The 57,671-nt window shown below is 70.8% G+C and carries 49 protein-coding genes (2 of these 49 cut by a window edge); 19 read left to right on the forward strand and 30 right to left on the reverse strand.

Annotated features, from left to right (window positions below):
• Positions 1-1,883, forward strand: the 3' portion of a protein-coding gene (locus N5079_RS21280) for a S8 family serine peptidase (RefSeq protein ID WP_261585709.1). Its footprint begins 1,381 nt before the window's first position; only the last 1,883 of its 3,264 coding nucleotides appear in the window; its start codon lies off the left edge, out of view; it ends in the stop codon at positions 1,881-1,883.
• 75 nt (positions 1,884-1,958) lie between these two features.
• On the opposite strand, the gene N5079_RS21285 is transcribed toward N5079_RS21280, so the two are convergent.
• Together N5079_RS21285 and N5079_RS21290 are read right to left on the reverse strand one after the other, a co-directional pair.
• Positions 1,959-2,873 (reverse strand): DUF72 domain-containing protein, encoded by a 915-nt coding sequence (locus N5079_RS21285; protein ID WP_261585710.1) that lies wholly within the window; start codon positions 2,871-2,873, stop codon positions 1,959-1,961.
• A gap of 137 nt (positions 2,874-3,010) precedes the next feature.
• Positions 3,011-4,765, reverse strand: a complete 1,755-nt coding sequence (locus N5079_RS21290) for a choice-of-anchor P family protein (RefSeq protein ID WP_261585711.1) — start codon at positions 4,763-4,765, stop codon at positions 3,011-3,013.
• Positions 4,766-5,325: 560 nt separating this feature from the next.
• On the opposite strand from N5079_RS21290, the gene N5079_RS21295 reads away from it, so the two are divergent.
• Genes N5079_RS21295 through N5079_RS21305 form a run of 3 tightly spaced genes read left to right on the forward strand, consistent with a single transcriptional unit; the run spans position 5,326 to position 8,202 of the window.
• Positions 5,326-6,708, forward strand: a complete 1,383-nt coding sequence (locus N5079_RS21295; RefSeq protein ID WP_261585712.1) for a DUF2079 domain-containing protein — start codon at positions 5,326-5,328, stop codon at positions 6,706-6,708.
• Positions 6,709-6,751: 43 nt separating this feature from the next.
• Positions 6,752-7,090 (forward strand): PadR family transcriptional regulator, encoded by a 339-nt coding sequence (locus N5079_RS21300; RefSeq protein ID WP_261585713.1) that lies wholly within the window; start codon positions 6,752-6,754, stop codon positions 7,088-7,090.
• Positions 7,087-8,202, forward strand: coding sequence for a hypothetical protein (locus N5079_RS21305; protein ID WP_261585714.1), 1,116 nt, complete (start codon positions 7,087-7,089; stop codon positions 8,200-8,202). Before N5079_RS21300 ends, N5079_RS21305 begins: the two co-directional genes overlap by 4 nt.
• A 69-nt stretch (positions 8,203-8,271) precedes the next feature.
• Here the strand turns inward: N5079_RS21305 and N5079_RS21310 are convergent, their stop codons facing one another.
• Positions 8,272-9,171: a UbiA family prenyltransferase gene (locus N5079_RS21310; protein ID WP_261585715.1), complete on the reverse strand. Its 900-nt coding sequence runs from the start codon at positions 9,169-9,171 to the stop codon at positions 8,272-8,274.
• Between the two features lie 117 nt (positions 9,172-9,288).
• Between N5079_RS21310 and N5079_RS21315 the strand changes: the two genes are divergently transcribed.
• From N5079_RS21315 to N5079_RS21335, 5 genes are all read left to right on the forward strand, one after another.
• Positions 9,289-10,404, forward strand: coding sequence for a type III polyketide synthase (locus N5079_RS21315; protein WP_261585716.1), 1,116 nt, complete (start codon positions 9,289-9,291; stop codon positions 10,402-10,404).
• A gap of 21 nt (positions 10,405-10,425) precedes the next feature.
• A complete protein-coding gene (locus N5079_RS21320) occupies positions 10,426-10,986 on the forward strand; it encodes an isoprenylcysteine carboxyl methyltransferase family protein (RefSeq protein WP_261585717.1) in 561 nt (186 codons plus the stop codon).
• Positions 10,983-12,152 (forward strand): NAD(P)/FAD-dependent oxidoreductase, encoded by a 1,170-nt coding sequence (locus tag N5079_RS21325; RefSeq protein WP_261585718.1) that lies wholly within the window; start codon positions 10,983-10,985, stop codon positions 12,150-12,152. The genes N5079_RS21320 and N5079_RS21325 overlap by 4 nt, the downstream gene beginning before the upstream one ends.
• 242 nt (positions 12,153-12,394) lie before the next feature.
• Positions 12,395-13,099, forward strand: a complete 705-nt coding sequence (locus N5079_RS21330) for a sensor histidine kinase (RefSeq protein ID WP_261585719.1) — start codon at positions 12,395-12,397, stop codon at positions 13,097-13,099.
• Between the two features lie 473 nt (positions 13,100-13,572).
• Entirely contained in the window at positions 13,573-14,847 is a 1,275-nt protein-coding gene (locus tag N5079_RS21335; RefSeq protein ID WP_261585720.1) for an ATP-binding cassette domain-containing protein, read from the forward strand.
• On the opposite strand, the gene N5079_RS21340 is transcribed toward N5079_RS21335, so the two are convergent.
• The 3 genes from N5079_RS21340 to N5079_RS21350 form a co-directional block, all read right to left on the reverse strand.
• Positions 14,749-15,405, reverse strand: coding sequence for a DNA-binding response regulator (locus N5079_RS21340; protein WP_261585721.1), 657 nt, complete (start codon positions 15,403-15,405; stop codon positions 14,749-14,751). The genes N5079_RS21335 and N5079_RS21340 overlap by 99 nt on opposite strands.
• A gap of 262 nt (positions 15,406-15,667) precedes the next feature.
• Complete coding sequence (locus N5079_RS21345) at positions 15,668-16,855, reverse strand: hypothetical protein (protein ID WP_261585722.1); 1,188 nt, start codon at positions 16,853-16,855, stop codon at positions 15,668-15,670.
• A 350-nt stretch (positions 16,856-17,205) separates the two neighbouring features.
• Positions 17,206-19,041, reverse strand: coding sequence for an AMP-dependent synthetase/ligase (locus tag N5079_RS21350; RefSeq protein WP_261585723.1), 1,836 nt, complete (start codon positions 19,039-19,041; stop codon positions 17,206-17,208).
• 143 nt (positions 19,042-19,184) lie between these two features.
• Here N5079_RS21350 and N5079_RS21355 point away from each other — a divergent pair, with 143 nt between their 5' ends.
• Positions 19,185-20,669, forward strand: coding sequence for a peptide MFS transporter (locus N5079_RS21355; RefSeq protein ID WP_261585724.1), 1,485 nt, complete (start codon positions 19,185-19,187; stop codon positions 20,667-20,669).
• Positions 20,670-20,675: 6 nt separating this feature from the next.
• Positions 20,676-21,290 (forward strand): trimeric intracellular cation channel family protein, encoded by a 615-nt coding sequence (locus N5079_RS21360; protein ID WP_261585725.1) that lies wholly within the window; start codon positions 20,676-20,678, stop codon positions 21,288-21,290.
• A 42-nt stretch (positions 21,291-21,332) separates the two neighbouring features.
• Here N5079_RS21360 and N5079_RS21365 read toward each other — a convergent pair whose 3' ends face one another.
• Complete coding sequence (locus N5079_RS21365) at positions 21,333-22,760, reverse strand: PLP-dependent aminotransferase family protein (RefSeq protein WP_261585726.1); 1,428 nt, start codon at positions 22,758-22,760, stop codon at positions 21,333-21,335.
• 63 nt (positions 22,761-22,823) lie between these two features.
• Here N5079_RS21365 and N5079_RS21370 point away from each other — a divergent pair, with 63 nt between their 5' ends.
• Positions 22,824-23,429 carry a YczE/YyaS/YitT family protein gene (locus N5079_RS21370; protein ID WP_261585727.1) on the forward strand — a complete coding sequence of 202 codons (606 nt, stop codon included), beginning with the start codon at positions 22,824-22,826 and terminating at the stop codon, positions 23,427-23,429.
• A gap of 23 nt (positions 23,430-23,452) precedes the next feature.
• Positions 23,453-25,207, forward strand: coding sequence for a glycoside hydrolase family 15 protein (locus N5079_RS21375; RefSeq protein WP_261585728.1), 1,755 nt, complete (start codon positions 23,453-23,455; stop codon positions 25,205-25,207).
• A gap of 47 nt (positions 25,208-25,254) precedes the next feature.
• On the opposite strand, the gene N5079_RS21380 is transcribed toward N5079_RS21375, so the two are convergent.
• Both N5079_RS21380 and N5079_RS21385 read right to left on the reverse strand, forming a co-directional pair.
• Entirely contained in the window at positions 25,255-26,211 is a 957-nt protein-coding gene (locus tag N5079_RS21380; RefSeq protein ID WP_261585729.1) for a hypothetical protein, read from the reverse strand.
• Between the two features lie 42 nt (positions 26,212-26,253).
• The gene (locus N5079_RS21385) at positions 26,254-27,240 is read right to left on the reverse strand and encodes an LD-carboxypeptidase (protein ID WP_261585730.1); all 987 of its coding nucleotides are present in this window, start codon (positions 27,238-27,240) and stop codon (positions 26,254-26,256) included.
• 31 nt (positions 27,241-27,271) lie between these two features.
• Here N5079_RS21385 and N5079_RS21390 point away from each other — a divergent pair, with 31 nt between their 5' ends.
• Positions 27,272-28,150 (forward strand): sulfotransferase family protein, encoded by an 879-nt coding sequence (locus N5079_RS21390; RefSeq protein WP_261585731.1) that lies wholly within the window; start codon positions 27,272-27,274, stop codon positions 28,148-28,150.
• Here the strand turns inward: N5079_RS21390 and N5079_RS21395 are convergent.
• The 5 genes from N5079_RS21395 to N5079_RS21415 form a co-directional block, all read right to left on the reverse strand.
• The gene (locus N5079_RS21395; protein ID WP_261585732.1) at positions 28,128-30,047 is read right to left on the reverse strand and encodes an ABC transporter ATP-binding protein; all 1,920 of its coding nucleotides are present in this window, start codon (positions 30,045-30,047) and stop codon (positions 28,128-28,130) included. The genes N5079_RS21390 and N5079_RS21395 overlap by 23 nt on opposite strands.
• Before the next feature lie 60 nt (positions 30,048-30,107).
• Positions 30,108-30,962, reverse strand: coding sequence for an enoyl-CoA hydratase/isomerase family protein (locus N5079_RS21400; RefSeq protein WP_261585733.1), 855 nt, complete (start codon positions 30,960-30,962; stop codon positions 30,108-30,110).
• 197 nt (positions 30,963-31,159) lie between these two features.
• Complete coding sequence (locus N5079_RS21405; protein ID WP_030904785.1) at positions 31,160-31,375, reverse strand: helix-turn-helix domain-containing protein; 216 nt, start codon at positions 31,373-31,375, stop codon at positions 31,160-31,162.
• 114 nt (positions 31,376-31,489) lie between these two features.
• Entirely contained in the window at positions 31,490-33,088 is a 1,599-nt protein-coding gene (locus N5079_RS21410) for an ABC-F family ATP-binding cassette domain-containing protein (protein WP_261585734.1), read from the reverse strand.
• 173 nt (positions 33,089-33,261) lie between these two features.
• Entirely contained in the window at positions 33,262-33,924 is a 663-nt protein-coding gene (locus N5079_RS21415) for an acVLRF1 family peptidyl-tRNA hydrolase (protein ID WP_261585735.1), read from the reverse strand.
• 164 nt (positions 33,925-34,088) lie between these two features.
• Here N5079_RS21415 and N5079_RS21420 point away from each other — a divergent pair, with 164 nt between their 5' ends.
• Positions 34,089-35,303, forward strand: coding sequence for an EAL domain-containing protein (locus N5079_RS21420; RefSeq protein WP_261585736.1), 1,215 nt, complete (start codon positions 34,089-34,091; stop codon positions 35,301-35,303).
• A gap of 180 nt (positions 35,304-35,483) precedes the next feature.
• Here N5079_RS21420 and N5079_RS21425 read toward each other — a convergent pair whose 3' ends face one another.
• The 4 genes from N5079_RS21425 to N5079_RS21440 form a co-directional block, all read right to left on the reverse strand.
• Entirely contained in the window at positions 35,484-36,089 is a 606-nt protein-coding gene (locus N5079_RS21425) for a response regulator transcription factor (protein ID WP_261585737.1), read from the reverse strand.
• 50 nt (positions 36,090-36,139) lie between these two features.
• Entirely contained in the window at positions 36,140-37,297 is a 1,158-nt protein-coding gene (locus tag N5079_RS21430; protein ID WP_261585738.1) for a sensor histidine kinase, read from the reverse strand.
• Between the two features lie 154 nt (positions 37,298-37,451).
• A complete protein-coding gene (locus tag N5079_RS21435) occupies positions 37,452-38,189 on the reverse strand; it encodes an ABC transporter permease (protein WP_261585739.1) in 738 nt (245 codons plus the stop codon).
• Positions 38,190-38,191: 2 nt separating this feature from the next.
• Complete coding sequence (locus tag N5079_RS21440; protein ID WP_261585740.1) at positions 38,192-39,076, reverse strand: ABC transporter ATP-binding protein; 885 nt, start codon at positions 39,074-39,076, stop codon at positions 38,192-38,194.
• 449 nt (positions 39,077-39,525) lie between these two features.
• Between N5079_RS21440 and N5079_RS21445 the strand changes: the two genes are divergently transcribed.
• Positions 39,526-42,639 (forward strand): HNH endonuclease signature motif containing protein, encoded by a 3,114-nt coding sequence (locus N5079_RS21445; protein ID WP_261585741.1) that lies wholly within the window; start codon positions 39,526-39,528, stop codon positions 42,637-42,639.
• 240 nt (positions 42,640-42,879) lie between these two features.
• Here N5079_RS21445 and hisG read toward each other — a convergent pair whose 3' ends face one another.
• From hisG to N5079_RS21460, 3 genes are all read right to left on the reverse strand, one after another.
• Positions 42,880-43,725, reverse strand: coding sequence for an ATP phosphoribosyltransferase (gene hisG, locus N5079_RS21450; RefSeq protein ID WP_261585742.1), 846 nt, complete (start codon positions 43,723-43,725; stop codon positions 42,880-42,882).
• A gap of 68 nt (positions 43,726-43,793) precedes the next feature.
• A complete protein-coding gene (locus N5079_RS21455) occupies positions 43,794-44,057 on the reverse strand; it encodes a phosphoribosyl-ATP diphosphatase (protein WP_261585806.1) in 264 nt (87 codons plus the stop codon).
• 236 nt (positions 44,058-44,293) lie between these two features.
• Positions 44,294-45,259, reverse strand: coding sequence for an acetylxylan esterase (locus N5079_RS21460; protein ID WP_261585743.1), 966 nt, complete (start codon positions 45,257-45,259; stop codon positions 44,294-44,296).
• Between the two features lie 165 nt (positions 45,260-45,424).
• Between N5079_RS21460 and N5079_RS21465 the strand changes: the two genes are divergently transcribed.
• On the forward strand, positions 45,425-46,369 hold the full coding sequence (locus tag N5079_RS21465; RefSeq protein WP_261585744.1) for a GNAT family N-acetyltransferase: 945 nt from the start codon (positions 45,425-45,427) through the stop codon (positions 46,367-46,369).
• Between the two features lie 298 nt (positions 46,370-46,667).
• Here N5079_RS21465 and N5079_RS21470 read toward each other — a convergent pair whose 3' ends face one another.
• The 9 genes from N5079_RS21470 to N5079_RS21510 all read right to left on the reverse strand — a co-directional run bounded on the left by N5079_RS21470 (position 46,668) and on the right by N5079_RS21510 (position 55,915).
• Positions 46,668-48,878 (reverse strand): DEAD/DEAH box helicase, encoded by a 2,211-nt coding sequence (locus N5079_RS21470; RefSeq protein ID WP_261585807.1) that lies wholly within the window; start codon positions 48,876-48,878, stop codon positions 46,668-46,670.
• Between the two features lie 538 nt (positions 48,879-49,416).
• Positions 49,417-49,794, reverse strand: coding sequence for a metal-sulfur cluster assembly factor (locus N5079_RS21475; protein WP_261585745.1), 378 nt, complete (start codon positions 49,792-49,794; stop codon positions 49,417-49,419).
• Positions 49,795-49,828: 34 nt separating this feature from the next.
• Positions 49,829-50,266 carry a Fe-S cluster assembly sulfur transfer protein SufU gene (sufU, locus tag N5079_RS21480; RefSeq protein WP_261585746.1) on the reverse strand — a complete coding sequence of 146 codons (438 nt, stop codon included), beginning with the start codon at positions 50,264-50,266 and terminating at the stop codon, positions 49,829-49,831.
• A gap of 3 nt (positions 50,267-50,269) precedes the next feature.
• Entirely contained in the window at positions 50,270-51,532 is a 1,263-nt protein-coding gene (locus N5079_RS21485) for a cysteine desulfurase (protein WP_261585747.1), read from the reverse strand.
• Complete coding sequence (gene sufC, locus N5079_RS21490) at positions 51,532-52,305, reverse strand: Fe-S cluster assembly ATPase SufC (RefSeq protein WP_261585748.1); 774 nt, start codon at positions 52,303-52,305, stop codon at positions 51,532-51,534. Before sufC ends, N5079_RS21485 begins: the two co-directional genes overlap by 1 nt.
• A 4-nt stretch (positions 52,306-52,309) precedes the next feature.
• Positions 52,310-52,642 (reverse strand): non-heme iron oxygenase ferredoxin subunit, encoded by a 333-nt coding sequence (locus tag N5079_RS21495; protein WP_261585749.1) that lies wholly within the window; start codon positions 52,640-52,642, stop codon positions 52,310-52,312.
• Positions 52,639-53,760 (reverse strand): Fe-S cluster assembly protein SufD, encoded by a 1,122-nt coding sequence (sufD, locus tag N5079_RS21500; protein WP_261585750.1) that lies wholly within the window; start codon positions 53,758-53,760, stop codon positions 52,639-52,641. The genes N5079_RS21495 and sufD overlap by 4 nt, the downstream gene beginning before the upstream one ends.
• Positions 53,760-55,172: a Fe-S cluster assembly protein SufB gene (sufB, locus tag N5079_RS21505; protein ID WP_261585751.1), complete on the reverse strand. Its 1,413-nt coding sequence runs from the start codon at positions 55,170-55,172 to the stop codon at positions 53,760-53,762. Before sufB ends, sufD begins: the two co-directional genes overlap by 1 nt.
• Entirely contained in the window at positions 55,169-55,915 is a 747-nt protein-coding gene (locus N5079_RS21510) for a helix-turn-helix transcriptional regulator (RefSeq protein ID WP_261585808.1), read from the reverse strand. Before N5079_RS21510 ends, sufB begins: the two co-directional genes overlap by 4 nt.
• A gap of 683 nt (positions 55,916-56,598) precedes the next feature.
• Here N5079_RS21510 and N5079_RS21515 point away from each other — a divergent pair.
• Both N5079_RS21515 and N5079_RS21520 read left to right on the forward strand, forming a co-directional pair.
• A complete protein-coding gene (locus tag N5079_RS21515) occupies positions 56,599-57,555 on the forward strand; it encodes an ABC transporter ATP-binding protein (protein WP_261585752.1) in 957 nt (318 codons plus the stop codon).
• Between the two features lie 6 nt (positions 57,556-57,561).
• On the forward strand, positions 57,562-57,671 hold the 5' end (the start) of the coding sequence (locus N5079_RS21520; RefSeq protein ID WP_261585753.1) for an ABC transporter permease. The gene runs 691 nt beyond the window's last position; the window shows 110 of its 801 coding nt (coding positions 1-110); its start codon is at positions 57,562-57,564; its stop codon lies off the right edge, out of view.

A 57,671-nucleotide genomic window follows, 5' to 3' on the forward strand; every position in this document is an offset into this window, starting at 1 on the left:
ACCCCGGTTGGTCCGCGGCCCGGCTCAAGGCCGCTCTGGTCAGCACTGCCGAGCCCATCGAGGACGCCACGGTGTTCGAGCAGGGCGTCGGGGTCGTTGACGTGGACCGGGCGACCAGCGAGCTGGTCCGCGCCGAACCCGCCACCCTCAACCTCGGCACCACCGCCACCGGCACGATCACCTACCGCAACGACGGCGACCGGCCCGTGAAGCTGAAGCTCGACGTGCCGAACGGGAGCGCCTTCACGCTGGACCGGCGTCACGTCGAGGTGCCGCCCAACGGCGAAGCGCAGGTCACGGTGAAGGCGGAGGGCACCGGCACACGGGGCGCCCTCGTCACCGCGCGCGCCGGGCAGGACGTCGTCAGGTCCGCCGTCTCCGCCACCTCGGCGCCGGTCACCCACCAGATCACCGTCAACACCGTCGACAGGGACGGCGTGACGAACGGCAGGACGTACGGCTTCGTCGTCTACCTGGCCCGGCACGAGACGGGCGAGTTCTACGGCGGCGGCACGTACGGCAGGCCGATGCAGGGCCCCCTGCCGGAGGGCCGGTACACCGCCTTCGCCTGGATCCCGACCAGGAGCCCGGCGCGGGAGCCGTGGTATCCCTCCTTCACGCTGGTCGCCAAGCCCGTGACGCTCGACAAGGACGCCGAGGTGACGCTCGACGCGCGCGACGGCGTGAAGGTCGCCACGACACTCAACGGCACGGAGGCCGATGGCGTCAGCGGCACGGCGTTCGGGCTCGCCGGGACCGGCCAGGTCTACGCGAGCCAGGCCACCGAGGCGTACGTCGCCCCGGCGGAGACGCCCGGCATGGTCTACACGGCCGCGCAGTACCTGCGCGGGGTCGCGGGAAGCACCGCGTGCGGTCCCGACGGCGCCGCCGTGTGCAACATCGGCGTGGCCAGCGAGACCGGTCCCGTGGCGACCCACCCGGTCATCACCGACGCCGACCTGGCCAAGGTCCGGGCCGACGCCGGCACGCAGGGCGGCCGGGGCGGGGCGGACCGCATCGACTACGCCGTGCAGCGGGGCTCGGCCGCGCCGCCCGCCGAGCCGATCAGGCCCGGCGAGTGGCCCCTGCCGGGGACGCTCACGTCCTACTTCCACGGCACCGGCCCGGTCGGCTGGTCCTCGGTTCTCTACAAGACCACGCCGAAGCCGGCGCAGCTCCAGAACCAGGCCTGGCGGCAGTACGCCGGCGGCCAGGAGTACACCGAGCAGTGGCTGTCGGGCGTGCTCGGGCCGGTCGTCGGCACGACGGCGCCCAACCGCCTGGGCAACGTCATCACCGCCACCCTGCCTCTGCTATCGGACCCGAGCCCAGGCCACTACGCGTACGCGACGTGGGGCGGCGCCACGGGCAGGACCGAGCTCTACCGGGACGGCAAGATCTTCGCGGGCGGGCTCACGCCGAACGGCGCCGGCTTCCAGGTGCCGTCCGACCGCGCTCACTACCGGCTCGTCATGTCCGCGACCCGTCAGGCGGATGTCTCCACGAAGGTCGAGGCCGCGTGGGAGTTCGACTCGAAGGCCACGCGCGAGACCACCGCGCTGCCCCTGCTCGCCGTACGGTTCTCGCCGCAACTCGACGGGGACGGCTCCGCGCCGGCGGGCGGCGTGTTCCAGATCCCGTTCCAGGTCGACAGGACCGCCACGGCGGGCCCGGTCCGGGAGGTCGGGGTAGAGGCGTCCTTCGATGACGGCGCGACGTGGACGAGGGCCGAGGTCCGGCGGGACGGTGACGGCGGCACCGTGACGATCACGCATCCGGACCTCGCCGGCTCCTCCGGGTACGTGTCACTGCGGGCGAGCGCCGGGGACGTGCACGGGAACACCGTGACCCAGGACATCGTGCGCGCCTACCGGCTGCGTTAGGCGGTCCCGAGCCGAGGGTGTTCCCGGTCGCTACGGCGGCCGGGAACACCCTCAAGGCGTTGGACCGCGGTCCGATCAGGCATGGGACTCGGCCGGGCGCACCTGGCAGGCGGGTATGGCACTGAGCAGGCCGGCGAGCTGGCGGGCGTTGGTCTGGGCGTAGTCGCGGTAGCAGTTGTTCATCAAGACATGCGTCTCCGGCGTCTCCGCGCCGAGTTCGCACAGCTTGGGCGCCCACTCCTCCAGTTCCTCGGGCGAGTATAGGTAGCCGAAGCGCTCGTGGATGTCGCGGCTGGTCCACTTGCCGCTGTGCCCGTGGAAGCGGACGATCTCCAGGTCGGACGTGGCCGCGACGACCGGCGGGACCGAGTCCGGATAGCCCTGCGGCATGTCGACGCACACGTACGGCAGGCCGTACGAGCGGAGGAAGTCGAGGGTCTCCGCCCGGTTCTCCTCGCTCATCCAGGTGTGATTGCGGAACTCCACGGAGATCCGCAGGGGATCACAGCGCCGCTTGCACTCCAGGATGTAGTGCTTGTTGCCCCGGCTGATCGGGAACCACCGGGGGAACTGGAAGAGCACCGCGCCGAGCTTGCCGGCCTCCCACAGCGGCAGCAGCGCGGACACGAAGCGGTCCCAGACCTGCTCCACGACGGCCTGCTCCAGGTCCTGCACGTACAGGTTCCTCTTGTCCGGGTCCACCTCCGGCCGGAGGTCCTTGGGCAGCGCGGCCGGGCGGGTGGGGTGGCGGGTCAGCAGCGAGAACGCCTTGACGTCGAAGGTGAACCGCGGCGGGGTCCGGTCGGCCCACAGCCGTACCGTGTCCTCGGCGGGCGGAGCGTAGTAGGTGGAGTCGACCTCCACCAGAGGGAACTGGCCCGCGTAGTGGCGCAGGCGCTCCTCGGCCGTCGTGACGTGCGGTGGATACCACCCGGAGGCCAGGAGCGTCTTGTCGGTCCACGACGCCGTCCCGACCAGGATCTCCCCCATACCTCACCATAGGACGCCGCCCGGCCCGCGACCCTGAACGGCCCACCGATGAGCGGGGGCTCGCCCATGCCGTGCGGCGCGGGCGAGCCCTTGGCGCGTCAGGCGGCGCGATCAGACGGCGCGATCAGACGGCGTGATCAGACGGTGGGGCAGGGTTGTCCGGGGAGGGTCAGCGCGGCCCTGGCGTGGCTGACGATGATGTCGGTGCCGGCCGTCGTGTGGACGTGGACCGCGTTGACCACGACTCCGCGGCCGCCCGCGATCGGAACCCGCTCGTTGATCGTGATCTTGCCGACGAGCGGGATGTCGATCACGAGGTTGGCGCCGGGCTCGTTGATGGTGACGCCGTTGACCCTCAGGTTCGCGAGCCTCACCTCGCTGCCGGTGCTCACCAGGCCCGTGTCGTCGTCCTGGGCCTTGGCCACGGCGGTCACCGTGTCGGCCGTCACCAGGCCGCCGAGCAGGTTCACCCGGGAGGTCTCGGCGGACGCCCTGACCATGCGCAGCCCGTCCGGGTCGACCGTGCCGGCCGTGCTGGTGGTGATGACCCCCACGGAGCCGAGGGTGGACAGCGTGGCGCTGAGCAGCGTCCTGCCGTCTCTCCCCGCGTTCTGCGTGCAGGTGAGGTCCGATGGAGCAAGCGGAGCGACGGACACCAGCGGCGCGGTGACCCGGCCGCCGTGCGCGTGGGCGTCGAAGACCAGCACCGGGGCGGCGAACCGCACGTCCGCGCAGGCGGGCGGATTCACCCCGGCGTAGCTGGTGAGGTCGTCCGGGCAGGTGGTGTAGGTGCGCGCGTGCTTCGACGTGACCGGGACGGTGGCGGTGCAGGACTCCTTGCCCGCGGCCAGGGTCCCGGTCACGGTGATCCGCCCGCCGGCGGCCGGCGCGGTGACCGTCGCGCCCGCGCAGTCGGTCGTCGCCGCGGCGCGCCCGACGGTCAGCCCGGCCGGCAGGTTCTCGGTGAACGACCAGCCCCTCTTGACCGCCAGCTCGCTGGTGTTGGTGATGGTGAACTTCATGGGTGTGTCCGTGCCGACCTCGGCCGGAGTCGAGCCGAACCCGATGCCCAGTTGCGGGGTGACGTCCAGGACGCGAACGTTGTCGAAGGCGGCGTCGTTGCCGTAGCCGCTGCCCTGGAAGTTCACCAGCCGCAGCCCCACCGTGGAGCCGTCGAACAGCACCGGGCTGTTGCTCGTGAACGTGCCCACCCGGATCCCGTCCAGGGTGGTGGTCGCCTGGGCGCAGGGCTCGATCGGCGTGGTGAAGGTGGGCACCGCCGTCGCCCCGTCGAGCAGGTAGAAGCCCAGCTTGGCGTGGTTGCCGTGGCAGTTCGTCTCCGCCACGTCGACGGAGAAGGCGAGGAACCGGTCACGCGCCCCGATGGCGATCGGCGTGCTCGTCTCCAGCTGTGTCTTGTTCGGTCCGGGGTCGCTGTTGGTGTACGCGGTGACGGCGTGGTTGGCCGCCGGGTCCCCACCGGCCCATCGGCCCAGCGTGCCGGCCAGTTGCTTGACCGATGTCCACCAGCCTCCGCATCCGGCGGACGGCGGCGGGGTCGCCGGGTTCCGCTGCGAGGCGATCCAGCCGTTGCAGGAGGTCAGCCAGATCGGATCGGCGGTGTAGGTCTCCTTGACCGGCGCAGCCCCCGTGTAGTCGGTGACCAGGATCGGCGTCGGGCCCTGCCCGTTCTCGAAGTCCTCGGCGAAGACCGTCACCGGGGCCTTGGGCGTGCCCAGATGGCCGGCCGTCGAGCCGGGCGAGCCGGGCGCCGCCAGCGCGCCGCCCTGCGTGGCCGCCACCAGCGACACCGACGCGGCGAGCGCGGCCAGACCGGCCGGCACCCGCCGCCCCGGCCCTGATCCGGGCCCGCGCACATGTGAACCGTTCACCAGCGAATTCCTCCCAGAGAATACAGCGCGCGCTACTCGGGGAAACGCCCGCATGACGAGGATGACGTGAGTAGCTGCGGCGAGAATATCGGCTCCTTGCAACAGACAAAATGGCGGCCACTTCGTGAACTGTCAACGACGACCCGCCCGGCGATCCCGCGCACCGTAATTGGGAATCCACCATCGAGGGCGCATTCCTCGCAACCGGATGTGCGGCATAGCGGCATTTTCCGGGATGCTCTCGGCGGCACGCATTTCGGGAACGCCTGGCCCGAGCTGCTCGGAGACGTCGCATCGGGACCGAGCTTTTGAGCCCCGCACACCCTGCCGTTACACGGCTGCCGATAGCCTGTCTCGTTGGACGCGGCTTTCCGCCGAACCCGGCAAGTGATGTGATGGACGCTCGGATATCGCCTGCCCGAATGAGAATCGGCCCGCCGGTGCGCACGGATCCACGCGGGGCCGGGGTTCGGCGGCCATTCTTCCGGACAAGATTCGACATTATCGGAATTGCTCTCATCGCGACCGTTTCGGCAGCCTTGTATGCCTATTACTCGTTAATGTCATTGGCCCGATTCCGGGCCGGGGCGTATGATCTCGTGATCTTCGATCAGGCGGTCAGGTCGTATTCGCGGTTCGGCCCGCCCATCTCGATGATCAAGGGTGTGCACAACGGGTTCGGGCCCGGGTTCTCCGTGCTGGGCGACCACTGGTCGCCGATCCTGGCCACGCTGGCGCCCCTCTACTGGATCCACGACGGCCCCGAGACGCTGCTCGTCGCGCAGGCGATCCTGCTGGCGCTGCCCATCCCGTTCCTCTGGACGTACACCTCTCGGACTTTCGGCGGAGCTTTGACGGCGCCGGGCGCGCGCCGTGCCGCCTACTGCGTCGCCGTCGCGTACGCGGTCTCCTGGCCGATCGCCGAGACCGTCGCCTTCGACTTCCACGAGGCCGCGTTCGTGCCGCCACTGACCGCGATCCTGCTGGAGCGCCATCAGGCCGGCCGAGCCGGGCACGTCACCCTCGCGGCGGCGCTGCTTCTGCTCGTCAAGGAGGACATGGGCCTTCTGGTCGCCGGACTGGGCCTCTTCATGATCACGCGCAAGGACGGCAGGCGGCTGGGGGCGGCCTTCGTCGCTGCGGGCGTCGTGACGGCGTACGCGGCGAGCCAGCTCTTGATCCCGCGTTTCGGCGGCCGGGCGGACTACTACTGGGCCTACTCCGCCCTCGGCGGCGACTTCCCGAGCGCGGCCCGGCACGCCCTGACGCATCCCGGCGACGCCCTGGGGCTGCTCGTCAACCCACCGGTGAAGGCGCGGACGGTCGCGCTGCTGCTCCTGCCTGTACTCTTCACCGCCCTGTTCTCGCCGGTCACGCTGGCCGCGATCCCGTTGCTCGCGGAGCGGATGCTGGCGAGCTCGTTCCCGAACTGGTGGGTTCCGCACTACCACTACGGGGCGTTCGTCGTGGTCGTCGTCTTCGCCGGCGGGGTGGACGGCGCCCGGAGGCTCGCCGGGCGTCTCAACGCCCTACCAGGGAGACGACGAGGGAGACGGGCGAACGCCGCCCAGTGGTGGGCGGCGCCGGCCCTCGCCGCGGGGCTGGCGAGCGTCCCGTTCTTCGCTTTCGGGGGGCTCTTCACTCCGGGCTTCCATGCCTCCACCGAGCGGACGCGGGCGGCGGAGCACGCCGTGGCGGTCGTGCCCGACGGCGCACGGTGCGAGGCGGCGGGCAATCTCGCTCCCGCCCTGTCCGGCCGTACCGAGACACTCCTGTGGGACCGCACCCCCCGCTGGGCGCCATGGGTCGTGGCGGACGTGCGGCAGCGGACCTTCCCGTTCGTCTCCGTCAACGAGCAGTCGGCCCGAGTTCGCTTCCTGCTCGAGCACGGGTATCGGCTCGTCTTCCGGGAGGACGGCTACCGGGTCCTGCGCCGGAGCTGACTTGCCCCTCCCAATATCTTGTCAGCCGATATATTATCGGCGCATGAGCCCTCGGACCATGACGGAGCCCGCGTTCTTCGTCCTCACCGCGCTGGTCGACGAGCCCCGGCATGGCTACGGGATCGCGCGGGAGGTCGAGAAGCTGTCGGACGGGCGGGTGCAGCTCAAGATCGGCACGTTGTACGGCGTGCTCGACCGGCTGGCCGCCGACGAGCTGGTCGCGCCGGACCGGGAGGAGGTCCAGCAGGGACGGCTGCGCCGCTACTACCGGCTGACCGATTCGGGGGCGCGCGCACTGGAGGCGGAAGCCGTACGGCTGGCCGCGAACGCCAGAAGCGCCAGCGAACGCCTGCGGGCCCGGCACGCGGGAGGCATGGCATGACGGGGATGACCGGCATGACGGGGATGTCCCTTCTGGAGGAGCGCTACCGGCGCGTGCTCCGGCTGCTGCCCGCGTCCTACCGGACGGCGCGGGAGGACGAGATGGTCTCGGCCTTCCTGGAGGGCTCCGAGGGGGTAATGGACGACGACAACCCCCGGCCGCGCTGGTCGGAGATCGCGAGCGTCGCGGCGCTGTCGGTCCGGGTCCGTCTCGGCGGCATCGGCGCGGCGCCGAGGTTCTACGCGTGGGGGGAGACGGTCCGGCTGGTGGCCCTGCTCGGGCTCGCCTTCCAGGCCGCGCTGGGCTGTGCGACATTGGGCAGCGAGCTGCAGGGCTATGGCCTCCTCGGCCCGGCGCACCCGGACTACTCGGCCTTCCTCGGCGACCCGGGATCCGGGGAACGCTTGTGGCATGTCATGCGGCTGGCGTCCGACCTGCTCGGGCCCGCGGCGTTCGTGGCGCTGGCCCTCGGCCGCGTCCGGATCGCCAAGGCGGCGGCGCTGCTCGGCCTCGCGTCGGCGGTGTACGACGTGGCGTCGGCCCTCGCGCCGTTGGACGTGATGCTCAGGTCCATGGCGCCCTCCCTCCTCATGCTCCTCGTGCCCGTGCTGGCGCTGCTCGCCGGGTTCCACCGGGACGCGCCGGTGGCACGTCACCCGCTCTGGGCGGCCGCCGTGCCCCTCGTCGCCGGCTGCCTGCTGTACGGCATGCTGACCGTACTGGCCTCCATGTCGCTGGCTCCGCTCATCGACGTGCGGGTATGGCCGTGGATCTGGCCATGGATGGCCCCCGCCGGCCTGGCCTGCCTGGCGCTCCTCCTCGCGAGCGTGGCGTGGGCCGGAAGGGCCCGGCGGGCCGGGCGGGCAGGGCGCCGGCCCTCGGTGCCGCTCGCGCTGGCGATCCTGATCGTGCCCGTCCTGCTCGCCATGGCCGCGAGCCTGAATCTGGGGGCCGTCGACCCGTTCAGCCGGACGATGACGGTCGTGATCATCGCCCAGCTCGCCGCGCTCGTGGTCTGCGGGATCGCGCTCATCGTGGCCGGGGTCAGGGCGCTGCCCCCGGCCGACGCGCCGGCGGCGGGCGGGATCGCCATGCCGGATCCCGCCACATAGCCCGGGACGGCCACCGACAGGTCCGAACGCGAAGGCGGGCCCCCTGAGCGACTGCCGTACGGCGTCGGTTCAGCGGGAGGTGATGCCGGTGCCCGTCGCGACGAGGAGGACGACGTCGACGGCGGCGCAGACGATCGCCGCCGCGAACGGGGCCTTGGGCGACCGTCCCGCGAGCAGCAGCCCGGCCGCGCCGAACAGGGTCACGGCGGCCAGCCCCGCCCAGCCCAGCACGGACGGGGCGCCTGGTGGCGCCAACACGAGCAGCGCGGAAGCGGCCAGCAGTGGCAGAGGGATCAGAGCCCGCACGCGGCCGGGACCGAGGCGCTGCGGCCAGCCGCGGACACCGGTGGCGACGTCCGCGGTGATGTCGGGCAGCACGTTGGCGAGGTGCGCCCCGCAGCCGAGAAGCGCCGCGGCGGCGACGGCCCACCACGCCGGCCACGGGCGCCCCGGCAGGCCGGCGGCCACGAATACCGGCACCGCGCCGAATCCCGTCGCGTAGGGAAGCCAGGAGAGAGCGGTCGCCTTCAGCACCAGATTGTACGCCCAGGCCGCCGCGACGGCGATGAGGTGGACGGCGCCGGCGGCCAGGCCGCAGGCCAGCGAGAGCGGCACGCACAGGACCAGCGCGACGATCGCGGCGGCGAAGACCGTCCGCGCGCTCACCAGGCCGGCGACGATGGGCTTGGCCGTGCGGCCCACGGCGGCGTCCCGTCCGGCGTCGAGCGCGTCGTTGCACCAGCCCACCGAGAGCTGGCCGGTCAGCACGGCGACGGCCACGAGCACGCAGCCCGCCGCGTCCCGGCCGCTCGCCGCCGCGAGCGCGGTGACCAGAGCGGTGACCGCCACGGTCGGCCCCGGATGACAGGCCCGCCCGAGCCCGGCCACCACCGCGGGCCGGAACCCGCGTCCGACGAGGGCCGGGGCGCGCCGATCGGCGGTCTCCCCTGAAGCCCCGCTCTCGGTCACGCTCCGAGCGTAGCCTCTCGCCCTCATCGCGACGATCACCCCGGACCGGCGAGGCATGGGGATGGCCAAGACGGGCAAAAGGAAGGTGTCGCTGCTGTCGCCGGCACGGGGGATGAGATGACGCGAATCGCCGCTGTCCACGGTGTCCTCCCATCGAACCGCTACTCCCAGGCTGAGATCACCGACGTGGTGGCCAAGGTGTGCCTCCCCGCGGGCACCGACCGGAGGCTGCTCGACCGGCTGCACGCGAGCGCCCAGGTGGGCCACCGCAACCTCGTGCTGCCGCTCGACCAGTACGGCAAGCTCGACGGCTTCCGGATGGCCAACGACCTGTTCATCGACGCGGCCGTGGAGCTGGGGGCGGAGGCGGTCGGCGGGGCTCTGGACGCGGCCGGGCTGGCGCCCGCCGACATCGACATGATCATGTGCACGTCCGTCACCGGCATCGCGGCGCCGTCCATAGACGCCCGGCTGGCCGGCCGTCTCGGGCTGCGGCCGGACGTCAAGCGCGTGCCGGTGTTCGGCCTCGGCTGCGTCGCGGGGGCGGCGGGGATCGCGCGCCTGCACGACTACCTGCGCGGCTGGCCCGGTCACGTGGCCGTGCTGCTCTCGGTCGAGCTCTGCTCGCTGACCCTCCAGCGCGCCGACGGCTCCGTGGCGAACCTGGTGGCGAGCGCGCTCTTCGGGGACGGTGCCGCCGCCGTGGTCGCCTGCGGCCCCGAAGCCCGCCCGGCATCCGGACACCCGGCATCCGGACACCCCGAACCCCAACGCCCGGGGCCGTCTCAGCACTCAGCCGGACCAACGGTGGTGGCGACCCGCAGTCACCTCTATCCCGGCTCCGAACGGGTGATGGGCTGGGACGTCGGCGACACCGGGTTCAAGGTCGTGCTCGACGCCGGCGTCCCCGACGTGGTCCGCACCTACCTCGCCGACGACGTCAACGGCTTCCTCGCGGACCACGGCCTCACGACGGACGACGTGACGGCCTGGGTGTGCCACCCCGGCGGCCCGAAGGTCCTCGAGGCGGTCGCCGAGACCCTGCGGCTCCCTCCGGGCGCCCTCGGCCTCACGTGGCGCTCGCTGGCCGAGATCGGCAACCTGTCCTCCGCCTCCGTCCTGCATGTCCTCCGGGACACCCTCGCCCTGCGGCCTCCACCGCCCGGCACGCCGGGGCTGCTCATCGCCATGGGTCCCGGATTCTGTTCCGAGCTCGTCCTGCTGCGCTGGTAGCCGACCCGGAGGTTCCCGGAAATGTCGCCCTGGTACGCACTGCTCGTGTCGCTCGTCGGCGCGGAACGCCTCGCCGAGCTGGTGGTCGCCCGCCGCAACGCGCGGTGGAGCCTCGGCCGCGGCGGGGTGGTCGCCGGGCGAGGCCACTACCCGTGGATGGTCGCCCTGCACACCGGTCTGCTGGGGGGGTGTCTGCTGGAGGTGTGGCTGGCGGACCGGCCGTTCGTCCCGGCGCTCGGCTGGCCGATGCTCGGCCTGGTCGTGGCCGCGCAGGGGCTGCGCTGGTGGTGCGTCTCGGCGCTCGGACACCAGTGGAACACCGAGGTGATCGTGGTCCCCGGGCTGTCGCTCGTGACCCGCGGGCCGTACCGGTTCCGGTGGCTGCGCCACCCCAACTACGTGGCGGTGGCGGTGGAGGGCGCGGCGCTGCCGCTGGTGCACAGCGCGTGGCTCACTGCGGCCGCCTTCACCGTGCTCAACGCGGCGCTGATGGTGGTGCGGATCCGGTGCGAGAACGCCGCCCTGGCCGCGCTGGCGCCCCGCGAGCCCGCCGTGCGGAGCTCGGGCGGGACGGCCCTGTGATCGATGTGCTCGTCGCCGGCGGAGGCCCGGCCGGTCTGGCGACCGCGATCCACGCGGCGCTCGCCGGGATGGAGGCCGTCGTGGTCGAACCCCGGACCGGGCCCGTGGACAAGGCGTGCGGGGAGGGGCTGATGCCGACGGGCGCCGCGGCCCTCCGGTCGATGGGCGTGGTCATGGAGGGCAGGCCGTTCCAGGGCATCCGCTACCTCGACGGGCGCCATCGGGTCCAGGCCGCCTTCCGCGACGGCCCCGGGCTGGGTGTGCGGCGGACCTCGCTGCACGCGGCGCTCAGCCAGCGCGCCGAGGAGTTGGGCGTCCGGGTCGTTCCCGGCCACGTCGGGAGCGTGCACCAGGACGCGGACGCCGTCCACGCCACCATTCACCCCACAGTCCATGGCGCCATCCATGCCACAGCCAACCCCACCGGCCACCCCACCGGCCACGACGACGCCGTCCACCCCGCTGTTGACGCCGCCGTTGACGCCGCCGTTGACGCCGGCGTCCGCCGGGCCGGGGACGGGCACGGCTCGACCGAGGTCCGCGCGCGGTGGCTGGTCGCGGCGGACGGGCTGCACTCGCCGCTGCGCGCCATGCTCGGGCTGGAGCTCCCCGTGTCCCGCCCCCGGCGGTACGGCCTGCGCCGGCACTACCGGATGGCCCCGTGGACCGACTTCGTGGAGGTGCACTGGGCGCCTGGCGGCGAGGCGTACGTCACGCCTGTGGGCGACGACCTCGTCGGTGTGGCCGTGCTGAGTTCGCAGCGGCGGAGCTACCGGGAGCACCTCGCGGAGTTCCCCGACTTGCTGTCCCTGCTGGAGGGGCCGCCCGCGACGCGGGTCCGCGGAGCCGGGCCGCTGCGCCAGCGCGTGCGGTCGCGGGTGGCGGGGCGGGTGCTGCTGGTCGGCGACGCCGCCGGATACGTGGACGCGCTCACGGGCGAGGGACTGTCGCTGGCGCTGCTGTCCGCGGAGGCCCTCGTGGGCTGCCTTCGGGCCGGCCGTCCCGCGGCGTACGAGGACGCCTGGCGGCGGCTGTCGCTGCGCCACCGGTTCCTGACCGCCGCCCTGCTGGAGGCCCGTCATCACCCCCGGTCCGCGCGGATGATCGTCCCGGCGGCCCAGCGCCTGCCCGCCCTGTTCCGGGCGGCGGTCCGCGCGCTGGCGTGAGCCTGCGACGGGCACGTGCGTCAATTGTCTATGGCCGGAATTCCCGTTCTCGACAGCCGAATTCCGTGACCCCCCGGACAGATCATCGGCCACGATGAGAATGCCGAAATAGAATAGGATTCCGTCGCTGTCAAGTCATCATATTTCTTGACTTGTATGCAAGGATCTAGCCTGTGCACCTCAAGGTGAGACCGATCTTCCTGCGAGCATGACTGGAGGATCCTCACTTGCCCAGTTCTGTCATGCTTGCGCTCGTTTTGTCACTGGGGTGCATCCTGTGCGCCTCCCTTGTCCTCCTCGCCGTAGTCCTGCGCCGGCTGCGGCGGGCACAGGCCACGCAGGCCGAGGCCGTACGGCAGGCGGCGGCCGAGGCGCGGGAGCAGTTCGGCCGGGACGTGCACGACCTGGTCAGCAGCCGATTATGGCTGGCCTCCCTCACCGCCGAGCTCGCCTACCGCCTCGCCGACCAGAACGCCCCCGTACGACCGGCCCTGGCCGACGTGATCGAGTCGATCCAGCAGGCGGCCACCGACATCCGCAACCTCACCCGGTCCTACCAGGAGATCTCCCTCTGGTCGGAGATCGCCAACGCGCGGGCGGTGCTCGGGGCGTACGGCATCGACTGCAAGGTCGAGCTCGCCGACGTGGAGCTGGCGCCCCAGGTCGGCGCGGTGCTGGCCGTGACGGTCCGCGAGGCCGTGACGAACGTCCTGCGCCACAGCAGCGCACGGCTGTGCGTCATCGAGATGTCCGTGGAGGGCGGCTCCGTGATCCTCTCCGTGGCCAACGACGGCGTCGAGCCTATCGTCGCGCGACAGGGGGCCGGCAGCGGCATCGACAACCTCCGCAGCCGCGCCGCCGCCCTGGACGGCGTGGTGGGAACGATCCTGGACCTCGATGGCTGGTTCCGGCTCGTGGTGGAGATCCCCAACCGCGCCCGGCGCTAGAGACCATTGGCTCCATTCCGGAATGCGCCACTCGCACCACTCACGAGTTAACATGTGGGTAATTGGCGACGGAAATTCCGGTCCCGGGGAGACCGCACGGAATCCCCCACATCCTTCGGGTGCACTGCTTTTTCGTGCTTTGACCTGCGAATTGACAGGTGATCACGCCATCTCCGCCACGGCACGGCCGTGGATTCCATCACGAGGCACCATGACCACGGCATGGTCAATAACAGGAAATTCACATAGCAGTCTGTTGACACCCGTAACTTGGCCCGTCCCCCTATTTCCGGAATTCTTTGATTTGACCGGCCTAAGGGGACATCCTGTGATTAGTAAGTACGAGATTTACTGCCTCGCGGATCCCTTCTTCTACAACACCCTCGACCAGAAGCGTGCGGATCACCCCGACTTTCCCATCGCCGCGCGCCCCGTCCCCGATGGGTGGGCACACCAGGCGACGGACACGTAAAATGCACTACGCGCCGGCCGGCGGCGCCCTGCCCCAGCAGGGCTGGAAGATCCACATCTCCTCGTGCATGGACCAGGCGGAGCGGGTGCTGGCGGCGGCGTGGGACTACTGCGTCTCCCGCGGGCTGGCGTTCAAGTTCCTCCGCGGCCGGCGCGTCATGATGATGCAGAACTCCAAGTACGCCTTCCGCGGGTCGAGCGGCAAGCTTGTCACGATCTACCCCGTCGACGAGGTCCAGCTGGAGCTCGTGCTCAAGGAGCTCGCCGAGACCCTCGACGGCGTCGCCGGGCCGTACATCCTGAGCGGCCTGCGCTACGGCGAGGGCCCGCTGTTCGTCCGGTACGGCGGGTTCGCCGAGCGGTGGTGCGTGACCGAGAACGGCGAGCGCGTGCTCGCCATCGAAGACGCGGACGGCACTCTCGTGCCCGTCCTCGGCACCGGAGGTCGGCGGGAGGCCGCGCCGGAGCCGCGGCCCGCCGCCGGGACGCGACTGGAGCTGAGCGGGGGCACCTTCGCCTACGGGCCCGGGGCCGAGCCGGTGATCGACGGGCTCGACCTGGTCGTCCCCGAGGGTGACCACCTGGCCGTGGTCAGGCCGAGCGGCATCGGCAAGTCCACGCTGGTCGCCGGGGTGCTGCGGCCGGGCGCGGGCACCGTCCTGATCGGCGGCGTTCCGGCCCACGAGGTCGGCCCGGCGGCCCGGGTCCTGATCCCGCAGGAGGCCTACGTCTTCCACGGAAGCCTGGCCGCCAACCTCACCTACCTCGCCCCGGACTCCCCCATGAGTGCTCTGGACGAGGCCGTGGCGGCCTTCGGGCTGGCGGCCCTGGTCCGGCGGCTGGGCGGCTACGAGGCGGAGATCGACCCCGCCCAGCTCTCGGCGGGCGAGCGGCAGCTCATCGCGCTGGTCAGGACCTCTCTCGCCCCCGCCCTCCTGGATCGTCCCCGACGAGGCGACCTGCCATCTGGACCCGGCGGCCGAGGCGCGGGCCGAGGCGGCCTTAGCCGCGCGCGGGGGCACGCTGGTCGTCATCGCGCACCGGATCTCGTCGGCCCTGCGGGCACGCCGCGTCCTGGTGATGGACGGGACCAGGGTCCTGCTGGGACCCACGACGAGATGGTGGCGGCGTCACCGCTCTACGCCGACCTGGTGGGGCACTGGACCGGATACTGGGAGCTACCGCCGGGAACGGTAGCGCAGGACGCCGATCTCGCGCCCGCCCACCGGCCACAGCCAGCCGGACTCCGAGGCGATCTGAATGGCCTCGACGCGTGAGCGGGCACCCACTTTGGTGAGGATGCGGGACAGGTAGTTGCGGACCGTTCCACGGGAGAGTGAGAGCTGATCGGCGATCTCGCTGACCGTCGCTCCCCCGGCGGCGGTCTCCAGGACGTCGAGCTCCCGGGCGGTCAGCGGGTTGCTGTCGGAGTCGAGGGCGGCGACGGCCAGGTCGGGGTCGATGACCCGCTGGCCGCCGCAGACGCGGCGAATGCAGTCGACGAGATGGCTGGGCAGGGCGTCCTTCACGACGAAGCCGCGCACGTTGGCGTCCAGCGCCCGCCGGAGGGCCATGGGTGTGCCGAGGCCGGTGAGGATCACGGTCTTGCAGTTCGGTAATCGGCGGTGCAACTCGGCCGCGGCGGTCAGCCCGTCGACTCCCGGCATCCCGATGTCGAGGACCGCGACGTCTGGACGCCGCAGGCAGGCGAGCCGCACGATGTCCTCCCCCTTGGCGGCCTCGGCGACCACCTCGATGTCGTCCTCGCAAGACAGCAGGGCCACCAGCGCCTTCCGGATGAGGTGCATGTCCTCGGCGAGGAGCAAACGGATCACCACAGGTCCCCTTACGCAAGCCTTCGGTTGGCTCATCGACGTCACCCCGGCTGGCTTCGCTTACCCCACTATGACCGTCTCTCGCCGATGACGGGACCTCTCTACCCCATCTCTCACCTTTAATCACGTGGCTGTTAGTTAAATCCGCATAGATGGCTGAACGCCTGGTAGACGGCCGTACGCCCGGTTCCGACAGTCGAAACCGGGCGGTGTACGGCGATTCACGATGATGTACGGCGATTTATATTGATTCAGGGTGTATTTACGGATTCCTGTCCGAGCTGGTGTCCGGCGCGTAGTGACCCGTCCCGGCGTACTCGGCCCGCCACATGCCGTCGCCCGTCGCGCGGACCCGGGCGGAGAACCAGCCGTCCTTCCCCGTCACGGCGGTCGCGACGGTCCGCCACACCTTCGACCCGCCGGGACGGAAGCAGATCGCCACCGGTTGGCCGGGGAAGGGCCGGTAGTCGACCCGCCCGACCGGATCGACCCGCAGCAGCGTCCCGGTGATCCGGACCCGGTCGTCGGCGCGGACGGCGTGCACTCCCTCCAGTTCGGTCGCCCGCTTGAGGAAGAACGTGGTCCGCGCGGTGACGGTGCCGCCCGCCGCGTCCTTCGCCGTGGCCGTCACCGTCCACGGGCCGCTCGGATACCAGCGTGAGAGGGCCTTTTCCGGCAGGAACCGCCAGGTCTCCCACTCGTTGCCACGGCTGCCGCCGCCCACGGGCGGGGCCGATACCCGCACGCCGCGCAGGGGCGGCCGCGAGGTCGACGACGTGCTCGGCGCGAGAGCCGGAGAGCCGCCGGGAGAGCTGCCTTGAGAGCCGTCCGGAGAGGAGGCGCCCAGAAGAGCGGCGGCCGCCGCCGGCCCGGTCCCAGCGGCCGGCACGGTGTCAGCGGTCGGAGCGGGAGAACCCTGCGCCGGTGCGGGGAAACCCGGAGTGGGAGCCGGAAGGCTCGGAGCGGGAGAAACCTGGGCCAGAGCCGGAAGAACCGGCGCCTGCGCGGGACGAATCGGCGCCTGTGACTGGGCCTGGGCCGGAAGGTTCGGCGCCGGGTCCTCCGCCGCCACCAGCGCCGGAGCGGGGTTGCCCGGCACGGCCGACGGCGTCGCCACGCCGGGCGCCGAGAGCGGCGTGACCATCCCGGAGATGCCGGCCGGGGTCGTCTCCGGCTCCCCCTGGTCCGACGGGGCAGCCGGGTTCGACGGGTTGGCCGGGTTGGCCGGGTTGGCCGAGCGGCCCGGTTCGAGGGCGACCGAGACGCTCGTGGCACCGCGTGCCACGACCTCGATCACGAGCTTGACGGAGCCGGTGGGGCCCACCACGGGGTTGGCCGGCTTCACGGTGATGGACCGGATGGCCAGATCGCCGGTCGCGGTCGCCGGAGCCATGGCGGAGGCCGACAGAGCCGCCACCGCGAGGATCGGCGTCGCAATCAAACGTCTCATCATGGGCTGTGACCGTATGCGGCGCCAAGTAATCACCCGCCCCCTGAAACACACCCCAACAGGCAAAACCCCGCCGTGATCATGCACGCCTTCCCACGGACCATCGGTGACCTCCCCCCCTTCACCGTGATCATGCACACCTTCCCGTACGACCGGCTGACCAGCGAGACCGCGGCCGGTGATCATGCGATCCGGAATCGCATGATCACACAACTCGTCCTACCAGCTCAGGCCGAAGCCGGGGGACACCGTGCATGATCACGCTCAGAGAAGGCCCTGGCCTGCCGTACGGCCGGGAACCCGTGCATGATCACCGCATGATCACCGCATGATCACCGCATGGTCACCCACTAGTACATGGAGGTGATGATTTCGCCGTACTTGGCGTGGATGACGCGGCGTTTGAGCTTGAGGCTGGGGGTGAGCTCCTCGGTCTCGGCGGTCCACTCGACGGGCAGCAGCCGCCACTTCTTGACCTGCTGGACGCGGGCGAGCTTCTCGTTGGCCGCCTCCACCGCGGCCTCGACCTCCTTGAGCACGTCCGGGTGCTCGGCCAGGCCGGCCAGTGACGTGAACGCGATGCCCCGCGCCTGCGCCCACCCCGGGGCCACCTCGCCGTCGAGGGTGAGGATCGCCACCGGGTACGGCCGGCCGTCCCCGTAAGCGAGGGCCTGCCCGATGAGGGGGTGCTCCTTCAGGTGGTTCTCGATGTTGGCCGGGGAGATGTTCTCGCCCCCGGCGGTGATGATGATCTCCTTCTTGCGGTCGACGATCCGGACGAAGCCGTCGTCGTCGATGGAGCCGACGTCGCCGGTGTGCAGCCAGCCGTCCGCGTCGATCAACTCGGCGGTCGCCTCCGGCCGGTTCAGATAGCCGGTGGTGTTGAGCGGGCTCCGAGTCAGGATCTCTCCGTCCTCGGCGATCTTGACCTCGACACCGGGCTCGGCCTGGCCGACCGTGCCGAGCTTGAACGTGTCCGGGCTGTTGGCGGTGAAGGCGCCCGTCGTCTCGGTCATGCCGTACACGTCGATGACCTTGAGGCCGAGACCGGCGAAGAACCGCTGGACCTCGGTGGGCATGGGGGCGGCGGCGGTGGCGAGCCAGCGTGCGGCGTCGAACCCGATCATCGCGCGAATGATCGACAGCAGCGCCGCGTCGGCCTGCTCGTAGGCCGCCTGGACCTCGGGCGAGACGGTCCGGCCGTACTGGAGGCCCTCGACGTAGGCGAGCCCGGCCTCCATCGCCTTGCGGACGTTTTCCTGCTGCTCCTCTGGCTGGGTGGCGAGCAGCGCCTGGAGCTTGGCCATCATCTTCTCCCACACGCGCGGGACGCCGAAGAACATCACCGGCCTGACCTGGCCGAGCGTCGCGCCCAGGTTCGCGAGGTCCGTGCAGAAGTGCACGTGGGAGACCTTGAACAGGGGGAGATAGAGGCTGAGGACGCGCTCGGCGATGTGGGCGTAGGTGAGGTAGGAGATCTGCGTGCCCCGCGCCGGCAGCGAGGTCATGCGGTCGGTGGACTCGACCTCGAACAGCACGTTGGTGTGCGTGAGCGGCACGCCCTTGGGGTTGCCGGTGGTGCCGGAGGTGTAGAGCACGGTGAGCACGTCGTCGGGGGCGACGGCCTTCCAGCGGGCGTCCACGGCGGCCGGGTCGGCGGCGAGCGCCTCGGCGCCGAGGGCGAGGAAGTCGGCCCAGCCGAGGAAGCGGTCGTCGCCGTCCGGGGCGCCCTCCAGCATGATGATCTTGCTCAGGCCGGGCAGCTCGCCCAGGATCGGCTCCCATCGGGCCAGCTCAGCGGGCCCGCCGAGCACGGCGATCTTGGCCGACACGTCCCTGCCCACGAACGCCACCTGGTCTGGGGCGAAGGTACCGTAGACGGAGCACGGGACCGCGCCCGCGTGGACCGCGCCCAGGTCGGCCAGCACGTGCTCGCTGCGGTTGACCATCATGAGAGCGACGGCGTCGCCCGGCCCGGCACCAAGGGCGGCGTAACCGGCCGCGATCTCAAGTACGCGCTGCCGCGCCTCGGCGTAGGTCAGCGTGGCCCAGCCACCCCCCGCGACGGGGTCGGAGTAGGCGGGGGCGTCGGGGTGCTCCTCGGCCACCTGCCTGAGCTGGCCGCACACGGTCCTTCCGGCGATCTCGCTCAGGATCGCGGCCCGCACGTCAACAACCCCGGCCATCGCCCGCCTCCACATGGGTGCCCTGCTGGATGAGTGGGATGCATCGCATCACACCGCACAACTCCGATCAAGACCCTGAAAGGAAGAAGAACGTGGACCCTTGCCCCGACGACTCATCTGGCCATCCCTCCTCCCAGAGCCCAGTGGGAGGAGCGGCCACGGCGACCCGATCGCCCGAGCGGGAGGAGACGTTCTTCGGCCATCCGCGCGGCCTCGCCACGCTGTTCGGCACCGAGATGTGGGAGCGCTTCAGCTACTACGGCATGCGCGCGATCCTGGTGCTGTTCCTGTCGGCGCCGGCGGTGCGCGGCGGGATGGGCCTGGCGGAGACGACGGCGGCGGCGGTCTACGGGGTCTACATCGCGTCGGTCTACCTCTTGGCGCTGGCAGGCGGCTGGATGGCCGACCGGTTGTTCGGCCCGCGCAGGACGGTCCTGTACGGCGCCGTAGTGATCATGTGCGGCCACATCAGCATGGCGGTCCCCGTGGGCGGGCCGTTCGTCTGGCTCGGCCTCGCCCTCATCGCGCTCGGCAGCGGCATGGTCAAGCCGAACATCGCCGCCCTGGCCGGGGAGCTCTACCGGCACGCGGACGACGCCCGCCGCGACGCGGGCTACACGATCTTCATCATGGGCATCAACCTGGGCGCCTTCGTCGGGATCATGGTGGTGCCGTGGCTGCAGCGCGGCGACCGGTGGCACCTGGCCTTCGGGGCGGCGGCGGTGGGCATGGCCGTCGGGCTGGTCACGTTCGTCCTGGGCCGGTCGAAGCTCGGGGGCGTCGGCGAGCAGCCCGACCACCGGCTCACTCCTGAGGAGCGGCGCCGCTTCACGATCGTCCTGTGCGTCACCATCGTCGTGGTGGCGGCGGCGCTGGCCGCGTGGGCGGCCACCGGCACGTTCACCATCGACCGGTTCGCCCTTGTGCTGGCGGTCGTGACGGCGGCGGTCCCCGTGGCGTACTTCGTCTTCCTCTTCACCGGCTCACACGAAATCACACCGCAGGAGCGCGTCAGGCTCTACGCCTACCTGTGGCTCTTCCTCGCGGCGGCCGTGTTCTGGCTGGTGTACGACCAGTCGGGGAGCGCGCTGACGCTGTTCGCCCAGAAGAACACCGACCTGAACATCCTGGGCTTCGACATGCCCGCGGGCTGGGTGTCCAACGTCAACTCGATCGCGATCGTCATCCTGGCCCCCGCCTTCGCCGACCTGTTCCTCAAGGCGGGCGAGCGGATCAGCACGCCGCTCAAGTTCGCCGTGGCGCTGCTGCTCGTCGGGCTGAGCTTCGTGGTGATGTCGGTGGCGGCCCACGTGGCGTCGGGCGGCACGAGGGTGTCGGTCATGTGGCTCATCTCGGTGTACCTCATCCAGACCATCGGCGAGTTGTTCCTCAGCCCCACCGGTCTCTCGGTGACCAACAAGCTGGCGCCCCGGGCGTTCGAGAACCAGATGATGGGCGTGTGGTACCTCGCCATCTCCCTCGGCGACTCGATCGGCGGCCAGGCCTACCGGCTGACCAGCGTGGTGCCGATGCCGGTGTACTACCTGAGCCTCGCCCTCGTGGCCCTCCTCGCCGGCCTGGCACTGCTGGCGTCCATGCGGAGGCTCCGGGCGCTCATGCGAGACTGACGACCCGTGACTCCCCTCCTCGATCTCGCCGGGATCCTCGTCTTCGCTCTCTCGGGAGCGCTCCAAGGGGTCCGCAAGCGGCTGGACCTCGTCGGGATGGCGGTCCTGGCGTTCTTCACGGCGGTCGGCGGCGGCATCCTCCGGGATCTGTTCATCGGAGTGCAGCCCGCGGCGTTCCGCGATGTCGGCTACCTGCTCGTCCCCCTGGCGGCCACCGCGATCGCGTTCTTCTGGCATCCGCAGATAGAGCGGGCCATGCCCGGCGTACTGATCTTCGACGCGGCGGGGCTCGGCCTGTTCTGCGCGGTCGGCACCCACAAGGCGCTCAGTTACGGCCTCAGCGGGCCGCACGCGGTCTTCCTCGGCGTCCTCACCGCGGTCGGCGGCGGCATCCTCCGCGACGTCCTGTCCGGCGAGATGCCGAGCCTGCTCTACGACCGGCAGCTCTACGCGGTCCCGGCGATGCTCGGGTCGGCCGTGATGGCGACGCTCCACGGCTTCGGCGTGCGCGGGTTCGTCGCCACCCTGGCCTCCGCCGTGCTCGCCTTCGGCTTGCGGATCGTCGCCATGCGGTACGGCTGGCGGGCCCCGCTGGCCCGGGGGGTCACAGAGCCGGGGTGACCTCCACAGAGCCGGGCGACCTTCACAGCGTCGAGGTGACCTTCAAAGCGTCGGCGTGAGCGCCTCGCGGGGGCGGTAGCCGTACGGGGCGGCAGAGCCCGCGATGCGGCGGACCGCCTCCTCCAGGATCTGCGCCGGCTGGGTGAACGGCAGCCGCAGGTAGCGTTCGAGCGTCCCCTCGACACCGAACCACGGGCCGGGGGCGAGCCGTACGCCGCGGGTGGCGGCCGCCTCGGCCACGGCGCTCGCCACGGGAGCGTCCAGCCGCACCCACAACGAGCCGCCGCCCGGCGGCGTCGTGAAGGTCCACGCGGGCAGCTCCTCGCGCAGCGCCGCGACGAGGGCCGAGCGTGACGCGCCGAGCGCACGGCGGCGCTCCGCCCGGGTCTCCTCGATCCGCCCGAACAGGTGCGCCACGACGAGCTGCTCGAAGACCGGGCTGGCGATGTCCACGGCCGCCCGCAGCATCGCGAGGCGGCGGACCAGCGCGGCGGTGCCCCTGACCCAGCCGATTCGCAGGCCGCCCCACCACAGCTTGGACGCCGACCCGATGCCGACCACCCGCCCGTCGGTGTCGAAGGAGGCGAGCGGCGCGGGCGAGCCGACGTCGTCGAGGGCCAGCTCAGCCCAGGTCTCGTCGGCCAGCAGGGTGGTGTCGTACCGCCGGGCGGCCGCCACGAGTTCCGCCCGGTCCTCGTCGCCCATGAGGTGGCCGGTCGGATTGTGGAAGTCGGGGATGACGTAGGCCAGCCTCGCCGCCGACTGCCGCATCGCGCAGGTCACCAGGTCGAGGTGCCAGCCGTCCTCGGGGATGCCGACCGGCACCAGGCGGGCGCCGCGCATCCGCGCGACGTCGATCGCGTGCGGGTACGTCGGCGACTCCACGAGCACCGGGTCTCCCGGCCCGGCGAACAGGGTCATCAGCAGGTGGATGGCCTGCTGGGCGCCGGTGGTGACGATGATCTGGTCGGGCCGGGTGGGCAGGCCGCGCTCGCGGTATCTCCGGGCGATGGCCTCCCGGAGCACCGGCAGCCCGATGGGGTCGTAGCCCATGCCCAGCGCGTACCGGTGGTAGCCCCGCCCGGCCTCGGCGATCGCCTCGCCGAGGAGCGCGGGCGCGGGCGGCGCGGCGGTGTGCAGCGGGAGCAGGCCGTCGTGGTCGGGGCTGATCCACGGGTTGTCGGCCCCGAGCGCGGCCGGGTCCGGCAGGGCGGTCCAGCTCCCCGACCCCTGGCGGCTCTCCAGGTAGCCCTGCTCGCGCAGCCGGTCGTAGGCGGTGGTCACGGTCGTCCGGCTGACTCCCAGGGCCTCGGCGAGGTGGCGTTCGGCCGGGACCCGCACCCTGACGGCCAGCCGCCCGTCCAGGATCAGGCCGCGCACGGCTTCGGCCAGGGCCTTGTAGTAGGGCCGGGCGTCCGGCGGGACCTCCAGGAGGCGGGCCAGCTGCGGCGCACTAAGATACCGGTCCATAAGGCCACTTTCCCGTATTGGCTCTTTATTTACAAGTAAATGGCCCGAAAGATGGAAACCACTATGAGTGAGCTTTCGCTGCCCCGGTTTGGTTCCCTTTCGTCTCGGCTTCTGCGTCTCTACATCGGTCTCACCGCGTACGGCACCGGGATCGGGCTGCTCGTCCAGTCCGGCCTCGGCCTCGACCCCTGGGAGGTCTTCCATCAGGGCCTGTCGGTCCGGACGGGCTGGTCGATGGGGGTGTGCATCAACCTCGTCGGCGCCCTCGTCCTGCTCCTGTGGATCCCGCTGCGCCAGCGGCCCGGGCTCGGCACGATCAGCAACGTCGTGCTGGTGGGCACCTTCGCCGACCTCGTGATGTGGCTGGTCCCCGAGCCGGGGCAATGGGCGGCGAAGTGGGCCTTCCTGCTGGGCGGCATCGTCTGCATAGCGGCCGCCTCCGGCCTCTACATCAACGCCGGCTTCGGCCCCGGGCCACGGGACGGCCTGATGACCGGCCTCGCCCGTCTGGGCCTGTCGATCCGGCTGGGCCGTACGCTCGTCGAGCTCACCGTGCTCGGCGCGGGCTGGCTGCTCGGCGGCACCGTCGGCGTGGGGACGGTCGTCTTCGCCGTCACCATCGGCCCCCTGACCCAGCTCTTCATGAAGGTGTTCCGCGCTCCCGGATAGACCCGCCGGGTAGCGTGGCGCCCATGCGGATCGAGGACTACGCCCTCATCGGGGACATGCAGTCGGCCGCCCTGGTCGGCCGCGACGGCTCCGTCGACTGGCTCTGCCTGCCCCGGTTCGACTCCCCGTCGTGCTTCGCCCGCCTGCTCGGGGACGAGTCCAACGGCTTCTGGCGGCTCGCCCCTTCGGGCGCGGAGTTCGCCACCCGGCGCGCCTACATCGAGGACACCCTGATCCTGGAGACCGTGTGGGAGACGCCCACGGGCGCGGTCAAGGTCACCGACTTCATGTCGCCGCGCCACACCAGCCCCGACCTGATCCGGATCGTGGAGGGCCTGACGGGGACCGTCGAGATGACCGCCGAGATCCGCATCCGCTTCGACTACGGCCGGATCGTCCCGTGGGTCCGCCGCGCCGACGGCGATCTGCACGCCATCGGCGGCCCCGACTCGGTCTGGCTCCGCACCGGCGTCCGGCTGAAGGGCGGCGGCTACCGGCACACCGGCACGTTCACCGTGTCGGCCGGGGAGCGCGAGACCTTCGTGTTCACCTGGCACCCGTCGCACCAGCCGCCGCCGGAGCCCGTCGACCCGCTCGCGCAGCTCGGCGAGACCCGGCTGATGTGGGAGGAGTGGGTCTCCCGCTGCAGCTACAACGGACCCTGGCGGGACGCCGTCGTCCGCTCGCTCATCACGCTCAAGGCCCTCACCTACAGCCCCACGGGCGGCATCGTCGCCGCCCCCACCACGTCGCTGCCCGAAAACCTCGGCGGCGTCCGCAACTGGGACTACCGTTTCTGCTGGCTGCGCGACGCCGCGATGACGCTCGACGCGCTGACCCTGTCCGGGTACGTCGAGGAGGCCGGCGCCTGGCGTTCGTGGCTCCTCCGGGCCATCGCGGGCCGCCCCGAGGACCTGCAGGTCATGTACGGCGTGGCGGGCGAACGGCGGCTTCCCGAGCTCACGCTCGACTGGCTGCCCGGTTACGAGAACTCCCGGCCCGTGCGGATCGGGAACGGCGCGGCCGGCCAGCTCCAGCTCGACGTCTACGGCGAGGTGATCAGCGCCCTCTACCAGGCCCGCAAGCAGGGGATGCCGCCCGACGACCACGCGTGGGCCATGGTCCGGAGGCTCATGGAGTTCCTGGAGTCCAACTGGGACAAGCCCGACGAGGGCCTGTGGGAGGTCAGGGGCCCCCGGCGGCACTTCGTGCACTCCAAGGTCATGGCCTGGGTCGCGGCCGACCGGGTCGTCCGCGTGGTCGAGGAGCTGGGCCGTACGGGCCCCGTCGACCGCTGGAAAGCCCTGCGGGACCGGATCCACGCCGAGGTCTGCGACAAGGGCTTCGACCCCGAGCGCGGCACGTTCACCCAGTCGTACGGCTCCCGCGAACTGGACGCCGCGCTGCTGCTGATCCCCATCGTCGGGTTCCTGCCGCCCGAGGACCCCCGAGTGATCGGGACCATCGAGGCGATCGAGCGGGAGCTGATGACTGACGGCTTCGTGCTCCGCTACCCGGTCGCCGAGGACAACGACGTCGACGGGCTGCCGGGCGCCGAGGGCGCCTTCGTGGCCTGCAGCTTCTGGCTCGCCGAGGCCCGGGCCCTGGTGGGCCGCAAGGACGAGGCCATGGAGCTGTTCGAGCGGTTGCTGGCCGTCCGCAACGACGTCGGCCTGCTCGCCGAGGAGTACGACCCCGGCTGCGGGCGCCAGCTGGGGAACTTCCCGCAGGCGTTCAGTCACATCCACCTGATCCGCACGGCCCTGGCGCTCGGCTAACAGGCTCGGTCCGCCGGGTCAGCCGGCCGGGCTCGGTTGGCCGGCGCTCAGTTGGCCGGGCCGGCGATCCGCGCCAGCAGGCGGGCGAACTCCGGCGGCGGCGCCACGACGAGGCGGGTCTGCCCGTCGTGGGCGACCAGGTCGGCCTGGATGCGGGTCAGCCGGTCCCGGTGCCACCAGTAGACGTGCGGGCTCAGCCCCTCGTCCCGGCTGTCGAACTCCCGCTGGGCGAACATCCGCAACCGCTCGATGGCCCGCACCACCCCGATGCCCGCCACGGGGTGCAGGGCGGCCATCCGGCGCTGCGGAAGCGCGACCAGCATGCCGTCCGGCGGCACGAGCATGTGATCGGAGAGCCGGCGCAGGTGCGCGGCCGCGCTCGGGGCCGTCAGCAGGGAGACGCCGGTCCCCCCGAGATCGAGCCGCGACACGACCGGCCGCTCGTCGGCCAGCGCGTTGTCCACCGCCACGTCGAGCGCCTCACCCGGAGGGATCGGCCAGCAGAAGGCCTCCTCCGGACGGACCGGCCGGGTGCCGATGGTCAGCACCTCGATCAGGTCGGCGCTCAGGTGCCGGCCGATGATCCGGGACGGGTCCGGGATCGCCGGGTCGTCGGCTGTGTGGACCCTCGTGCGCAGCAACGGCCGGATCGGCGTGAGGTTGCAGGCGTCGAACGGCTCGCCGGACACGGCGTGGGCCAGGTGCTCGGAGACCAGCATCGGCCAGTCCTCGCGGGAGCGGCGGCCGGCCTCCCGGCGAAGCCCGACGAGGTTGACCACCCGGCCCGGTGCTTCCGGCGCCCGCGCCCCCGTCGACTCCGCGTCCCCCGTCTCCGGCTCGGGTGAGGCCAGGGTCAGGGACGTGCCGTCAGAGGCGAAGCCGCAGGCGAACCCCATCGTCTCGGCGACGAGGGCGAGAAGCGAGTCAAGGTCGACGTCCTCGATGGACTTCGATGCGGGAGGACTGGGCTGCGTTCGGCCGAGCAGTCGCCGCAAGAGTCGCAATGCACCATCCCTCCGCCTCTGCCCGGAGTTTCCAGGCGGGTTTCAGGCTGCCGTGTCCGGGTCGCGAAACATGCCAGACAGCGAGCACGATTCGGTATCAATGGCCCCATCTGTCTCCAGCCACACACTGAACTGTGGTGTGCCGTGGCCGATGGGGAGGCCCGCGATGATCGGCACACCCAGGGGCGCGAGCCGCTCGGCGAGCACCGGGAGCGGGTCGCCGCAGTCCACCCAGGAGCCCAGGGCGAAGCCCGCGGCGCCGTCGAAGCAGCCCGCCTGCAGGAGTTGCGTCAGCATCCGGTCGATCCGGTACGGCGCCTCGTCCACGTCCTCCAGCAGCACGATGCGGCCTTCGGCGCGGAAGGCGTGCGGCGTGCCGCAGAGTGAGGCGAGCATGGTCAGGTTGCCCCCAGCGACAGGCCCAATGACGGGCCCAGTGACAGGCTCCTCGGCCCGGCCTGGAACGAGCACCCGGTCGCCCGTGACCGCCCCGGCGGCCGCGCCGGCGAAGAGGCTGTCCCGCAGATGCCCGAAGGTCCGGGGTTCGGGTCCCCCGGGGTCGCTGATCGTGGCGCACGCCGGCATCGGCCCGAACAGCGTCGGCAGTCCGAGCCTCCGGGCGAACGCGAGGTGCAGCGCGGTGATGTCGCTGGAGCCGAGGAGGATCTTGGGGCCGGCCGCCTCCATCGCGTCCCAGTCGAGCAGGTCCAGCAGCCGCGTGGCCCCGTAGCCACCGCGGGCGCAGATCACGGCCGCCACCCGGGGGTCGCACCACGCCTCCTGGAGACCGGCGGCCCGGACGGAGTCGTTCCCCGCGAGGTAGCCGTCCCGGTCCGTCAGCCCGGCTCCGGGCACCACGTCGAGGCCCAGCCCGGTGAGGACCTCGATGCCGCGGGCGAGCCGTACGGGATCGACCGGGCCGGAGGGGGCCACGAGCGCGACGGTGTCCCCCGGCCGCAGACGCCGTGGGGGGCCGCCCACCGTTATCGAGGCGTCATCCCCCGGGCCCCCCGAGATGCGTTCGTTCACCCCCCAAAGGGTGTCAGACTTAGCCGTACCTATGCGACCTCCGACGCACATTCTCGTGGTCAACGGCGTGAAGGTCCGTCAGCCGGTGTTCGTGATGGGCGCACCGCACTCCGGCGCGGACCTCCTGGGCCGTGCCCTCAAGCGCTCCCCCGGGTTCCACGTGACGATGGGCCGGGCCCCCGTGGCCCGGGTCGTGTACGCCTTCGCCAGGAGGCCGTCGATCGCGCGCAGCGGCGGCGCGCCGAGCGTGATCCGCGATGTGCTGGCCGAGGCGTGGCAGGTCGTCCCCGGAGCCTGCGCGGAGTGCACCGCGACCTGCCGCGAGGCGGGCGGGATCGTCGGCTCCGGCCCCTGCGTGGGCGCCGGGACGCTCGCCCGGTTCGGCGACGCCGGCCCCGACCTGCTCTACAGCGCGCCCGTGCTGCTACGGGCCTTCCCCGACGCCCGGCTGATCCAGATCATCCGGGACGGTCGTGACGTGGTCGCCGACATGCTGGCCGACCCCACCTGCATGGCCTGGTTCAAACCGCACATGCTGAGCGAGGACGCCGAGTTCCCCAACCCGTTCCTCGGTGTGAGCTCCGCCGGCCACCGCGGCCGCTGGAACGACATGGCCCCCGCCGGGAAGTGCGCCCTGCGCTGGCGCGGCGCCGTACGGCTCAGCGCGACACTCCGCCGGGAGCTGCCGGCCGAGCAGTTGCTGACGCTGCGCTATGAGGACATGCTGGCCGCGCCCGGCGAGGCGATCGACTCCGTGTCGTCCTTCCTGGAGACCAAGATCTCCACCATCGCCCTGTACGGCACCGCCGCCCCGAAGCCGGGCGGCTGGCGCAAGCGGCTGACCCCGGCCGACGCCGAGCTCGTGGAGAAGGTCGGGCGCGAGGAGCTCAGGCGTCTCGGCTACCGGTGAGATCCGGGCTGGCAGTGGCATCCGGGCTGCCCGCGGTGAACTGGGTCCGGTAGAGCTCTGCGTAGGCGCCGCTCCGCTGGAGCAGCTCCTCGTGCCCGCCGCGCTCCACGACCTGCCCGTCGTCGATCACCAGGATCGTGTCGGCCTCGCGGATGGTGGAAAGGCGGTGGGCGATCACCAGCGAGGTCCGCCCGCGCAGGGCGGTCTTCAGCGCCTGCTGCACCGCGGCCTCGGACTCGGAGTCGAGGTGGGCCGTGGCCTCGTCGAGCACCACGACCTGCGGCGCCTTCAGCAGCAGCCGGGCCAGCGCGATCCGCTGCTTCTCCCCTCCCGACAGCCGGTAGCCGCGGTCGCCCACCACCGTCTCGAGCCCCTCCGGCAGGTTCTTGACCAGGTCGGCGATCTGGGCCGCGCGCAGCGCCTCCCAGACCTCCTCGTCACTCGCCTCCGGCCGGGCGTAACGAAGGTTGGCGCCGATCGTGTCGTGGAAGAGGTGGGCGTCCTGCATGACCACGCCGACGGTGTCCCTGATGCTCGCGAGGGTGGCGTCGCGGACGTCCGTGCCGTTGACGCGGACGGCCCCCTCGTTGACGTCGTAGAGGCGGGAGACGAGCGAGGTGATGGTGGTCTTGCCCGCCCCGGAGTGCCCGACCAGGGCGACCATCTCCCCCGGCCGCGCGGTGAAGGTCACGCCCTTCAGGACCTCCTGCGAGGGGCCGGTGTCCGGCCGGGCCACCGACTCCAGGGAGGCCAGCGACACCTCGGCCGCCGCCGGGTAGCGGAAGCGGACGTCGTCGAACTCGATCGTCACGGGGCCGCCCGGGATGGGCCCGGCGCCGGGCCGCTCGGCGACCATCGGCTTGAGGTCGAGCACCTCGAAGACGCGGTCGAAGCTCACGAGGGCGGTCATCACGTCCACGTGGACGTTGGACAGGCTGGTCAGCGGGCCGTACAGGCGCATGAGCAGCGACGAGAGGGCCACCAGCGTGCCGAGGGCGAAGGCGCCGGACACGGCCAGCACGCCGCCGAAGCCGTAGACGAGCGCGGTGGCCAGCGCGGCGACCAGGGCCAGCGCGATCCGGAAGACCGCGCCGTACATCGCGACCGTGACGCCGACGTCGCGCACCCGCCCCGCCCGCTCCCCGAAGTGGACCGCCTCGTCCTCCGGCCTGCCGTACAGCTTGGCGACCATGGCCCCGGCCACGTTGAAACGCTCGGTCATCACCGAGCTCATCTCGGCGTCGAGCTGCATCTGCTCGCGGGTGAGCGCGGACATGCGGCGCCCCACCCACTTCGCCGGGAAGATGAAGATCGGCAGCAGCACCAGCGCGACCAGTGTGATCTGCCACGACAGCACGAGCATGGCCACGAGCACCATGACCAGGCTCACCACGTTGGAGACCACCGAGGACAGCGTGCTCGTGAGCGCGCGCTGCGCCCCGATGACGTCGCTGTTGAGCCGGGAGACCAGCGCGCCCGTCTGCGCCCGCATGAAGAAGGCGACCGGCATGCGCTGGACGTGGTCGAACACCTCGGTGCGCAGGTTGTAGATCAGCCCCTCTCCGATCCGCGCGGAGAACCAGCGCTGCACCAGCCCGAGCCCGGCGTCGCCCAGGGCCAGGGCGCCGATCGCGAGGGCCAGCCACAGCACCACATCGGTCCGTCTCGGGATGATGCCGTCGTTGATGATCGCCCTGATCAGCAGCGGGTTGGCGATCACGATGACCGCGTCGACCACGACCAGCGCGAGGAAACCCGCGATCTGCTTCTTGAACGGCCGGGCGTATCCGGCGATGCGCTTCACCGTCCCCGGCGCGATCCGCTCCTTCGTCACAGAGCTGTCGCGCCGGAGCGACCGCATCACCTGAGGCCCGTAGCCCCCGCCCATCATCGCCATATACCGTTCATCCTCCCGCCTGTGAAGCATCGGGAGGATATCCCCGATTCCTCCTGAGCCTCAGCTGGAAGCGAACAGCGTCCGCAGCCGCACCGCCTGCTCGGCGCGCTCGGCGGCGGCCTGCTCCTCCAGCGTCCTTTCGGCCGCACCCTGGAGCAGCCGCTTGGTCGCGGCCGCCGCGTTCCGGTCGGTGCCGAGCAGGGCCGCCGCCAGGTCCGCCACGGCCTGGGCCAGCTCGCCCGGCGGCACCGCGACCTCGGCCAGGCCGAGTTGGAGCGCTTCGGCCGCGCCCACGGTGCGCGCGGTCAGGCAAATCTCGATCGCCCGGGGAACCCCCACGAGTTCCACGAGCGGCTTGGTGCCCGTCAGGTCCGGAACCAGCCCGAGGGCGGGCTCCTTCATGCAGAACTTGACGTCGTCGCCGACGACACGGAGATCACACGCGAGGGCCAGCTGGAACCCCGCGCCGATCGCGTGGCCCTGGACCGCCGCGATGGACACGATGTCGGGCCGGCGCAGCCACAGGAAGCCCCGCTGGGCCTCGGCGATCGACCTCTCCAGAGCCGTGTCGTCGAGCCCGGCGTAGCTCGCGAACGAGCCCTGCCCGGGCACTCCGTCGGGTGTGAACATGCGCAGATCGATGCCCGCTGAGAAGGACGGCCCCTCACCTCGGATCACGACCACTCGTACCTGGTCCGGCAGGTTCTCCCCGATCCGGGCCAGCGCCGACCAGGTGGCGAACGTCTGAGCGTTCCGCCGGTCCGGCCGGTCCAGAGTGATTGTCGCGATCTCGCCGCCCACCTCGAAGCGCAGCCCGATCTCGGCCAGTTCGGCCGCTGAGATCGTCTCCGTGTCCGAGGGGTCGCTCACCGCCTGGGCTTGCTTCCCACTCCCCCCAAATGCCGCTTCCGCCATCGCCTGCTCCTGCGTCCGGTCGAGGTCGCGTCGCCTCGCACGGCCGGTCCGGTGCGGCGTCCCGTCCGTGCACGGCTCGCGATCCCCATTGTCCTGCGGTCGCGCCCGAGCCTACCGAACGAAATTCGGATGGGTCGGACGCGACCGCTCCGTCCACGGGAACGAGCGGCTGCGGTCGCGCGTTGTGAGGCGGATCTCTAGCGCTTGGACTTGCCCCGGGTCGCCCCGCCGCGCCCGCGCAGAGTCACGCCGGACTCGCTGAGGATGCGGTGGATGAACCCGTATGACCGGCCGGTGGAAGCCGCTAGGGCGCGGATGCTCTCACCCGCGGAATAGCGCTTCTTGAGATCGCTGGCCAGTTTTTCACGGTCGGCCCCGGTCACCCGGGTGCCCTTCTTCAGAGTCTCGGCCACGAGTACCTCCTGTAGTGCCAGACTTCCGCAGCGTTACTTACGCCATGATCAGTCATTTCGGCTGGATCGGCTACCTACTCCGCGGGAAAAGATCCCTACCCGCTCAAATTAAGATCAGGCGAGTGCCACAAGATCGGAAAATTCGTCGCTCCAGGCGTCCTCGACTCCGTCTGGCAGCAAGATGACCCTATCGGGCCGTAGCGCCTCAACTGCGCCCTCATCATGAGTGACCAGCACAATCGCGCCCGTATAGGAGCTGAGCGCGGACAGGACCTGGTCTCTGGACGCCGGATCCAGGTTGTTCGTCGGCTCGTCGAGCAGGAGCACGTTGGCGCTCGACAGGACCAGCGTCGCGAGGGCCAGCCGGGTCTTCTCGCCTCCCGAGAGCACCCCGGCCGGCTTCTCCACGTCGTCTCCGGTGAACAGGAACGATCCGAGGACCTTGCGCAGGTCGACGTCCGCCAGATCGGGACCGGCCGAGCGCATGTTCTCCAGGACCGTGCGGTCCGGGTCGAGCGTCTCGTGCTCCTGCGCGTAGTAGCCGAGCTTCAGGCCGTGACCGGGCCTGACCTCGCCCGTGTCGGGCGTCTCCAGGCCACCCAGGAGGCGCAGGAGCGTGGTCTTGCCCGCGCCGTTGAGGCCCAGGATGACCACTCGCGAGCCACGATCCACGGCCGCGTCGACGTCGGTGAAGACCTCCAGCGAGCCGTACGACTTGGACAGGCCCTGCGCCGTGAGGGGGGTCCGCCCGCAGGGCGCGGGGTCGGGGAAGCGGAGCTTGGCGACCCTGTCGGAGCGCCGCTCGCCCTCCACGCCCGCGAGCATGCGTTTGGCCCGGCGCTCCATGTCCTGCGCGGCCTTGGCCTTCGTGGCCTTGGCGCGCATGCGGTCGGCCTGCGAGAGCAGCACGGACGCCTGCTTCTCCGCGTTGGCCCGCTCGCGCTTGCGGCGCTTCTCGTCCGTCTCCCGCTGCGCCAGGTAGGCCTTCCAGCCGACATTGTAGGTGTCGATCACGCACCGGTTCGCGTCGAGGTGCAGAACGCGGTTTACCGTCGCATCAAGAAGGTTGACGTCATGGCTGATGATCACCAAGCCGCCTTGGTGGGATCGCAAAAAATCACGAAGCCACCCGATTGAGTCCGCATCGAGGTGGTTTGTCGGCTCGTCAAGCAGGAGAGTCTCCGCCCCGCTGAACAGAATCCGGGCCAGCTCGACCCGGCGGCGCTGCCCTCCGGAGAGGGTCTGGAGCTGCTGTCCGAGCACCCGGTCGGGCAGCCCGAGGCTTGACGCGATCGACGCCGCCTCCGCCTCCGCCGCGTAGCCGCCGAGGACGTGCAGCCGGTCTTCCAGCCGCCCATAGGCGCGCACGGCCTTGTCCCGGACCCGGGGGTCGTCGGCGGCCATGCCGAGCTCGGCCTCGCGGAGCTCGCGGAGCACCTCGTCGAGCCCGCGCGCGGACAGGATGCGGTCGCGGGCGAGCACGCTCATGTCGCCGGTGCGCGGATCCTGCGGCAGGTAGCCGACACTGCCGGTGATCGTCACCGTGCCACCGGCGGGGATTCCCTCACCGGCGAGGACCTTGGTGAGCGTGGTCTTGCCCGCACCGTTCCGGCCGACCAGGCCGATCTTGTCACCCGGGTTGACCCGGAACGAGGCGCTCTCGATGAGCAGCCGGGATCCGGCGCGCAGTTCGACGTCAGTAGCTATGATCATGATGAAGGGGACACTCCCGGGAAGTGGTGGAGGACAGGATCGGCGAGGAGTCGATCAGTCGGGAGTGCGCATACCCGCCATTGTAGGGCCACGACAGGCCCCCCGATCTGGACCGCTCATCTGCCGGCGGTCCGCGTCACCTCCGAGGGTCTCCGCGGCGTGACGGGCGGAGATCATACCTCCGGGTCGATGACGCGGATCCGGACCGCGCGGAACTGCGCGGAAGCGCCTTCCAGCACGGCCAGCCGGGGGTCGGGAACCGTGAGGAAGGGTCCGCCCTCCAGGGCGAACACCGGCGCGAGGCGCCTGTCCTCGCGCAACTCGTCGATCGCCCGCCTGTCGCCTCCCAGGACGACCGCCTCCAGCTCCGCCGCGCGGGGAGCGAGCACCCGGGCGGCCACGTCGGCCGCCGCGCGCATCGCCTCCGACGACTGCTTCTCCCTGCGCCTGGCGAACCGCTGCTGCGACCAGCCGCCCGCCGCGCTGCGGCCGTGGACCAGCCGCGACCCGACCTTGGACACCACCAGCCGCTCCCCCTCGAACACCCCGGCCGCGTAGCCGCCGAGCCGTACGAGAAGGACCCCCACCCGGCGGCTCCGGCACGCATGGGCCACGAGGGCCGCCACGGGCGACGTATCGCCGGGAAAGGACAGGGGTGGGAAGGACACGTGGCATTCGGCGACCGCGCCGTCGGCGGCGGCCAGCCGTACGACTTCGGGGGTCGCCGCGACCTCGACGGCGCCGTGCCGTTCGGCGAACCCGCGCGCCCATCCCGAGAGCCGCTCGGGGGACACCGCCACCCATCTACCGCCGCCCGCCGCCGGCCGTGCCGTCATGGCAGGTGAGATTACCCTGGCGGCGGCCCGCGCCGGTTCTCCCGGATCCATGCTCAACAGATGGGGAAATGTCGGTGAATTTAGGCCGGCGTGGCCGGTGTGCCGGGTGGGAAGGGCGCACAATTTCAATCGTGTCGGCCCCCTCCTCTCCGGCGGTGCCCGTTGTGACCCCACCTCAAGCGACCGCTCCCGGCGTCCCGGGATTCAGCGACTTCGCCGCGATCCCTTCCGGGGACTTCGCCGCGATCCCCTCCGGACCCCCGAGCAGGCGTGACCGTTCCGGCAGCCCGCTGTTCCTGCCGGTCGTCGACCTCGACACCGGAGGCGTCGTCGCCGTCGAGGTGATCGCCCCCGGCGTGCCGGACGATCCGCGGCCGGGTGTGGACGGGACGGTCAACGGTGTCCTCGCCGCCTCGCGCGAGGAGGCGCTGCTTCCGCTCGTGCTGCCCATCCCGGCGTCGGCCGTGACCTACGGCTCGGCCGGGCTCGCGCCGCTTCACGAGGCGCTGCGCGCGTCCAACCGCCGCCCGCGCGAGGTCATCCTCATGATCGAGGGGGACATCTCCCCCCGTGACCGGGCCGCGCTGCTGTCCGGCATCGACGGCCTCCGGGCCGTGGGCTACCTCATCGCGTTCGGCGGCCTCGGCACCGCGTATCTCCCTCTCGACCTGCTCGCGGACGCCTCGCCGTACGTCCTGGTCATCTCGCCTGACGTGGTCGAGCGGGTGCCGCGCGACCCGCGCCGCAGCGGGCTGGCGGAGTCGCTGGTGAGCCTCGCGCGCGGCATCGGCGCCCACCTGCTCGCACCCGGCCTGCGGGACGAGAGCCAGCTCGCGGCGGTGCGCGGCTGGGGCATCAGACTCGCTCAGGGGCCGCTGCTCGCCCCGCTCGACTGGAAGCCGTCGCACGGCCACGGCCGGGTCCACGTGCCGCTGCCGGTGCCCGAGACCACGCCGATCGACGCAATGCTGGGGCCCCGGGTCCAGGAGTTCCTCCTGCCCGCCGTGACTCTGCCCATGGAGGCCACGGCGGAGGAGGTGGTCTCCGTGCTCAGCGCCGAGCCGTCGATCACCAGCGTGGTCCTCGTGGACGAGTACCAGCGGCCGCGCGGCAGCATCGACCGCAGCCGTTTCCTGCTGTTCATGGCGGGGGCGTACGGCCACGCGCTGCACGCCAGGAAGCCCGCCGGACGTCTGGCCGACACGGCGAGGGTCGTGCCGAAGACGACCCCGGCGATTGCCGCCATGCAGGTGGCGGGGCGCGACAACACCCGCGTCTACGACGATCTCGTGGTCGTCGACGAGGTCGGCCGGTGCATGGGCGTCGTCCGTGTCAGCGACCTGATCCGCCACGTCGCCAACCTCCAGCACACCCGCTGACCCCCTCCCTCGGCCGTGATCATGCACAAGTTCCCATGACGCCTCGCCACCTGCGGCCCCACAGTCCGTGATCATGCACGTGTTCCGCCTCAACGCCTTCCGCCTGCGGCTGCGCGGTTCGTGATCATGCACGCGGGGGGCCGCCCGCTGGGGGGACCGCCGGCTTTCCGAGGGCGACTGTCAGAGCCAGCCCTGGGCCTGGGCCCTCTGCACCGCTTCGATCCGGTTGCGAGCGGCGGTCTTCTGGATGGCCGAGGACAGGTAGTTGCGGACCGTGCCCTCGGACAGATGCAGCCGCCTGGCGATGTCGCTGATGGTCGAGCCGTCCACGGCGGCGGCCAGCACATCCCGTTCACGGGCGGACAGCGGGTTCGGACCGGCGCTGAGAGCGGCCGCCGCGAGCCCGGGGTCGATGACGCGCTCCCCGGCCAGCACACGCCGGATCGCGGCGGCCAGTTCCCGGGCCGGGCTGTCCTTCACCAGGAACGCCGCCGCCCCGGCCTCCATGGCCCGCCGCAGGTAGCCCGGCCGCCCGAACGTGGTCAGGATCATCACCTGGCAGTCCGGCAACCGCCGGCGGATCTCCCCGGCGGCGGTGATGCCGTCCATCCCGGGCATCTCGATGTCCAGGAGGGCGATGTCGGGCTTCGTCGTGACGGCCACGGCGACGGCCTCGTCTCCGGTGGCCGCCTCGCCCACGACCTCGATGTCGGGCTCCAGGCCCAGCAGGGAGGCGAGCGCTCCCCTGATCATGCTCTGGTCCTCTGCCAGCATCACCCGGATCACGGGGCTCAACCTATCCGTCCTCACGCCGTTCGTCGCCGTGCCGCCCGTCGTCATACGGCTGCCTGATCGGGCTTCCGCTCGACGGGCCGGCGTGGGACCACCACCCGCAGGCGGAAGCCGGCCGGCATCGGGGCGGCCTCGACCGATCCTCCGGCCGTGCCGACCCGCTCGGTGAGACCGGTGAGACCGCTGCCCGGCTGGTACGGCCCGGCCTTGCCGTTGTCGGCGACCTCCAGCACGGCGCCGGCCTCGCCGTACGTCAGGTTGATCTCGCAGCGGGTGGCGCGCGCGTGCCGTATGACGTTGGTGGCCGCCTCGCGCACCGCCCAGCCGAACAGGCCGTCGAGGTCGTCGGGGAGCGGGGTTCCGGCGGTGCGCACGGTCACCTCGACCCCGGCGGCTGCCAGCGCGGCCCGGGCGCCGTCGATCTCGTCGGTCAGGGACCGCTGGCGGTATCCAGTGACGGCTTCGCGCACCTCTACCAGGGCCTGCCTCGCCACGGACTCGATGTCGGCCACCTCCTGGGCCGCCCGCTCGGAGCCCTGCTCGGCCAGCCGCCGGGCCAGCTCGCTCTTCAGGACGATCAGCGACAGGCTGTGGCCGAGGAGGTCGTGCAGGTCCCGGGCGATCCGCAGGCGTTCCTCGTTGGCGGCCAGCCTGGCGACCTCGCTCTGCGCGTTCCGGAGCTTGACGATCAGCACGCGGGTGTTCCGGACGCTCACGAACAGGACCCCGAGCGTGACCACCTGGAGGAGCAGCATGGATATCGCGCCGCCGTCGGCGTTCGTCACCTGCCCGTCGATGAGCACGATCGCGGCCATGCCGCCGATGCCGGCCAACGCGCCCCGTGGAGGCAGCGCCATCGCGTAGACCACGGTCGTATAGATCGGCAGGGCCAGCCATCCGCCGCTGAAGAGCAGGGGATAGACGGCCGCCATGACGGTGGTGAGGCCGAGCAGGGGGAGGGTCCATCTGCTCTTCTCCTCGTACCCACGAGGGCTCAGTACGGTCAAGACGTAGGTCACCACGAAACTCGCCAGTGCGACGGACTGCCACACGGCCGCGGACCCGGTCACCTTGCCGCCGACGATGTCCGAGATCGGGTAGAACAGGTACACCAGGCCGAACGACATGCCGACCAGGCGGCGCCAGCGGTTGAGTTTGTCGTCCATCCCGCCGAAGGTGAAGATGCGAGCCAGCCGGCTCATCCTGCCTCCCTGCCCTGCTCCGCCTCGCCGTACTCCGCCCTGCCGGGTCCCATCGTGCCCGCCCCCTTGCCGGGTCCCGCCATGCCGTGTCTCGCCCCTCGGCTCGGTACAGTCGCTCGCCCGGGCCCGCTCTGCCGTACGGCTCGCCGGCTCGCTAGGCCCGGACCGTGGCGCGGCGGTAGGCGACCACCGCGAGCGCGCCGAGGACGACGCCCCAGCCGAGGACGCCGAGGACGGAGGAGAGCTGCGGCGCCTCCCCCGCGACGATCCGCCACCCGATGCTGGCGTAATCGTAGGACGGCAGCGCCCGCGCGATCGACCGCATCGTGGCCGGCATGATCTCCAACGGGAACCAGAGCCCTCCCAGCAAGGCCAGCCCGAACATGCCGACCATGGCGGCCGGCTGCGCGGTGTCGGGCGGCAGAAGCGAGCCGATGATCAGTCCGAGCGCCACGAACGGGATCGTCCCGATCCACATCGCCCCGATCAGCCCGGCCCACTCCCCCACGGAAAGCGACACATGCTGGGTGAGCACGGCGGCCAGGCACACGAGCAGCAGCGACGGCAGCACGAGGAGCAGCGACGCGACCAGCTTGGTGACGATGATCGCCCAGCCGGAGAGCGGGGTGATCTGGAGCTGCCGCAGCCAGCCGCTCTGCCGCTCCTGCGCCCACGGCACCGCGCTGGACATCATCGACGACGCCAGCGCGCCGTACGCGGCCATGGACACCATGAGGATCACGCTGCCCTTGAGCCCTGTGGTCTTGTCGACCTGCGAACCCCAGAGGTTGGAGTAGAGGAGGTAGAACCCGACGGGGAAGGCGACCACGAAGATGACGTAGCGCTTGTTGCGGAACATCCGCAGCATTTCGATCTTTATGTAGTGCGGCATGGTCAGGCCTCCTTGGTCAAGGCGAGGAAGGCGTCCTCCAGGTCGGCCCCGTGGAGCTGGAGATCGCGGATGTCGAGAGTCGTCTTGCGGTAGAGCCCGTCGACCGTGGCGTCGGGGTCACTGGTCCTGAGCGTGACCCTGCCCGAATGGATTTCGACCGCGGTGGTCCCTGGCAGCGCGTCCAGTCCCGCGGCGGACTGCCCCCCGAGAGAGAAGCTCACCGCGTGCCCGGCCACTCCGGCCTTGATCTCCGCGGCGGTGCCGTCCGCTACGATTCGGCCGCGGGCGACCACAATGACCCGGTCGGAGTTCTCATCGGCCTCTTCCAGGTAGTGCGTGGCGAACAAGATCGTGCGGCCCCCTGCCGCGTACGCCCGCATGTTGTCCCAGAAGGCGCGGCGCGACTCGACGTCCATGGCGGCCGTCGGCTCGTCCAGCAGCAGGAGCTTGGGCGCGCCGGCGATGGCCAGCGCGAAACGGACCCGCTGGGTCTGGCCGCCCGACAGCTTGTCGGCCCGCCGCTTGGCGAGGTCCGTCAGGTCCGCCATCCGCAGGATGTCGTCCAGGGGCAGCGGGTTCGGGTACAGGCGGCGGATGAACTCGACCGTCTCCGTGACGGTCAGCTCGGGGATCAGCGCGCCTTCCTGGAGCATCGCGCCGATGTCCCCCCGGGCGACCGCCCCACTCGGGCTGTCGCCGAAGACCCGGATCTCGCCGCTGGTCGGGCGGAGAAGGCCCAGCAGCATGTTGATCGAGGTCGACTTTCCCGCCCCGTTGGGCCCGAGAAGGGCGACCGTACGTCCCACGGGCACCTCCAGGGTGAGCCCGTCGACCGCGAGCACGTCTCCATAGCTCTTGGTCACGTCGTTGAAGGCGATGGCGTTCATGGGCTCAACGGTAGGAGCCGGCACCGTAAAGCTTTAGTGGCGAGCCTCCGGCCTTCGGCATGACATTTGTCAGCTAGCACCAGGATCCGCAGGCCACCCGGAACCCGACGTTCCCGCTGCCTGCGCCCTTCATGGTCCTGCAGCTTCTGCGGACTCGGCGGCATCCGAGTCGCGGGTACGGCAAGCCACTCGCGGAGTCTTGATTGTCATGTTTATCGCCGGGCGAAAGGAAATTCAAATAGGAGCGCCTATCAATAAAGGGATAAAAGGTGCCTACCGCCGTATATTAGTGGCGAATCCTGGCCGCGTTCCCGAACACTCTCTCGTCCACATGTTGTTCTGCGCCGTCATTCTGGACGCATCCCTGCCGAAGAGGTTCTCGCCGGTTAGGCCCTAGCGCGCCCGCGCCTGGGCGCGTTTTTGTCGGTGGTGGTTGGTAGTTTTACCGTGTGATTGTCGAACGGCAGCAAATCCCCGAAGGGCTCGCGCGGATGGCGCCCGGCCCGGGGCTCGCCGCCGTGCTGGACGGGCTGGATATCGCCCGGTTGAGCGGCTACGACGCCGTGCTCGTGCTGCAAGCCTACGCCCGCCTCGAAGCCCACGTCCAAGCCCGCAAAGCCGCCGTCATGGCCGAAGTCGGCTTGTATGAGCCGTCCCCGGGCGACATGAAGAAAATGCCCCGCCCGGACAAATACTCCGCCGACGAAATCCGCGCCGCGCTGGTATTGACCCGCCGCGCCGCCGAGCGTGAATACGTCTTCGCCTATGACCTGTCCACCCGTCTGGCTGCCGTCCGCCACGCCCTGGCGGCCGGGACCATTGACAAAGCCCGCGCCCTGGTCTTCCACGACTGGCTGGAGGGCGTCCCCGACCCCCTCGCGCACGCGGTGGCCGGCCACCTGCTCCCGAAGGCGGGGGCATGCACCACCGGCCAACTGCAAGACAAAATCAAGACGCTGCTGGTGGCCGCCGACCCGCAGTGGGCGCGGCGCAAGTACGAGCGGGCGCTGCAACGCCGCCGCCTCGAAGGCATGCGGCACGCCGACGGCACCGCGACCATCACCGGCCACCAACTCCCTGTGGACCAGGCCGCCGCCGCCATCGCCCGGGTGGACGCGATCGCTCAGCAGGCCAAACGCGCCGGTCTGCACGCCCCGATCGACCACATCCGCACCGATGTCTTCCTCGGCCTGCTCGACGGCACCCTCGCCGGGCTCGACGACGACGCCATCACCGCCATCCTCTTCACCAAAGCCCACAACCCGGATCCCCTGGACACCGAAGACGACTACGACCCCCACCTCAACGACAACCCCCACGACAACCCCCACGACAACGACAACGACAACGACCACGACGCCGACCAGCCCCACGACAACGCCTACGACGCCGGCCGGCCCCACGACGGCCGGCCCAACGACGACGCCCCCGACGCCGATCGGCCCCACGACAACGCCTACGACGCCGGCCGGCCCCACGACGGCTGGCCCTACGACGACGCTCCCGACGCCGTCCAGCCCTACGACAACGACCACGACGCCGGTCGGCCCCACGACGGCCGGTCCCACGACGGCCGGTCCAAGGACGACGCCGACCCTCGGGAGCCCGCGGACTCCGACAGCCCTGACAGTCCCGATGGTGCCCAGACCCTGGCCCGGACCCGTCACACCGATGACCCCGGCGCCCACAGCGCGTACGGCGTTCACGACCGGGCCGGAACGGGGGGCGTGGCCAGCACCGACGCCACCGGTGGCAGGCGAGACGGGGATGGCACGACGGCCGCCAACGGCGACGGCGACGGCGACGGCGACGGCGACGGCACGGACGGTGCGGACGGTACGGATTGCCCCGGCGGTGTGCGGAGCGGGGGTGGCCCCAACGGCCCGCGCGACGGGGACGGCCACGGCGGCGGGCAGCAGCCGACCGACACTCTCCAGGCGGCCGGACACACATCGGGCACCGTGGCAGGCGCCGACACAGCGGACGGCGCGGCAAGTGCGGACGCCGGCCACGGCGCAGCGGACGCCACCACGCACGCCGCAGATAGCGAGGTCGAGGCCACCACAGGCAGTCCGGGTGGCGTAGCGGAGGCCACGGGCAGCTTGAGCAGCTCGGGCGTGGCGGTTGAGGCCGTTCCGGAGGCCTCGGGCGGGGCCAGCGCGGGCAACGGGGGGAACGCGGGTGGCGGGGGCGGTGAGGCTGCAGCCGCGAAGGCGGCGCAGGGTGGTGTGGTGGCCGGTCTGCTGTCGGGTGGGGCGGGGTTCGCGGCCGGGGAGGTGCGAGTGCGGGTCTCCACCCTGATGCACCTGGACGACCTTCCCGCCGAGCTGGCCGGGTGGGGGCCCATCCACGCTCAGCTCGCCCGCCGCCTGGCCAAACGCCAGATCAACGGCGAATGGCGGTTCGCGATCTGCGACGACGACGGGCAACTGCTGTTCGCCGGGATCACCTCCTACCGGCCCGCCGGATGGCCCCGCTACCCCACGACCCCAACCCGGGCACCACGGCAGCAGCCACCACGACAGCAACCACCACAGCAGCCATCACGACCGCAACCGCCACCGGCAGCACAACGGGCATGGGACCGCGCGCCGGAACCGCCATCGCCACAGGTACCACCGCCATCAGAACAGGCATCGGAACAGGCATCGGAACAGGGATCCGAACACGCCGAGGGACAAGCGGCGGGACAGGCATCGGAGCAAGCAGCGAGACGAGCAGCGAGACGAGCAGCGGTGCGGACGGCACGCGGGTCGGTCCGACGACGGGGCATCGTCGAACTGCAGATCCCGCTCGCCCTGCTGCGCCGGTGGCACTCCGACCTCGCCGCCCTCGGCGCCGGATGGGCCCGCGTCATCACCGACATCACCCGCCAACTTGACGACGCCATGGCCGACAGCCACACCACCGGCGCCCACACGGACAGCCACGCCGAAAAGAACACAGGCGAGGACGGCCAGGCGCAGGCCGCCGAGGCCCCGAGCGAGAAGCATCAAACTTGGGGCGGGCGTCCGGTACGGGGCAGGAATGCTCGTCCTAAGAGTGTGGATCAGCGGCGGCGGTTCGCGAGGGCCGGGCTGCGGCGGTGGGTACAGATCCGCGACCGCGTCTGCACCCACCCCGGCTGCCGCGCGCCCGCCACCCGGTCCGAGCTCGACCACACCCACCAGCACGGCCACGGCGGGCCCACCACCGACCGCAACCTCGGCGCCGCCTGCGCACACGACCACGACCTCCGCGACCACGGCTGGCGCGTCATCCAACCCCAACCCGGCCACCTCATCTGGATCAGCCGCACCGGCCACCGCTACCCGGTCACACCCCCGCCCATCATCGAACCCCTCCCCGAACCGATCATCCCGGCCATCCCGGCCATCCCGGCCACTCCCGAAACGGTGCCGGAAGACGACCTCCCACTGCCATCCACCTTCGAGTACGCACCGCCCTGGTGCGAGGAGCCTCTGCCGCAGACCCCGGCGGACCCGGCCCCGCCGGAAGAAGTGGCGCCGGAACAGAGCACGCAGCCGCCAGCCGATCCCGCGGAGGACTTGCCGCCGTTTTGACACAGCATGGCGGCCTACAGTGATGGCCACCAAGAGGTCCTGCGACAGTGCCCGGAGCAGGATGCGAGGGGAAACGCAAGCCGGACAGCCCGCCGCAGAGAACTCGCCCGAGAGCACGGCCGATAGGCCGCTGGGGAAAATGAGGCCAGCTCTCACAGCGCGGATGGCCACATAGCGCCTCAAGCCCATATAGGCGGCCAGCACGGGGGAGCCGGGCGGATCTCTGGTGAGGAGGCGGTATCAGAGGCGACAGGCGTAGATGGCGGTGACGAGGATGGCCTTCGCGCCGATCTCCCAAAGTTGATCCATGACCTGCTGGTGACCCTTACGGGGAACCATGGCGCGGACGGCGACCCAGCCCTCGCGGTGGAGTGGGGAGACCGTCGGCCCCTCCATGCCGGGGGTGATTGCGATGGCCTCGTCGATCCGCTCGGCGCGGATGTCGTAATCGATCATCACGTAGTCGCGGGCCACCAGCACGCCCTGGAGGCGCCGGATGAGCTGCTGGAACCCGTTGCTCTCGGTGGAGCCCGCACGCTTGATCAGCACGGCCTCGGACCGGGCGATCGGCTCGCCGAAGACCTCCAGGCCGACGTTGCGCAGGGTGGTCCCGGTCTCGACCACGTCGGCCACGGCGTCGGCCACGCCCAGCCGGATGGCGGTCTCGACGGCGCCGTCCAGCTTGATGACGCGGGCGTCGACGCCCTGGTCGGCGAGGTACTTGCTGAGAAGGCCGGCGTAGGACGTGGCGATCCGCAGGCCGGCGAGGTCGGCCACGCTGGAGTAGGTCCCGGCGGTGGAGGCGAACCGGAAGGTCGACCGGCCGAAGCCCAGCGGAACGACCTCCTCGGCGGGAGCGCCGGAGTCGAACAGCATGTCGCGGCCGGTGATGCCCGCGTCGAGGGTGCCCTCGCCGACGTAGACGGCGATGTCGCGGGGGCGCAGGAAGAACAGCTCGCAGGAGTTCTCGGGGTCGACGACCACGAGCTCCTTGCTGTCCTTGCGCTCGCGGTATCCGGCTTCTTTCAGGATGGTCTGGGCGGCCTCGGTGAGCGCGCCCTTGTTTGGGACTGCCAGTCGCAGCATGACGTGAGAAAACCCTTCCGGAGTCAGGAGAACAAGGTCAAAGGAGGCAAATGGCCGCGAGATCGCGGCTACAGATGCTTGTAGACCTCGTCCAGCCCGACGCCGCGCGCCAGCATGAGGACCTGGATGTGGTAGAGCAACTGCGAGATCTCCTCGGCGGCCCGCTCGGTCGACTCGTACTCGGCCGCCATCCAGCTTTCGGCGGCCTCCTCGACGACCTTCTTGCCGACGGCGTGGACACCGGCGTCCAGGGCGGCCACTGTGCCGGACCCAGCGGGCCGGGTGCGTGCCTTCTCTGCCAGCTCGGCGTACAGCTCTTCGAAGGTCTTCATGGTCTCTCTCGGGTCGTCGGGCGTGCGCATCCAGGGTAACCACCGTACGCGCGCATCCAGGTTAGTCCCGCCCGGGACCTGGGAGCGCGTCCTGTCCACGCTCCGAGATCGCGCAGAGATCCCGCGAAGATCCCGCGAAGATCCCGCAGAGATCCCGTGGAGGTCCGGCGGAGCTCCGGCGGAGATCTCGATGAGCCGCCGTACGCCTAGCGGGCCGTTCGCGGGCCGTACGGAAGTCAGCCGAAGAGCTTACGGGCGATCCGGAGCTGCTCCAGGGCCTGCTGGGACTCGCCGCCCTCGTGACCGTTGAACGGCCAGACCGCGATGTCCTTGGGCCCCGCGTAGTGGTTGTACGCGGCGAACACGGTCGAGGCCGGGGTCACGCCGTCGCGCAGCCCGACGGAGAAGAGAGCGGGCGTCTGGGCGCGCACGGCGAAGTTCACGCAGTCGAAGTAGTCGAGCGTGGCGAAGATCTCCTCGACCCGGGTGCGGTGGACGGCGCAGAACCGGCCGAGTTCCCCGTAGGGGTCGATGTCGGTGATCTCCACAGCGCGCCGGAAATGGCTCATAAAGGGCACGTTGATGAAGGCGTGTGTGATCCCCGGAACCAGCGCGGCGGCCACGAGTGCCATGGCCCCGCCCTGGCTTCCGCCGGCGACAACGACCTTCTCCGGGTCCACCGACGGATGTGAACGAGCCGCCTCGACAGCCCGGACGACGTCCGTGAAGAGCCTCCGGTAGTAGTACGCCTCGGGGTCGAAGATGCCCTGGGTCATCTTGCCGGACTGCTCGGGCCCGACGCCGGGGAAGGGGTCCGGGGTGTGGCCGGGACGCCAGCCACCGCCCTGACCGCGCGTGTCCATGACGAAGACGGCGTATCCGGCGGCGGGCCACAGCAGCCAGTCGTGAGGCAGGCCGCGGCCGCCGTTGTAGCCGATGTACTCCACCACACACGGCAACGGGCCGGACGCCGACGCCGGCTTGAGGAACCATCCCTTGATCGGATGGCCGCCGAACCCCGCGAACGTCACGTCGAACGCCTCGACCAGGGAGAGATCGGCGGCGTACGGCACGAAGGTGGCGTTCAGCTCGTGCTCCCGTGCCTCGGCCAGAGTCCGCTCCCAGAAGACGTCGAAGTCCTCGGGCTCCCGGCGCTCCGGCAGGTAGGCACGCAACTGGTCGAGGGGCATGTCAACGAACATGGAGTACTCCGGGGGAAACGTCATCGGGCCAGCCCTCCGACCATACCGGTGTTCCATCCCGTCGCAGTGATCGCGTACGGCCCTCCGCGTACGGTGCCCGGCACCCTTCAACCGACGCCGGAAATGGGGGTGACTCGCGCCGTTCGAGTCCGCAAGGATGCCGGGATGAATGGGATGAATGGGATGAATGGCCGCCCCTATGCCGACGACGACCTGCCGCTGCTGCAATCGACCTTCGCAGCGTGGATCGCCGACGCCGGCAGATGCGGGTACGACCACATCGGCGAGCTGACCCACCGGATCTACGAGAACCTGCGAGGTCGCCGCCCGGTCGGGGAACTCGTGCGTCTGTGGGAGGACGACACGGGCCTCGCCGGAATCGCGATCAACCTCCGCTTCGGGTCGGCGTTCGACGTCTTCACCGCTCCCGCGCTGCGCGGCACGCCCGAAGAGCGTCGCATGCTGGAGTCCGCTTACCAGACCACGGCCCGATTCATGGACCCCGGCGAACGATACGTTCTGACCGACGTCTTCGACTGCGACGCCACCAGGATCAGGCTGCTGCGGGAGCTCGGCTTCGAACGCTTCAGAACCTGGGACCACGTCAACGATCGCGACCTCGGCCAGCCAGTGGCCGAAGCTCGCGTCCCCGACGGATTCGTTCTGCGTCACGCTCGCCCGGCCGACGCCGGCCAACTCGCCGAGGCCCGCAACGGCGCCTTCGAGGAAGATTGGACGGGGCCGCGATACCGCGCGGCGGTGATGGAAAAGCCCGGGTACGACCCGGAACGGGAGATCGTCGTCGAGGGGCCCGACGGCCGGATCGCCGCGTTCACCGTCTACTGGATCGACGAGGTCAACCGGACCGGCCACTTCGAGCCGGTCGGCACGCACCCGGACTTCCAACGCCGGGGCTTCGCACGGGCGGCGATGCTGCACGCAATGCGGCGAATGCGCGCGCTCGGCATGACGGTGGCGACCGTCAACCACAATGCCGACAACGTGCCCGCCCGCAGGCTCTACGAGTCCCTCGGCTTCGTCAGAAGGCACGAGACGTACGGCTTCCGCCGGCCCTCACCGAGCACGCATCCCCTCAGCGTGTCCCAGTAGCCGGCCGAGCCGCAGAACCGGAGACGCGGTCAGGCCTGCCCTACTCCTGCCTCTGGAGCACGAGCAGGAGCAGGAACAGGCCTATGCGTCATCGACCCCGCCGAGCGCAGACAACCCAAACGCCGACAAACCGAACACAGACAGACCGAACACAGACAAACCGAGTGCAGACAAACCAGACGCCGATAGGCAGACGCAGACAGCCGCGAACAGCCGGCTGCGGACAGCCGTCACCTACGGACTCCGTCCGCCATGGCGTGATGCCGAGGGCGTGGCCGCCGGCGGGTGAGGATTCTCGTCAGCGGCCGGTGAAGCGGTTGCCGGAGTGACCGCCGGTGCGGCCGGTGGGGCGGCCGCCCTGGCGGAACCCGCCGCCATAGGGAGCGCGGGACTCCCCACGGCTGTCCGGACGGCGCTCGGAGCGGCCTTCGCCGCGCCCACGCTCACCCTGATACCCGCTGCCCTGATACCCGCTGCCCTGATACCCGCTGCCCTGATACCCGCTGCCCTGATACCCGCTGCCCTGGTAACCACCAGTCTGGTATCCGCCGCGCGAGTCACCGCGCGAGTCGACACGCCGGTCATAACGGCCATCGCCGTTCGAGGACCCGCGCTGCCTGTCACCCTGGTAGCCGCGGCCGCTCGCCCGGTCGCCGTCCCGGACCGAGCCGCCCTCACGGCTCTCCCGGAAGGGACGGGCTCCGTCGCGGAAATCGCTCCCCGCGCCGCGGCCACGCTCGCCATGAGCGTCCCCACGCCGACCGTCGCCAGGCCTGCGGTCGTTGTCCCGGCCGTCGCCGGGCCTGCGGTCGTTGTCCCGGCCGCCGCGGTCCCCGCGGAAGTCGCCGCCACGGTCCCGGCGCTCGCCGCCGAAACCTCCGGCACCTCCCGCACCCCGGTCACTCCGGTCATCCGCGGAGCCGCCGCGGGAGGAGCGGAACGAACCCTCGCGGAACTGGCCGCGCAGATCGCGGACGCTGCCGCCGGAGTCGTTGCGGCGCCGGTACGGCGTGGCCTCGGCCGGGCGCCCGTCTCCCGCGGCACGGTCACGGCTTGAGCTTTCGCCGTCGCGGCGGAACCCGTCGCTCCCGCGCCGGAAACCCTCACCTTCCCGCCGGAAACCGCCATCGGCCCGGTCGCGCCGGGGGGCGCCTTCGGGACGGTCACGACGGGGGCCGTCGCCGTCCCGGCCGCGGCGGTCGCCGAAGCGGCGCGGACGGCGCTCGCCGCCGGGGTGATCGTCGCGCTTGGGCCGGAGGGGCTTGCGCACGTCGGGCTCCCAGACGGGGATCGCCTCGCCGCTGGGCCGGCGGGCGCCGGCGATCTCGGCCAGGATTGGGTCGCCGGGCGCGACCCGATGGCGGGACGGGTTGATGCCGGCCCGCCGGGTCATCGAATCAGTGGAACGCCGCTCGTTGGGAGTGATCAACGTCACGACGCTGCCGCGCTCGCCCGCGCGTGCCGTACGGCCGCCGCGGTGGAGGTAGCTCTTGTGGTCCATGGGCGGGTCCACGTGGAGCACGAGGCTGACGTCGTCCACGTGGATGCCGCGGGCGGCCACGTCGGTGCAGACGAGGACCTTGACGTTGCCCTCGCGGAACTCGCTGAGGATGCGGGTGCGCTGGTTCTGCCGCTTACCGCCGTGCAGGCCACCTGCGCGGACGCCGACCCGGGCGAGCTGCTTGACCACCCGGTCGACGCCGTGCTGGGTGCGGACGAACAGGATCGTACGGCCCTCGCGGTTGGCGATCTCGGCGGTCACGTCGACCTTGTCGTCCCGGTGGACCTGGACGAGGTGGTGCTCCATGGTCTCGACCGAGGAGGTCGCCGGGTCGAGCGAGTGGGTCACCGGGTCGGTGAGGAAGCGCCGGACCAGCTTGTCGACGTCGCCGTCGAGCGTGGCGGAGAAGAGCAGCCGCTGGCTGTCGGCGGGCGTCTTGTCGAGGATCGCGCTGACCACGGGGAAGAAGCCCAGGTCGCACATGTGGTCGGCCTCGTCGAGCACGCTCACCTGGACGTCCTGGAGCGAGCACTCACCCTGCTCGATGAGGTCGGTCAGGCGTCCGGGCGTGGCGACGACGATCTCGACGCCTCGGCGCAGCGCGTCGATCTGCTTGCCCATGGACATGCCGCCGACGACCGTCTTGACCCGCAGCGACAGGCCGCGGCCGAGGGGCTCGATCGCGTCGGCGACCTGGAGGGCCAGTTCCCGGGTGGGGACGAGGACGATGGCGCGGGGCCGCTTGGGCAGGGCCTTCTCCCCCGCGATGCGGGCCATGGTCGGCAGGCCGAACGCGAGGGTCTTGCCGGAGCCGGTCTGACCCCGCCCGAGCACGTCGTGCCCGGCGAGGATGTCGGGGATGGCGGCGCGCTGGATGGGGAACGGCGATGTGATGCCCTGCCGGGCCAGCCCGGCGACGAGCGGCTTGGGCAGGCCGAGGAGAGTGAACTCGTCAAGCACCTCAGGCAGCCCGGAGTCGATGGTCTCGGGCAGGCCGGAGTCGAGCATGGTCACGAAATCGTGCCTTTCATCGAAGATGACGTGTCGGAACACGGGGGCGCGTCACTTCTGCGAAAGGACGAGCCAGGACATGTACGGCGGTGCCGTACCTCATCAGGACGCGGGGGATGGAATCCCTCTCATCGGGCTTCCAGGAGGTCGTCCTCCTGGACGGACACAAAGTCCGGCGCGGCCGACGGTCGATCCGTCGGCGAGCAGGCCCCTGCGTCGGGCGGCAGTGCCGCGCGGTCTACGCGCTTGGTGGTCCAGCACTGCGATCTGTCCACGAGTCTATCCGAACAGGGCAGACTCGCGATCACGGGCGGCTTCGGCGCTCCCGCAGATGTGCGGGCCATCGCGCGAATCGGATGGCCTTCTCACGGACGCCTTGCTGCAAGCCGCTAGGTAAAGCAAAACACCACTATACGGCATTCCCAATTGTCACAGGACATCATCGGAACCGCGTGCGGCGCGCGGGCACGGCCCGGCGCGCCGGGCGGCGATGCGACCGGGGATGGGACGGGGGGGTCGGACGGGGGATCAGGGATCAGACGTTGAAGCCCAGCATGCGGAGCTGGTCACGCCCGTCATCGGTGATCTTGTCCGGACCCCACGGCGGCAGCCACACCCAGTTGATCACGACACTGGAGACCAGGTCGGCGAGCGCCGAGTTGGCCTGGTCCTCGATCACGTCGGTCAGCGGGCAGGCCGCGCTGGTCAGCGTCATGTCGATGGTCGCGATGGGGCGCTCGCCCTCCCCAGCCGGGTCGAGGTTGATCCCGTAGATGAGGCCGAGGTCCACGACGTTGATCCCGAGCTCGGGGTCGACGACGTCCTTCAGCGCCTCCATGACGTCGTCCAGAGAGGTCTCCCCGTCGTACGTCGCTGTCGGGGCCCCAGTTGGGGTCTCTGTCGGCTTGCTCACGTCGTCTCCTCACCTCGCGGCTTGCGCTGAGCGGTCACGCCTGGCTCCGCACGACCGCGTCCTTGTACGCCATCCAGGCCAGCAGGGCGCACTTGACGCGGGCGGGGAACTTCGCCACTCCGGCGAACGCCACCGCGTCTCCCAGCACGTCCTCGTCGGCCTCGACCTGGCCCCGGCCCTGCATCAGCCGGGTGAACTCGTCCACCACCGACAGCGACTCCTCCACGGTCGATCCCGTGGTGAGCTCGTGCAGCACCGACGCGGCGGCCTGGCTGATCGAGCAGCCCTGGCCGTCGTAGGACACGTCGAGGACCTTGCCGCCGTCGTCCACCTTCACCCGCATGGTTACCTCGTCACCGCAGGTCGGGTTCACGTGGTGCACTTCCGCGTCGTACGGCTCGCGGAGTCCCCGGCCCTGGGGGTGCTTGTAGTGCTCCAGGATCAGCTCCTGGTACATGGATTCAGCGATCATGGCTCAGCCGAACACCTTCTGCACGTGGTGGAGGCCGCGGACCAGCGCGTCGATCTCGGCCGTCGTGTTATACAGGTAAAAAGACGCCCGCGTGGTCGCTGGAATTCCGAACCGGAGATGCAGCGGGCGGGCGCAATGATGACCTACCCGGACAGCGATGCCGTACACGTCGTCGAGGATCTGCCCGACGTCGTGCGGGTGGATTCCCTCCAGCGTGAACGACACCGTGCCACCTCGGGCGACAGCCGTATGGGGACCGATGATCCTGAGCCCGGGGAAGCCGTCCAGCGCGTCGAGCGCGTAGGTGACGAGCTCCTTCTCGTGCCGCTTGATCTCGTCCATGCCGACCGACGTCAGGTAGTCGACCGCCGCGCCGAGGCCGATGGCCTCCACGATGGGCGGGGTCCCGGCCTCGAACTTGTGCGGCACCGGGGCGTAGGTCGAGTGGTCCATCCAGACCGCCTCGATCATCTCGCCGCCTCCGAGGAACGGGGGCATCGCGTCGAGCAGCTCCCGGCGGCCCCACAGCACGCCGATTCCGGACGGGCCGACCATCTTGTGCCCGGTGAACGCCACGAAGTCCACACCCAGCTCGGCCACGTCGACCGGCTGGTGGGGCACCGACTGCGACGCGTCGACCATCATCAGTGCGCCGACCTCGCGGACCCGCGCCAGGATCGGGGACACCGAGTTGACCGTGCCCAGCACGTTGGACTGGTGCACGATCGAAACGATCTTGGTGCGCTCGTTGACCAGCTCGTCGAGGTTGCCGATGTCGAGACGGCCCTCGTCGGTGACGCCGAACCAGCGCAGCGTCGCGCCGGTCCGCTGCGCGAGCAGCTGCCAGGGCACGATGTTGGAGTGGTGCTCCATCTCGGAGATGACGATCTCGTCACCCGGGCCGACCTTGAACCGCTCGTCGGTGTTCACCGGGTTGCCGAAGGCGTAGGCCACGAGGTTGATGGCCTCCGAGGCGTTCTTGGTGAAGATCACCTCGTCGCGCGACGGAGCGCCGACGAAGGCCGCGATCTTCTCCCGCGCGGTCTCGTACGCCTCGGTGGACTCGCTGCCCAGCGCGTGCAGCGCCCGGCCGACGTTGCTGTAGTGGGAGGCCAGGTGCTCCCGCATGGTCTCGATCACCTGGGTGGGCTTCTGCGAGGAGTTTCCCGAGTCGAGGTAGACCAGTGGGCGGCCGCCGGGCAGCTCGCGGGAGAGGATCGGGAAGTCCTTCCTGATCCTCTCCACGTCGAAGCTCTCAGCGTTCATCAGGCGGACGCCTTCGCCGCGTCGGCCTTTCGCGCGTCCCGCACGTATGCCTCGTAGCCCTCGGCCTCCAGCTTGTCCGCCAGCTCGGGGCCGCCCTCCTCGACGATCCGGCCGCCAGCGAAGACGTGGACGAAGTCGGGCTTCACGTAGCGGAGGATGCGGGTGTAGTGGGTGATCAGCAGCACGCCGGTGTCACCGGTCGCCCTGAACCTGTTGATCCCCTCGGAGACGACGCGCAGAGCGTCGACGTCGAGGCCCGAGTCGGTCTCGTCGAGGACGGCGATCTTCGGCTTGAGCAGCTCCAGCTGGAGGATCTCGTGCCGCTTCTTCTCACCGCCGGAGAAGCCCTCGTTGGTGTTGCGCTGGGCGAAGGCGGGGTCGATGGACAGCGCGTCCATGCCCGACTTCAGGTCCTTGGCGAAGTCGCGCAGCTTGGGGGCCTCACCGCGGACGGCGGTGATCGCCGAGCGCAGGAAGTTGGACACCGTGACGCCCGGGACCTCGACGGGGTACTGCATGGCGAGGAAGAGGCCGGCGCGGGCGCGCTCGTCGACGGACATGTCCAGCAGGTCCGCGCCGTCGAGCAGGACGCTGCCGGACGTGATGGTGTACTTGGGGTGGCCGGCGATCGCGTAGGCGAGCGTGGACTTGCCGGAGCCGTTCGGCCCCATGATGGCGTGGGTCTCGCCCGGCCGGACGGTCAGGTTGACGCCGCGCAGGATCTCCTTGTCGCCGACGGCGACGTGCAGGTCACGTATCTCAAGAGTGGACACTCGATTACTCCTTCGAGAGCGAGACGTACACGTCGTCGCCGTCGATCTTGACTCGGTAGACGTTCACAGGTTTGGTGGCGGGCGGTCCGGTGGGCTTGCCGGTGCGCAGGTCGAAGCAGGAGCCGTGGAGCCAGCACTCCAGCGTGTGGTCGTAGACCTCGCCCTCGCTGAGCTTCACCTCGGCGTGCGAGCAGACGTCGTGGAGGGCGAAGACCTCGTCGCCCGTGCGGACCACCGCCACGGGGACGCCGCCGACCTCGACGCCGATGGCGCCGTTGTCCGGGATGTCGCCGAGCTCGCAGACCTTCTCCCAGGTCTCGGCGTTCACCCCGGTCATCGCGCCAGCTCCGCCTCGACCGCCGTCAGGACGCGCTCGCGGATCTCCGCGACCTCGATCTTCTCGAGGAGCTGGGCGAAGAAGCCGTGGATGACCAGGCGGCGGGCCTCGTCGAACGGAATGCCGCGGGCCTGCAGGTAGAAGATGTGCTCGTCGTCGAGACGGCCGGAGGCGGACGCGTGGCCCGCCCCGGCGACCTCGCCGGTGAGAATCTCCAGGTTCGGCACGGAGTCGGCACGGGCCCCGTCGGTGAGGATCAGGTTCCGGTTGAGCTCGTAGGTGTCGGTGCCCTCGGCCTCGGCCCGGATGATCACGTCGCCGATCCACACCGCGTGGGCGCCGTCGCCCTGCAGCGCGCCCTTGTAGGTCACGTTGCTGCGGCAGTTCGGCACGGTGTGCTCGACCAGCAGGCGGTGCTCCAGGTGCTGCCCGGCGTCCACGAAGTAGAGGCCGGTCAGGTCGGCGTCACCGCCCGGCGCCGTATAGGCCACGGAGGGCGAGAGCCGTACGAGATCGCCGCCGAGGGTGACCACGAAGGACCGGAAGGTCGCGTCCTTGCCGAGCTGGGCGTGGTGGTGCGAGACGTGCACGGCGTCGTCGGCCCAGTCCTGCAGGCTGACGACCTTCAGCGTCGCGCCGTCGCCGACGACGAACTCGACGTTGTCGGCGTACACCGCGCTGCCGCTGTGGTCCAGGACCAGCACGGCCTCCGCCATGGGCTCGACCTTGATCAGGACGTGGCCGTAGGCCGCCCCACCGCCCGTGCCGCGGAGGCTGACCACGGTCGGGCGCGAGGTGACGGCCTCACGCGGGACCGTGACGACCGTCGCCTTCTCGAACGACGCGTACGCCTGGGCGCTGACCCGGTCGGCCGGCACGTAGGCCCTGCCGAGACGCGGGTCGTCGCGGCCCACGGTCTCGACGGTGACCTCGGGGGCCGCGTCGACCTCCACCACGACGTCGCCGGAGGCGGCCGCCGTGCCGTTGTGCAGGCCCTTGAGGCGGGACAGCGGCGTGAACCGCCACTCCTCCTCACGGCCGGTCGGCACGGCGAAGTCCTCCACGTCGTACGACGACCTCTCATGGAGCGTCGACAGCGGCTTCGTTGCGAGACCCATCAGCCGACGGCTCCTTCCATCTGCAGCTCGATCAGGCGGTTCAGCTCCAGCGCGTACTCCATCGGGAGCTCGCGGGCGATCGGCTCGACGAAGCCGCGCACGATCATGGCCATCGCCTCGTCCTCGTTCAGCCCGCGGCTCATCAGGTAGAACAGCTGGTCCTCGGACACCTTGGAGACCGTGGCCTCGTGGCCCATCGAGACGTCGTCCTCGCGGACGTCGACGTAGGGGTAGGTGTCGGAGCGGCTGATCTGGTCGACGAGCAGGGCGTCGCACTTGACGGTCGAGGCCGAACCGGCCGCGCCCTCCTCGATCTGGACGAGACCGCGGTAGGACGTCCGGCCGCCGCCGCGGGCGACGGACTTGGAGATGATCGTGGACGAGGTCTTGGGCGCGAGGTGCACCATCTTGGCGCCCGCGTCCTGGTGCTGGCCCTCACCGGCGAACGCGACCGACAGGGTCTCCCCCTTGGCGTGCTCCCCCATGAGGTAGACGGCCGGGTACTTCATCGTGACCTTGGAGCCGATGTTGCCGTCGATCCACTCCATGGTCGCGCCCTCGTACGCCACGGCGCGCTTGGTCACCAGGTTGTAGACGTTGTTCGACCAGTTCTGGATCGTCGTGTAACGGCAGCGGGCGCCCTTCTTCACGATGATCTCGACGACCGCCGAGTGCAGCGAGTCGGACGAGTAGATCGGCGCGGTGCAGCCCTCGACGTAATGGACGTAGGAGTTCTCGTCCACGATGATCAACGTCCGCTCGAACTGGCCCATGTTCTCTGTGTTGATCCGGAAGTAGGCCTGGAGCGGGATCTCGACGTTGACATTCGGCGGCACGTAGATGAACGAGCCGCCCGACCACACGGCGGTGTTCAGTGAGGCGAACTTGTTGTCGCCCACCGGGATCACCGAGCCGAAGTACTCCTTGAAGAGCTCCTCGTGCTCTCGCAGACCGGTGTCGGTGTCGACGAAGATGACACCCTTCTCCTCGAGGTCCTCACGGATCTTGTGATAGACGACCTCGGACTCGTACTGGGCGGCGACGCCCGCGATGAGGCGCTGCTTCTCCGCCTCCGGGATGCCCAGCTTGTCGTAGGTGCTCTTGATGTCGGCGGGCAGCTCGTCCCAGGACGCGGCCTGCTTCTCGGTCGAGCGGACGAAGTACTTGATGTTGTCGAAGTCAATGCCGGTGAGGTCAGAGCCCCACGTGGGCATGGGCTTCTTCCGGAACAGCCGAAGGCCCTTGAGGCGCAGGTCGAGCATCCACTCCGGCTCGTTCTTGAGCGCGGAGATGTCGCGGACGACCTCTTCGGACAGCCCCCGCCGGGCCGCGGCCCCGGCCACGTCCGAGTCGGCCCAGCCGAACTTGTAATTCCCGAGGCCTTCCAGCTCCGGGCGGTCGGTGACAGTCACCTTCCGGTCTCCTTGCTCGTTGATGTGCTCGATTCATGGATACGCGCCTGCCTCCCGGCGAGCGCGTGAGAACTCACATGGGTGGTGCAGACCCCGTCGCCGTTCGCGATGGTGGCCAGTCGTTGCACCGGCGTGCCCAGGAGCTGCGCGAAGGCCTCGGTCTCCGCCTCGCACAGCTGGGGGAAGGCCGCGGCGACGTGCGCGACCGGGCAGTGGTGCTGGCAGAGCTGTTCGCCGCCCTGCCCCGTCTTGGTCGCCGACGCGGCGTAGCCCTCGGCGGACAGCGCCTCGGCGAGCACGCGGACCCGCTGGTCGGCGGGCACCTCGCGCATCAGCGTCTCCAGCCTGCTGACCAGGCCGGACACCTGTGCCCGGGCGAACTCCGAAACCGCCTCGACGCCCATCCGCTCGGACAGGAAGCGCAGGGCGCTGCCCGCGAGGTCGTCGTAGGCGTGGACGAAGGCGCTGCGGCCCGCGTCGGTGATCGCGAACAGCTTCGCCGGCCTGCCGCGGCCTCGCTGGCCGCGCGGCCGCGCCGTACGGGGCTCGATCATGCCCTCGGCGAGCAGCGCGTCGAGGTGGCGGCGGACGGCGGCGGGCGTCAGGCCCAGCCGCTCCCCGAGCGCCGCCGCGGTCACCGGGCCATGCTCCAGGATCAGCCGGGCCACCCGGGCGCGGGTGCCGCGCTCCGCCGTGATCTGCGCGGACGCGGCGGGGCCGATCTGCGCGGGCGCCTGGGACATCGGGTGCACAGGGGACGGCGCGGAGGCCCGCGTCACGGCGGTCTCCTCGGCGTTCGTCTTCCCCGGCACGTATTTCACAACATCAGTGTGCCGTAATTCCTTCCCGCACGACAAACCCAAGGCACGATCCAAGTGAATGCAATTTCTCACGCAGGTAAGCCTTACCTAACCTGGGACGATGTCCTCGCGGCAGGCTTTTAGCGATCATGTACGGTGGGCGCAGTCGAACGGCCGGTCCGGGCGTGAACGGAGCCTACCGCCCACCGGACCGGCCCACGGCCGGGGTCACCGGCCGCGCGGCCCGCGGCGGACGGTCACCGCTCGGTGGCCTGCCACACGGCGAAGGACGCGCCCTGCGGCTCCGCGAGGATCGCGAAGCGCCCGATCGGGATCTCCTTGGGAGGTAGTGGTTTCCGGGCTGCCACGCGCCGAAGAAGGCGCCGGCCGGGTCTTGGTACTCGGTCATCTCGACTTCCCCGGGTCTGTGACACCGTCTGCCCGATTCAACGCAACATTTCTGGATCCGCGCCAATCGTTTACCCGTCTTTCCGGCCGCTCGGCGGGCATCCGCCGTCCAGACCGGGCGGTTCGCTCCCTAGACTCAAGTGAATCGACGACCAGTGGGGCGACGCGTCTGCCATGCGGCCCCGGCGGTCCTGTCTGGCTGAGGGGAGGCCGGTGACGTGCGGGCGGGTGACAACGCCTCAACTAGGGCCTCAGACGGCAGGGCCCCCGGTGGAGCCGCCGTCGAGATCCGGGGCCTGGTCAAGCGGTACGGCCGGACCACCGCCGTCGACGGGCTGACCCTTACCTGCGGCACGGGCGAGGTCACGGCGATCCTCGGGCCGAACGGCGCGGGGAAGACCTCCACCATCGAGATCTGCGAGGGGTTCCGCAGGCCCGACGCCGGGACCGTCCGGGTCCTGGGCATGGATCCGGCCGACCCCGCCCTGAAGCCGCGCCTCGGTGTGATGTTGCAGGCGGGAGGCGTGCCGCCCGCCGCCCGCGCCGGCGAATGGCTGCGCGTGGTCTCGCGTTTCTACGCCCATCCCCTCGACCCGGAGGCGCTGCTCGACCTCCTCGGCCTCACCGACCACGCCCGCACGCCGTACCGACGCCTTTCGGGAGGGCAGCAGCAGCGCCTGTCGCTGGCGGCGGCCGTCATCGGGCGGCCCGAGCTGGTCTTCCTCGACGAGCCGACCGCCGGGCTCGACCCACAGGCGCGGCACGCCTGCTGGGACGTGGTCACCGGGCTCCGCGAGGCGGGCGTCTCCGTGGTGCTTACGACCCACCACATGGACGAGGCCGAGAAGCTCTCCGACCTCGTCGTGGTCATCGACCACGGCCGGGTGGTCGCGGAGGGGTCGCCGCAGGAGCTGACCGGCGCCGAGCGCCAGCTCCGTTTCCGGGCCCGTCCGGGCCTCAACCTCGACGAGCTGCTCGGCGCGCTCCCTCCCGGCAGCGCCGCCAAGGAGTCTCCGTCGGGGCGCTACATCATCGAGGGACAGGTCGGCCCCCAGCTGCTGGCGACGGTAACCGCGTGGTGCGCCACCGAGGGCGTCACCACCGAGGACCTGAGCATCGAGCGCCGCACGCTGGAGGACGTCTTCCTGGAGCTCACCGGCAGGGAGCTCCGATGAGCCCTGATGAGCCATGAGCACCGACGAACTCTGGACACCGTGATGACGACGCTCGACTTCACCCCGAGACCCGGGGCGGCGCCGCTCCCCCGGATGATCCTCGCGCAGGCCGGCGC

This window comes from Planotetraspora sp. A-T 1434 (genome assembly GCF_025420585.1).
Classification (GTDB): domain Bacteria; phylum Actinomycetota; class Actinomycetes; order Streptosporangiales; family Streptosporangiaceae; genus JAOEGB01.

Coding starts and splice junctions, on each gene's coding strand:
- N5079_RS21285 (WP_261585710.1), bottom strand. CDS start 2,873: ATGGGGGAGATCCTGGTCGGGACGGCGTCGTGGACCGACAAGACGCTC.
- N5079_RS21295 (WP_261585712.1), top strand. CDS start 5,326: ATGTCATTGGCCCGATTCCGGGCCGGGGCGTATGATCTCGTGATCTTC.
- N5079_RS21300 (WP_261585713.1), top strand. CDS start 6,752: ATGAGCCCTCGGACCATGACGGAGCCCGCGTTCTTCGTCCTCACCGCG.
- N5079_RS21305 (WP_261585714.1), top strand. CDS start 7,087: ATGACGGGGATGACCGGCATGACGGGGATGTCCCTTCTGGAGGAGCGC.
- N5079_RS21315 (WP_261585716.1), top strand. CDS start 9,289: ATGACGCGAATCGCCGCTGTCCACGGTGTCCTCCCATCGAACCGCTAC.
- N5079_RS21320 (WP_261585717.1), top strand. CDS start 10,426: ATGTCGCCCTGGTACGCACTGCTCGTGTCGCTCGTCGGCGCGGAACGC.
- N5079_RS21330 (WP_261585719.1), top strand. CDS start 12,395: ATGCTTGCGCTCGTTTTGTCACTGGGGTGCATCCTGTGCGCCTCCCTT.
- N5079_RS21335 (WP_261585720.1), top strand. CDS start 13,573: ATGCACTACGCGCCGGCCGGCGGCGCCCTGCCCCAGCAGGGCTGGAAG.
- N5079_RS21345 (WP_261585722.1), bottom strand. CDS start 16,855: ATGAGACGTTTGATTGCGACGCCGATCCTCGCGGTGGCGGCTCTGTCG.
- N5079_RS21350 (WP_261585723.1), bottom strand. CDS start 19,041: ATGGCCGGGGTTGTTGACGTGCGGGCCGCGATCCTGAGCGAGATCGCC.
- N5079_RS21365 (WP_261585726.1), bottom strand. CDS start 22,760: ATGGACCGGTATCTTAGTGCGCCGCAGCTGGCCCGCCTCCTGGAGGTC.
- N5079_RS21370 (WP_261585727.1), top strand. CDS start 22,824: ATGAGTGAGCTTTCGCTGCCCCGGTTTGGTTCCCTTTCGTCTCGGCTT.
- N5079_RS21375 (WP_261585728.1), top strand. CDS start 23,453: ATGCGGATCGAGGACTACGCCCTCATCGGGGACATGCAGTCGGCCGCC.
- N5079_RS21390 (WP_261585731.1), top strand. CDS start 27,272: ATGCGACCTCCGACGCACATTCTCGTGGTCAACGGCGTGAAGGTCCGT.
- N5079_RS21395 (WP_261585732.1), bottom strand. CDS start 30,047: ATGGCGATGATGGGCGGGGGCTACGGGCCTCAGGTGATGCGGTCGCTC.
- N5079_RS21400 (WP_261585733.1), bottom strand. CDS start 30,962: ATGGCGGAAGCGGCATTTGGGGGGAGTGGGAAGCAAGCCCAGGCGGTG.
- N5079_RS21410 (WP_261585734.1), bottom strand. CDS start 33,088: ATGATCATAGCTACTGACGTCGAACTGCGCGCCGGATCCCGGCTGCTC.
- N5079_RS21415 (WP_261585735.1), bottom strand. CDS start 33,924: ATGACGGCACGGCCGGCGGCGGGCGGCGGTAGATGGGTGGCGGTGTCC.
- N5079_RS21430 (WP_261585738.1), bottom strand. CDS start 37,297: ATGAGCCGGCTGGCTCGCATCTTCACCTTCGGCGGGATGGACGACAAA.
- N5079_RS21435 (WP_261585739.1), bottom strand. CDS start 38,189: ATGCCGCACTACATAAAGATCGAAATGCTGCGGATGTTCCGCAACAAG.
- N5079_RS21440 (WP_261585740.1), bottom strand. CDS start 39,076: ATGAACGCCATCGCCTTCAACGACGTGACCAAGAGCTATGGAGACGTG.
- hisG (WP_261585742.1), bottom strand. CDS start 43,725: ATGCTGCGACTGGCAGTCCCAAACAAGGGCGCGCTCACCGAGGCCGCC.
- N5079_RS21455 (WP_261585806.1), bottom strand. CDS start 44,057: ATGAAGACCTTCGAAGAGCTGTACGCCGAGCTGGCAGAGAAGGCACGC.
- N5079_RS21460 (WP_261585743.1), bottom strand. CDS start 45,259: ATGTTCGTTGACATGCCCCTCGACCAGTTGCGTGCCTACCTGCCGGAG.
- N5079_RS21465 (WP_261585744.1), top strand. CDS start 45,425: ATGAATGGGATGAATGGGATGAATGGCCGCCCCTATGCCGACGACGAC.
- N5079_RS21470 (WP_261585807.1), bottom strand. CDS start 48,878: ATGCTCGACTCCGGCCTGCCCGAGACCATCGACTCCGGGCTGCCTGAG.
- sufU (WP_261585746.1), bottom strand. CDS start 50,266: ATGATCGCTGAATCCATGTACCAGGAGCTGATCCTGGAGCACTACAAG.
- N5079_RS21485 (WP_261585747.1), bottom strand. CDS start 51,532: ATGAACGCTGAGAGCTTCGACGTGGAGAGGATCAGGAAGGACTTCCCG.
- N5079_RS21495 (WP_261585749.1), bottom strand. CDS start 52,642: ATGACCGGGGTGAACGCCGAGACCTGGGAGAAGGTCTGCGAGCTCGGC.
- sufD (WP_261585750.1), bottom strand. CDS start 53,760: ATGGGTCTCGCAACGAAGCCGCTGTCGACGCTCCATGAGAGGTCGTCG.
- N5079_RS21510 (WP_261585808.1), bottom strand. CDS start 55,915: ATGTCCCAGGCGCCCGCGCAGATCGGCCCCGCCGCGTCCGCGCAGATC.